Here is a 57,671-nt window from a genome sequence, read left to right as displayed (position 1 = left end):
TGCGGAGAGAAAATAGAGAATCTCAAGGAATTGCTAGAGAGTCTTTAAGCAACAAAGAAGCAAGAGAATGGTATGTTAATACCCAACTACCAAAAGTAAAGGAGCTTGGTAGTAGAATCCTAACGCTTGAAGAAAGAGCAAAGTTTCATTTTAATTTTCGTAATCAAGCTAGAAAAGATGCAAGAGATGCGATGAAAGATAGAAAGAAAGCAGAAGAGTTAGATAAGACAGATCCTATTCAAACTTGGGAGGAATGGATAGAGTATGTGAGAAAAGAAAAAGGATTAACAAATATGGAGGATATTTATAATTACACCATTGAAGCTTCAAGTAGGTCAAGACCTAGTGTGAATAAAAGCTTAGGTGTCGTTCCAAAATGATACGACAAATCGTGTAATGTTTCATCAAATTGTTCAAATATAAAAAAGGAGTTTCATGCAAGTAGAGAATAAGAAAATTGCTTATTGGGGAGGTTATCGGGAATCAGAGAATCGCTTTGAATTTTATTTAGATAACTTTGATTGCAAAGAAGATGCTTGTCCGCATTACATTCAATCACTTGCACAATACAAACATTATAATGTGGTGTTAAATAAAGATTATCTTTTAGGACCTGATGTCAGTATTTGGGAATTTACAATCAATGATTTATCTTGTTTTTGGATATGGGAAGCTGATACTTGGAGAAGTAGAGTAAAAATTAAGGATAATCCAAATCATCTAAAAACATTGGAAAAAATAATGAAAGATCTTTGCGATGTACTCAATATGCTCGTAGAAAAAGGAGAATTAGAATCTACTGATGATACCTCTAATGATTGACAACCCAAGCATTATTAAACAAATCTTTAAGGAGTTGTTATGGAGAAAGAAAATAAGATTCGTCGTCAAGAATTTTAGTATGCGAGGAGACAAGGGTGAATAAAAAAGCCTTTATAGAAAGCTTTAGAGATTTTTTATCAAATTTAGAATCCAAGATTTGCCAACCTAATCATCAATGGAAAATCAAAGGTTTTATTGATAGCGATACACACATATTTTCGCTTTCTAACGACACTAAAGTAATTTCTAAAATTTTAGAAATCCATATTTTCCCTTATATCCTAGAATTTGCTAAAACACATCATTTTAATGTTGTTTTACCTTATCATCAAAATTATTATCCTGATTTATCGTTTGTATCCCAAAAAGATTCTACTATTAAATATGCGATTGATTTAAAAACAACTTATCGCAATGAAAATAACCCAAAACTCTGTAATGGCTTTACTTTAGGCTCTCACGGCGAATATTTTAAAAATAGAGAATCAAACAAAAACATACAATTCCCCTACAAAGACTATTTAGGACATTTTTGTTTGGGGGTGATTTATGATAGGGTGAAAATTGATGAATTAAAACGATACAAGCTTGATGATTTGGGCAAGATTCAATCTGTGATTCAAAATTTGACCTTGTTTTTTGTAGAAAAATATAAAATCGCGAGTGATTGTAGCGGAAGTGGCAACACTGCCAATATAGGAAGCATTAAGAATATAGATGATATTTTGAATGAAAAAGGAGTGTTTGCGGATTTAGGAGAGTCTCTATTTGATGATTATTGGATAAACTATGGGAAAATCACTATTACCGATTCTCAAGGCAAAACCAAAAACATCACAAAACTTAGCGAATACCTAACTTATAGAGGTAAAAGTCAATGAATGCGATAGTCTCACTCAAAACCCTTATCCCACCGCTTAAGATTCAAGGGATAAAATCTAAAATTATTCCTCACATAAGAGATATTTTTCAAACTTGGAATAAAAAGGGCATATATTTTGAACCTTTTATGGGCAGTGGTGTTGTTGGGTTTAACCTTGCTCCTAAAAGAGCGATTTTCAGCGACAATAACCCCCATATTATTGCTTTTTATCAAGCGATTCAGCAAGGTGTCATTACAAAAGATTCCGCACGAAAGTATTTGCAATACGAAGGAGATATTTTACAAAAAGTGGGGCAAGAACATTACTTGAAAGTGAGGGAGAGATTTAACCAAACCCATAGTCCTTTTGACTTTTTGTTTCTTAATCGGAGTTGTTTTAATGGTTTAATGCGGTTTAATTCCAAAGGCAGATTCAATGTGCCTTATTGCAAAAAAGACGCTCGATTTTCCGCCGCCTATATCACCAAAATCACTAATCAAATCGATGCGGTAGCTAGACTGATACAGCACAGCGACTATGAATTTAGAATCTGCGATTTTTCTTTGGTTTTGCAAGAAGCAAAGAAAAATGACTTTATCTATTGCGACCCGCCTTATATCGATAGGCATAGCGATTATTTCAATGCGTGGAGCGAAAGCAATGAAAGAGAACTTTACAAAATCCTTAAAAATACGAAAGCTCAATTTCTTCTCTCAACTTGGCATAGCAATGTTTATCGACAAAATCAATATATGAACGAATATTGGAATAATTTTAAATTAAAATTAATTGAACATTTTTATCATTTAGGTGCAAGTGAAGTAAATCGCCATACCATTAAAGAAGCCTTGATACAAAATAAGGTAATGAGTTGAGTTGGATTCAGATTAATTTCAATCCTCCCCTCCCTTTAAATGCTCATCAAACAAGTTTAAGTGCAAGAACTCTTAATAATAGCAGTGCATTGCAAGCAGAGAATACAAACTCTCATCACAATCTCATAGAATCTGGATTCAATGAAATCACGCTCTCCAATCTCAAAGAACAAGAACACATCTATCTTCAAGCACAAAGAGATTATGAAGAACTCATTAAGCATAACTTTCTCCAAACCATACATAACAATAAAGAATCTCAAGTAGAGGGAACTTATAATGAAAGGATTAAAAAGATTCATACTCAAACCATAGATTTAGCAAAGATTGTAAGTATTGGAGGAGAATATAATACCAATGTAGCTTTATCTAAAGATACCATTGTAGGATTAAGTCATACTTTAAATGTAGGAGTAGATAACAAAGTAAGGATTGCAAAGAAGAGTAGTGAATATGTAGGAGAGGATAAGGAGGTGGAGATAGGGGGGAATCTCAATACAAGTATAGAACAAGATGAGAGTAGGAATGTAGGGGGGAATAAGAGGGAAATCATACAAGGGACATTAGACATACAGAGTATAAAAGAATATAATCTTTCTACTCAATCCCAAATGAATTTTAATGCTAAAGATAATATCTTATTCTTTGGCAAAGAATCTACTTCATTTGAAACACAAAAAGAACTTTCTTTTATAGCAGATAATACTGATATGGAATCTAAGAGTAATTTTACTGCTACAGCTGGCAACCAAATCCTTCACCAAGTAGGAGATACTTCAATTACTGCTAAGGGAGATTGTGTTATTATTAAAGCAGGTGGAGTAGAAGTAGTGATAGATTCTAAAGGATTAGTTGTTAAAGGTGGGGAGGTAAAGGCGGAGTGAGAGATTCTAATCCTACTAATGCTTATAATCCAAACAATGCAACTCGATTCTTGTTGGCTATTTTGAAGATTATCTTTGCTCTCTTTTGTGTTTTTATACTTATTGCAACTCTTGTTTATCATTGGGAATTTTCACCCTATTTATTAAAGTTTTTAGGGATATTGATTGTTTTGGCTAGTCTTTTTAATTTTATTCGCATTTTCTATAATACATCACAGACAAATGAAGTGAGCCTCTATGAATGCGATATACAGCACAATACATTGCTTTTACTTGTCCTTATAGCCTCTTTAATTTTTGGAGTATGTTTTTATTTTGTAGATATTTTTCTTGGGATTGGTGTTTTTCTCTATTTATTAGAGCTTTGTTTGCAAGATTGGTATTATAAAGCACAAATAAGTGAAACTTATCTCACTTTGTATCATCGTATATATGGCAAACTCTCTTATAAATGGAATGAGATTCTGATTGCAAGTTCATTAGATGAGATACAAAGTTCTATGCTCTATGTCAATCTAAGTGATACTTACTATCTGCATATTTGGCATAAAAATATGTTGATAAATATTACCATTAAAAAAGATGAGAAAACACTCGAGCTCTATGAACACATCAAAAGGCATAAGAAACAATGAAAACGATTTATGAAAGCGATGAGATAGTCGTAACCCAACAAGATAATTTAACTTATTATATGCAAATCAACAATCAGGATAAGGTATCCAATGACTCAAGTGCTTTAACGAGTGCAATCAGTGCTATAAGAAATGCTGTTTGGGCATTAGATGTATATTCAAATACAAAAGTTCAACTCATTGTTGTTGTTTTAGGTTCAACTCCAAATGCTCTTATAATGCAAAATAATCCAAACAATTCTCAACTTAAAAATTTTATTGTTTTAAATCTTGATGTAATAGTTGGTTTTTCTGCCACAAAAATAGCACCAAAGATATTAAATAAAGCACTCATTGGGGCTGGAATCGGAACATTAGCTGGTTCGATTATACCTGGATTAGGTAATGCTGCAGGCGCGACAAGTGGATTTATTGCAGGTGCAGGAAGAGTATTGTTTTTGGCTGGAGTAGGTTATTTTTCGACAGCAATACTTAGTAATATTTATGACGCATTGGAAATTGATGAATTATATGATTATTTAAAGAAAAATATATTCAGTTCTCAAAACAAATATGAACAAGAAACATTAAGGAATCCGACTGAGCAGGAATTAAAGATAGTTTTAAGCAATATAGATTCTAACTCCACTTCAAATGATATAGATAAGTTACTCCATTCTTTCCCCAACTACCTCAAACAAGACTCTCAACAAGAATCCCATATTCCCCAACTCTACCTACTCTCTCCTCTCCTCTTTTCTTCTGATACCATTAACTCTCATAGAGTTGGAGAGATACACTTTCAAATCCAAGCCTTAGATGAATACACAAGAATACCCATAGAGAATGCAAAACTCCAATTACAAAATGTCAATCTAGGACAAGAATCTATCACTAATACTCAAGGTTTAGCTACTTTTATGATTAAAGAGAGTGAATATTTAAAACCTTTTATGGCAAAGCTTATTCACAATAACTATCAAGAATGTCCTATCTTTGATAGAAGTATCATTCCTAATGCTTATAGAAGTGCTAAGAAACCTTTAGAATTAAGATTCTTAGGAAAAATCCATTGTTATTTCAATGGAAAAGAGCTCTATATAAACAATGGCAATAAAGCAATAGACTACTTTAATGCTTATAGTGGAAACGCTTTAAGTTTAGGGGAGAAAGAGGAATTAATAAAACAATATGGGTATGAGAGTTTTGTGAGTTATAAAGATAATCAAAATAAGATTTCTTATTTTTGTTTAGATAAAGAGTGGCAAAAACAAAAAGATAAAGGAGCAATTCCAGATGGAATATACTATATAGACATCAATAAAAGTAAAAATGATAAGAGTAGTGGTATAAGAATGGTTAGTAAAAGAGACAGACAGATTCAATGGGGCAAATATAATATCCCTATCTATACCAATAAAGAATGCACGAATACTATAGAATCTACCACACAAAGAAATAATTTCTACATTCACGGAGGAGAAAGCTATGGGGATAATGGAGGGATAGATGAAACACTTTGACCCCTTACTACTGCAAGGATTGCCCTATAAAAATGGAGAAGTGGATTATGGAAGGCTAAGATTCTACAATATGATTTTTGCTATGATGAGAATCTCTGGTGCCATAAGCATTTTGCTAGGATTTGTTTTGATGGCTAGCCACACCCATCAAAACAATGCTTTTTTAAGAAATTTTAACCCTTATGCACATTATGTAGGACTTGTCCTTTTTGTTGTGTTTTGCGTAATGTTTGGTTTATTGATGTTACACTTTCTCTCTTTGAAAATCAAAGATACAAAGCAAAGCCTAAAACTACTAACACCTTATCATCAAAGCATAAAAATCAAATTATCAAGATTCTTTCAAGTCCTTTCTATTTTGTTTTTTTGTGTGTTATTCGCTGCTTTGGGCTTTATGTATGCTGGATTTTTTATCTTTCATATCGCTTTGTTAGCTATTCCAAAGATAAAAGCCATTTATGCTGATGATGATTTGCTTTATGCGGAATTTTGTATATCTTTAGGGCTTGTGTCTATCGGCTTATATCCCATAAAAAACGATGAAAATTTATATTATTGTGAATTTACATTTTCACAATCAACAATCCCTATGAAAGTCCAACAAATAGTGCGTTGCCTATGCCAAGATAATTATCTTGTAAAATACCGAACATTTGGATTTGCAAGAAACATTGATTCTAAAGAACTGATAGAATCTCTCAATCACAGAGCGATTTTACAAGATAAAATACCCAACGCACAAAATACTAAAATAGATAGGAGAGAGTTATAATGAGCGAAGAAATAAAGACAATAAAGCTTCCAACATCTTGCATTACTAGCAACAATACACCCTGTCCCACAAACATTGAAGTAGCACCCCTAGAATCTAGCGAGAAAAACACCATAACATCAAGCTTATTTTATATGCTAGGTTCAATGGATACAATCGTTACAGAAGCTGCTAAATATATTGAAAAAGGGTTACCTTTTTATGTGAAAATAGGACTTGAAGTAAAGAATGCTTCTAAAACAATGACACTCAATATAAGCAATGAGGCTTTAGATACTGAAGATATATTAATTCTAGGTGGCTTACAAATTGGGATTAGCGTGGGGATTGAGGCAGTAATGAGTGCCCTTGTTACAGCAGGAATAATTAGTGGAGGTTGGGCATTAGTGCTTGGTATCGGTGCTGCAGTGCTTGTTGCCTATTTTCTCTCCGACCTCTATCTCTACCTTAAAGACAAATCTCTATCTCTTTGGCAAGATTTCAAAAAGACTTCCAACCAAGCCATACAAAATATAATGTCTCTTATAGAAACTGATGAAAGAAGCCTACAAGAAAGAAAAAAAGAAATTACAGAAAGAGCAGCCAATAGAATCTTAGATTCCACTAATCAAAGTAAAATGACTCAAAAAGAATATGAAGAATGTATTACTTATTTATGTGGGCATTGTTGTGAAAATAAAACTAACGATACTTTTCCCCTCTTCTCCCCCAACACTCTCTCCTCCCAAGAATCCTTTCTCCCTCCTGATACCATTAACTCTCATAGAGTTGGAGAGATACACTTTCAAATCCAAGCCTTAGATGAATACACAAGAATACCCATAGAGAATGCAAAACTCCAATTACAAAATGTCAATCTAGGACAAGAATCTATCACTAATACTCAAGGTTTAGCTACTTTTATGATTAAAGAGAGTGAATATTTAAAACCTTTTATGGCAAAGCTTATTCACAATAACTATCAAGAATGTCCTATCTTTGATAGAAGTATCATTCCTAATGCTTATAGAAGTGCTAAGAAACCTTTAGAATTAAGATTCTTAGGAAAAATCCATTGTTATTTCAATGGAAAAGAACTTATATTGAGGAATGTTACAAAAACCGATATATTTTAAATTATATAAAAGTATTTTAGTTAAAAAATGCTTTAATTTTTGCTGAAGTGAAGTATCATATTACACGATACTTTAAGGTGAATATAGATGAAACAACATCGATTAACTGAGCTTTTGAACAATGAGGAATTAGAAATCTTACAAGAATGTGATGAACTCACGCTTGATTTTACCTCTTTAAGCAAAGATGCTTTAAGCGTGGTTACTCCACATTGTGTAGTAATTGGCTATGGAGAGCTATGCGATACTTTTTTGGCACTTTGTGTCAATGAAAAGCATACTGCACTTGAGGTGCTTCATCTTTTACCACAGGATTTTGTGCGCCTTAGCGGACATCTTGGAGCTTTTAAGTTGTATTTTAAAAATGCTCAAGGTGCAGTTGAAGAAATTGCTACTTCGCAGGTAGTTTCATTTGCCCCACTTGAGAATCTCCCTCATTTTAAAGGTGTGCATACACCAAATATGTATGAGAGTGCAGATTCAATGTTGCGCTCTTTACTTGCTTTATGCGGGGAGCAAAATTATAGTCGTAGCATTGTATTTGATTCATCACATTGTCAATATCAAGGACGTCGCCCATTCTCTGACGGAAGCAATGTGTGTCATAGTTGTGTTGATATATGCCCGACTATGGGTGTAAGCAGTGATGATTCTTTAAAAATATTGCATCTCTCACCTATTGATTGCATTTCTTGCGGTAAATGTGTGAGTGTATGTCCCACGGGAAGTATGCAACGCGAAGGTGATGGATTAGAATCTTTTACTTACAAAGCACGACTTTATAAAGGGCGCATACCGCTTATAGTAGCAAGAGCAGACCTTGAATCGCAACAATTTGCCAAAGACTTTCGTGCCCTCAAAGAATACAATTGCTTACTTTTGCCTTTTGTCCTAGAAGTGCCTGATATGCTTAATAGCACTTATTTCCTTACGCTTTTGCAAGAATCAAGTGCGCCAATTGTGCTTTATAGTCCATTGGGTGAGCATATTTCTAGCGATATAGAATCTTTAAATACTATTTATGAGCGCATTTTTGCAAAAAAAGCAATCTATAATTTTACAGATTCGCAAGCTTTAGGTATGTTGCAACCACTTACACAAAGTCATTATATTTATACACCTGCGAGCAAGGAGACAAGCAAGGACATTTTTTCTGAACGTATGCGTTTTTGGATTAAGCAAGAAGAATATAGCAAAGTGTCAATTAAGGGTTTTGGTATCTTGGGTATTGATGCGCGAAAATGCACAATGTGCCTTAGTTGTGTGGAAGCGTGTAATACCAATGCTTTAATTAATAATAATTCGTCATTTGAGCTACTTTATAAGTCCTCACTTTGCACAGGTTGTGGGTATTGTGTAGCAAGTTGTGCCGAGCAAGTCTTAAGCATAGAATCTCACACGCTCAATCTTATCCCTGAAAGTTTTGAATATATCCCAATAGCGGTTGATGAGCCATTTAGATGTATAGAATGTGATAAAATTTTTGCTACACGTAAAAGTATTGAAAAAATTAAGCAGATTCTTACTCCTGCTTTTGGTAGCGATATTCTTAAGCTTAAAACTTTAGAATGTTGTGCAGATTGCAAGGTAAAAGTTATGTTTGAGGGAGCGCATTAATGGCACGAGATATTTTAGAATCTGTAGCAAGTGCGAGAGCATTATATTATGATTTTTTTGCAGGATTATTTTTATATGAATTGCTGAGTGAGCGCTCAAGCGTTTTGCTAAAACAAGTAAAAATTTTAAAGGAAAATATCCTTAATGAGCGAGATAATGCGCATTTTGAGCTTTTAGAAAGTGAATTAGAGCGTAAGGGCACACAACAGATTTTACGCGAATACACTCATACTTTTATTTTGCCCTTTGCTGTGCCTCACGAATCAGATTGCAAAAATGAAAAAGTAAAAAGTGAAAATACTCAAATAATGCTTTATCTTTCGCATTATCTTGAAGGTTATTTGAATGGCAAGGCTTTACTTAAAGCACGTAGCCTTACTAAACAAAGCACTTTTAGGCTTAATACTCAAGAATGCAAGGAAAGCGAGGAACATTTAGGCTTTTTGTTGCTTTTAATGCGTCATCTTTTGCTTTCTCCTAATGAGGGAGATAGGGTATTGAGTGCTCAAGTTGTAGATGAACTTGTGATTCCTTTAGGAGATTTTGTTGTAGCTGCACTTATTCAAAGAGAGGATTTGAGTTATTATGCAAGTGTGGGTTATTTATTACAGAGTTTTTTAAATGTTGAGCGGAGTTTAAAATGACATTTTCAATATAAAAGGTAAGCTGATTTGAGCCCTTAAAATGGAGAGCTCAAATGGGTTTATCCCAAAGTCAAAAAAAGGAGGCTATATGTCTAAAATGCAAGAAAGCAATCAAACTCGGCGTAAGTTTTTAAAAACTGCTGGGGTAGGTGGCGCTGTGGTTGCGATAGGCTCTCTTAGTTTGACTGGTTGTTCTGGAGAACACACACAAAAAGAAGTCATTAAGGGTAAGAGCAAAAAGCAAGAGGTGTTGTATCGTGATGATACAACATATTGGCAAACTTATTTTTCAGTTGCCAAATAGATAATCATAAGGAGTGAAAATGAGCGAGGTAAATGATAGACGCAATGCTCGGCGCTCATTCCTCAAACTCTCTGCATTGGCTTCTGTGGCTGGTGTGAGCAGTGCTTTGGGAAATGAGGGGGAAAAAGTGCTTAGAAAAGCAAGTGAGGCAGAGTTGAAGGAAAAATATCCACAATCTCAAAAAATCAAAACTATTTGCACACATTGTTCGGTGGGTTGTGGTGTGATTGCTGAAGTGCAAGATGGTGTATGGGTGCGCCAAGAAGTGGCTCAAGACCACCCGATTTCTCAAGGCGGACATTGCTGCAAAGGTGCAGATTTGATTGATAGAGCAAGAAGCGAAACAAGATTACGCTATCCTTTGCAAAAGCAAAATGGGCAATGGACAAGGCTTAAATATGATGAGGCAATGGATAAAATTGCTACACAGCTTAAACAAATTAGAGAAGAAAGCGGTCCTGATGCAGTGATGTTTTTAGGAAGCGCGAAATGTTCTAATGAGCAAAGCTATTATATTCGTAAGTTTGCAGCATTTTTTGGGACAAATAATATAGACCATTGTGCTAGAGTTTGACACAGCCCAACAGTCGCCGGTGTGGCGAATACATTCGGGTATGGTGGTATGACAAATCATCTTGGCGATATGATGTTCTCAAAATATATTTTAGTCATTGGAGCAAATCCAGCGGTAAATCACCCTGTGTCAATGGTGCATATTTTGCGAGCTAAAGAGCAAGGAGCAAAACTTGTATGTATTGATCCACGATTTACAAAAACTGCAGCAAAATGTGATGAATTCCATAGAATCCGCAGTGGGACAGATATAGCCTTTGCTTATGGTTTGCTCAATCACATCATTGCTAAAAAGCTTTATGATGAGCAATATCTCAAAGAGAGAGTTTATGGCTATGAGGATATTATTAAAGAAGCACAAAAATTCTCTCCAGAAGTGGCAGCAGATATTTGTGGAATCCCAGCTGATGAAATTAGGCATATTGCCGAAGAAATGGCAGCTGCAAAACCTGCAAGCTTAATTTGGAATCAAGGGCTTACACAACATACGATTGGCACAAGCAATACAAGAATTATGCCTATTTTGCAAATGTTTTTAGGCAACATTGGGAAAAATGGCGGAGGCGTGAATATCTTAAGGGGACACGATAATGTGCAAGGAGCTTCGGATATGAACAATCTCGCAGATTCTCTACCGGGTTATTATGGGCTTGGAGAGCCAGCTTGGCGACATTTTTGTAAGCATTGGGGCGTTGAGTATGAGTGGATGTTAGGACGTTTCAAAGATGCAGAAATGATGGGTAAAACCGGTTTTGCACATTCTACTTGGAAATTTGGTGTATTAGATGAAGAAAATGCTGCAAATAATGGTGGCACAAAGCTACGTGCTTTAGTTGTAATTGGTTCAGGTATGACCACAGTTTCTTTGCTTGATTTGCAAAAAAAAGCAATGGATATGCTAGATTTGGTGGTGTTTGTAGATCCTTATGTTAATGACTTGGCAATTTATAGTGATAGAAGCGATAATCTCTTTATGCTTCCAGCGGCTTCTCAAATGGAAACAAGTGGTTCTGTGGCAGCGACAAATCGTAGCTATCAATGGCGTTCTAAAGTAATGGAACCGCTTTTTGAATGCCGTCCTGATGAGGAGTTTCTCTTTGGTTTGGCTGAACGATTAGGATTCTTGAAAGAATTGCAATGGCGACTTTATGATATAGCAAAATCAAAAGGACGGGAGCAATTTGTTTGGCCTGAAGATGCAACTACTGAACTTACGCAAAGTATTCGTAGCATTGGTTTGCAAGGTATGAGTCCAGAGAGACTAAAAGCCCACCAAGAAAATTGGCATTTATTTGATAAAGTAACACTGGAAGGCACAGGAGAGTTTAAGGGAGATTATTACGGGCTGCCTTGGCCTTGTTGGAGTGATAAGCACCCGGGCACACCTGTAATGTATAATGATACTATTCCTGTTATGCGTGGAGGTATGGGATTCCGCGTAAATTGGGGTGTTACAAGCCCAGATGGGCAAAGTATGCTTACAAATAGAAGCTTGCCAAATGCTAAACATATCGGTGGATACGCTCCTGTAACTGCAGAAAATGCTGAATCTTTGGGGATTAGTCTAAGTAGCGAGGAGAAAAATGCCATTGAGGGAAGCACTTTTGCTCTAGGTATAGGGAATAATATTTTGGTAGAAAAAGCATTAGAGGCAGGATTATGCCCTTATGGAAATGGTAAAGCAAGGGCGAATGTATGGAATTGGTATGATAAGATTCCACTCCATCGTGAGCCCCTCCATTCTGTGCGTGGAGATTTGGTAGATAAATATCCAAGCTTCCCAGATAAACCAAATCTTTTCCGTGCTAATGTTAAGTATATTTCGCGTCAAAAGGAAAAAGATTGGGTAAAAGAGTTCCCTATCAATATGTTAAGCGGACGTTTAGTAGCTCATATGGGAACAGGTGCAGAAACTCGTAGTGCGAAATATTTAGCTGAAGTAGAGGGAGAAATGTTTGTGGAGATTCACCCAAATAAAGCTGCAGAGCTTAAAGTAAAAAATGGTGATTTGGTATGGATATATGGAACAAATGGTTGCAAAATTCTTGTGCCTGCAAAACTCTCTGTTCGTGTAGATGAAAATAGCATTTGGTTGCCTCAAAACTTTTCAGGTATGGATCAAGGAGAATCGCGACTTGATAAATATCCAGAGGGCACAAAACCTTATGCTATTGGTGAATCAGCAAATATGATTAGCAGTTATGGGTATGATTATAACTCTGCTTGTCCGGAAACAAAATGCGGTCTATGCCGAATTGAAAAAGCGTAATAAAAGGATAAAAAATGAGTAACACTATTCCAAAAAACCTTGAGCATTTCTCAAGGATAAAATTTTATTGCGATACAAACCGATGTATTGAATGCCACGGCTGCGATGTAGCTTGTAAAGAGGCTCATCATTTGCCTGTTGGTGTCAATCGCAGACGAGTTGTTGTTCTCAATGAGGGTGTAGTAGGTAAAGAAAGCGCAGTTTCTATTGCTTGTATGCATTGTGCTGATGCACCTTGTGCTAAGGTATGTCCAGTAGATTGCTTTTATATCCGAGCCGATGGCATTGTTTTGCACGATAAGAAAACTTGTATCGGTTGCGGATATTGCCTTTATGCTTGTCCTTTTGGAGCTCCACAATTTCCTAAATCTGATGTATTTGGCTCAAGAGGAGCAATGGATAAATGTACCTTTTGTGCTGGTGGTCCTGAAGAAACTCATAGCGCAGAGGAATACAAACTCTATGGGCAAAATAGAATCGCAGAAGGTAAAGTGCCAATGTGCGCTTCTATGTGTTCTACAAAGGCATTGCTTGCTGGAAGTGGTGAGCAGCTCTCTCATATTATTACGCATCGTGCTAGCACAAAAGGCGAAAATATCCCTAATGCTGTGCCTAATGTGTGGAAAACGGCTTACGAGGATTAAGGAGGATTCTATGAAATGGTGTTTTAGAATCTACTTGATTGTAGTGAGTCTTTGTGCTTTTGTGATTGCTGCTGATCCAAGTGTCCCACAAGCAGGTGGAAAGCAATATGCAGAAGTTATAAATGGAAATAATGCACTTATTATGCCCGCAGATAGAGCCAACCCTCATCTTTATGGCGGACCAGAAGTCGCTGCGATTAAGGCTTGGGGTGTGGATTCACCCAATTCTTTTGGTTGGGGTGAGCTTTTTACAATCTTGCAAGGGCAGTATTTTGCTCTGATTTTTTTATTGATTGTCATTTTTGTGCCTATGGCGTTTTATGGGCATTATAAGCTTGTGGGTAAGCGACATTATTCGCACGATAGCTTTTTAATCGTCTTTACTAAATATAATATTGTTGTGCATTGGTGTGCAGCTGTGCCTTTTGTGATGTTGTGCCTTTCGGGACTTATGATGGTTTTTGGCGATAAGCTTGGTGGTGGCACACTTATTCGCTTTGCTCGTGATGTGCATGGCTTTGCAACAATTTTCTTTGCTGTATTTGGCACATTAATGTTGCTTATGTGGGCAAAAGATTGTTTTTTCAAAGCTCACGATATTAAATGGATGATGATGCTTGGTGGTTATCTTGATAAAGTCAATCGCGAGATTCCAGCTCACAAGTTTAATGCAGGGCAAAAAATGTGGTTTTGGGTGGCTACACTTGGTGGTGGCGTAATGGTATTGAGCGGTGCAGTAATGTTTTTTCAATGCACGGATATTAATACTTTGCGCATTCTAGCAATTTTGCACAATGTGATGGGCTTTGCTATTATTGCGCTTTTGATTACTCATATTTATATGGCAGTTTTTGCTATTGAAGGCGCAGTAGAATCTATCCTTAATGGCAAAATGGGTGAGGAAGAGCTTTCTATGCTCCATAGTCTTTATTACAAGGATTTAAAGGCTCAAGGCAAATTAGATTCTATGCGCATAAAACACTAGGAGAGTAAGTGAGCGACTTTGTGCATCAAATGCGTATGGTGAGGCTTTTCCGTGATGAATCATTGCAGGTATGTGAAGATAACATCATTGAGGAGCAACGCATAGCTTTTTATCTCAATGGCACAAAACTCCTTTCTGTGATGAGTTTGCCTTTCTCTCAAGATGCTCATTTGGTAGGATTTTTGATGAATGAGGGCGTATTAGAAAGTGTTGATGATATTATTTCACTTGAAATTGCTCCTGATGGCTTGAGTGTGCATATGAATGCCCATATTAAAGAAGATAGGCTTAATCATCTCCATAAAGAAAAAACTCTGACGACAGGGTGTTGTGTTGGAGTAAGTGCAAATTTTGATGGAGAGATTATTCAAAAATTTATCGCTTCAAATATGCGTGTGGATACGCGCACAATCTTTAAACTCCTTGATGAATTTAATCAGCCAAGTGCGCTTTTTGAGCGCACAGGTTGTGTGCATAAGGCAATGCTTGTATGCGAAGAGACGCTTGTGAGTGAAGATATTGGGCGTCATAATGCTATTGATAAAGTTATTGGCAGAGCGAGACTTGCTTCGCTTGATATGAGTGAGGCAATACTTATTGTAAGCGGACGCTTATCAATGGAAATGGTGATTAAAGCTGCGATGAGTGATATTCCCATAGTAATTTCGCGTTCTGCTACGACATATTTAGGGATTAAATCTGCACAGGTTTTAGGCGTTACCCTTGTAGGTTTTGCACGTGGTGATACGCTCAATATTTACACTCACCCTTCACGTATTACAAGTTAATATAAAATATAGTTGCATATGCAACCCTATTTACAAACTTGAGTTAGAATGCCAACTTCAAAAATGGAAATTGATAATAAACAAGGAGTATAACTTATGAAAAGAATTGTCCTTATATTGGGATTTTTCTCTATCTTAAATGCTCAACAAATACCACAAGATTCTATGCATTATCTTGTCCAAGCGCAAGATAATGCACAAAATATAGAATCCACACAATCTAGCGGTAGAGTTTTTACGCTCATAGAGCTTATTGAGGGGGCAAAGAAAAATTACAATCTTGAAGCTAAAGATTTGGCGATTTTACAAGCTCAAGCCACAAGTAGGGCGGCTTGGGGTGAATTTTTGCCCACTCTTGATGGAGCATATCAATACCAAGATACAAACAATCCAAGTATGCGTATGAAAACACATACAGGAAGTATAAAGGGAAATTGGGAAGTTTTTAGTGGGTTTAAAACCTATAACAAAGTGCGTGAAAAAGGCTCACTCTATCGTGCAAGCATTGAGGATAGGGAAAATACTAAAGACCAGCTTTTTTTAAGTGTGATTGAGCAATATTATGGTTATTTTACCAATCGTGCGCAACTTTTGAGTTTAGACCAAAAACGCATTCAGCTACAATCTAACATTAAACGTGTGGAGAGACTTTTTAATTCAGGGCTTACAACCATTGATGATGTAGAATCTTTGCGCGCAGAATTGCTTGCTACCGAGCACGATATTGAAAATATCAAAATGGAGATTGAAAAAAATAAGCTTATGCTCTCACTTCTTGCAAATACAGAGGTGCAAGAGCTTGAGCGTAAAAATATTAAAGCACCGCTTTTTGCACTTGATGAAAATCGCCACGACTTAAATATGCTTAACTTCCAAGCATTGAGCGCAAAATATCAAGCGCGACAATTTAATTATCTTCCAATTTTAAGTATCAGTGATACTTATGTGGTAAATAGCGATATTACTAAACCGGGAGCAATTAGGTTTAAAGGTGGTTTAGGTGGAATGAATCCCAATGATATCCTGCCTATGTTACAACGTCAATTTCCGCTTAATCAAAATCAGATTATGATTAATGCGACTATTCACCTTGATGCACTTACGACTTATCGGCAATATGAAGCTGCTCAACTTGGTTATTTAAAATCTCTTAAAGAGCTTGCTTATAAAAAAGAAGAGCAAAAAAAAGATGAAAAGATGTATCGCAAAAGCCTTGAAATTGCCGTAGCAAAGATTAAAGCATCAGAGGCAGCATTGCGTTCAGCAAGCATTGCATTTGAGAATGTAGCAAAAAAATATGACGCACAGATTCTTAATTTTGTGGATTATCTTCAATCTTTGACAAAGAAATTTGAAGCAGAATCAACTTACAATCAAGCACTCAATAATTATGAGATGCAAAAGGCATATTATATTTATTATAGCGGACAAGATTTGCAACAACATATTGAGTAGTAATAAAAAGGAGGAGAGATGAAAAAGGTTTTAGGTATAGTAGCGGGGATTTTTCTCGCTTCGTCAATGTGGGCAGAAGATGTTTATGCAATTTTTAATGCTGAAGCAATAAAAGATGCTAATTTAAATCTCGCTACAAGTGGCATTGTATCTGATATTTTTGTTGATGTCGGTAGTGAGGTGAAAAAAGGAGATTTGCTTCTTAATCTTTTTAATCAAGATATTTTTTCTCAAATGAATTCAGTTGAACAACAATATATTTTTGCAAAAAAGCAGTGGGAACGTTATAAACGTTCTGGTGGAGCAGTAGATAAAAATACGCTTGATAGATACCTTTCAGAATATAAAAAACTTGAGGCAGATTATAACTATCAAAAGGCGGTGTTAAGTAAAACACAGCTAAGAGCACCATTTGATGGTGTGATAGCTTCTAAAGAGGTTGAGCTTGGTGATGGGGTAAGTGCTCATAGCACAAAGCTTTTTAGAATCATTAGTCAAGATGTAAAGCTTGTTTTGGAATTTGATTTTAAGTATATAAACAAAATTAAAGTAGGTGATAGATTTGATTTCCGTATTGATGGGCGTAAAGAGGATTTACATACAACAATAAGTAAGATCTATCCTACCGCAAGCACAAGCACACGCAAAGTAAAAGCCGAGGCAATGGCAAAAGACATCATTCCGGGCACATTTGGTGATGGTTATATAAGGACAAAATAATGTATAAATTTGCCATTACTCGTCCAATTTCAACTTTAATGTTCGCCTTTGCAATCTTATTTTTTGGATTCTTAGGCGTATTTAAAATGCCAACTTCACTTTTTCCTGATATTGATTTTCCTGTGGCAGTAGTTATCACAGCTTATCCGGGTGCAAGTGCGGAGATTGTAGAGACAAAAGTAACAGATAAGATTGAAGAAGCTATTATGGGTATTGATGGGCTCAAAAAAGTAACTTCAAGTTCAGCACGTAATTCAAGTGTTGTAATTGTGCAATTTGAGCTTGAAAAGCCTCTAAGTGATGCAGTCAATGATGTGCGAGATAAAGTGGGCACGGTGCAGCTTGATTCTGGCGTGAAAAGACCAGCAGTTTATAAATTTGATAGCTCTTCCGCTCCTATTATCTCTTTATTTCTCACAAGTGATAAAGTCCCTTCATCTGAAATGATGAGACACGCTAAAGATAATATAAAACCATTGTTGCAAAAAATCTCTGGTGTTGGTGGCGTTGAGATGAGAGGGCATAGAGAGCGACAGATTAGAATCTTTGTAAGCCCTAGTATGCTTAATAAATATGGTATAACTTATACAGATATTTCTAATAAAGTAGGGTTAGAGAATCTAGAAGTTGATGGCGGGAAACTCATTGGGACATTGAGTGAATGGGCTATAACAACCGATGCTCAAAGTGCTGATGTAAGTGATATAGGAAATATTCGTATTGCGGAGGGAATTAGATTAGCTGATATTGCTACGATTGAAGATGGCATTGAAGAAGATAAGACTTTTGCGTCCTTTAACAAAACGCCCGGTGTGATTTTTGAAGTGCAAAAAATCGCAGGCGCTAATGATATTTCCATTGCCGATGCGGTGATGAAGGTGCTGCCACAAATAGAATCTATAAGCCCAGAGTATGATATTAAAGTCTTTAAAGATACAACACAAAATGTGCGTGCAGCCATTTCTTCAGTGGAATTTGATGTGCTTCTTGGCGTATTTTTGGCTGTATCTGTGGTTTTTATCTTCTTACGAAGTGCGACTATTACGCTCGTATCAGCCATTAGTATTCCTATTTCTATTTTTGGGACTTTTGCATTAATGAATTTTTTTGGATTCTCTTTAAATATGCTTACTCTTCTTGCAGTAGCTCTTGCGATTGGGATTATCATTGATGATGCGATTGTGGTAATTGAGAATATCCATAAGAAACTTGAACACGGAATGCGTAAGCGTGAGGCGGCTTATGAGGGTGTGCGCGAAATCGGTTTTGCACTCATTGCTATTTCAGCAATGCTTTTATCAGTATTTATCCCTGTGGGAAGTATGAGCGGAATCGTGGGGAGATTCTTCCAAAGCTTTGGTATAACCGTGGCTGCTGCGATTGGTATCTCGTATATCGTTGTGATTACAATCATTCCAATGGTTTCGTCTATCGTTGTGAATCCTAAACACTCTAAATTCTATTATCGCACAGAGCCTTTTTTTAAGAGACTTGATGCGTATTATGTCAAAACTCTAGCCTTTGTATTGCGCAATAGAGTCAAGGTGATTGTGGGTATTGTGGGTATATTTTTTCTCTCCCTTACACTTTTAGCTAAGCTTGGTATGGAATTTATTATCTCCGATGATAAGAGTGAGTTTCAAGTATTTATGGAAACTACACCCGGCACGAGTATGAATGCTATGAAAGAAAAAACAAATGAACTGCAAAACATAGTAATGGCACATAGTGATATTGACTTTACGACTTTGCAAATAGGCTATGACGCGCAAAAAACGATTTTTAAGGCACAGATTTATGCGAGGTTGAAGCCAAAAAAAGAGCGCGCAAATAAAGAATCACAATTTAAGATTATGGCTGATATAGGAGAACAGCTTAAAGCAAGTGAAGTGGGGAAAGAATTTGTGATTTCTACATCTGAAGTATCAGATTTTGGTGGAGGAGATAATTCTCCTTATCAAGTGGCAATTCTTGCACCCGATGGTGAGACACTGAAAAAAACAAAGGATAATCTCATCAATCTTTTAAAAACTGATCCAACATTGGCAGGCAAGGTTACTAATATCCACCTTAATACATCAGATGATTTGCCCGAGTATCGTTTGAGGGTGCTTCGTGCGAATGCCGATAGATATGGCGTGAATGCGCAAGATATTGGTAATGTCGTGCGTGGAGCATTTTCTGGTGAGGCGATTGTCAGGTATTATAAAGATAGGGGTAAGGAATACGACATTACTATCCGAGCACCTGATAATGATAGAATCTCACTTAATGATATAAAAAAATTACAAGTGAAAAATAGCAAGGGTGAGTTGATGTTTGTAGAGGGGCTTGTAGAAATAGAGCATACCTCTGCCCCTTCGGTCATTTCTCGTTTTGATAGACAACGGAGCGTTACGGTATATGCGTATCCTGTAAAAAATTCTGGTATTTCTTTGGGTGATATGATGAATATCACTGCGCAAAAATCAAATGAATGGCTTGAGCCGGGCGCTACTTTTAAGCTTCAAGGTGAAGCTGAAAATGCACAAGAAATGATGATAGCCTTTCTTGTAGCGGTTTTAACGGCGATTGTGTTGATTTATCTTATCTTGGCTGCTCTTTATGAATCCTTTTTGCAACCTGTTGTCATTATGATGACTTTGCCTTTTAGTTTTGCTGGAGCATTTATCGCACTTTTTGTTGTGCAGCAGCCTTTTAGTATGTTTTCGCTTATGGGACTTATGATTCTAATGGGATTAGTAGGTAAGAATGCTACCTTGCTTATTGATGTAGCAAATGAAAAGCGCAAAGAAGGATATAGCACTGATGAGGCTCTTATTTTAGCTGGAGAATCGCGTTTGCGTCCTATTCTTATGACAACGATTGCTATGGTTTTTGGTATGATACCTCTAGCTATTTCTACAGGCTCTGGAGCGGGTATGAAATCGCCTATGGGAATTTGTATTATTGGCGGATTGCTGTTTTCAATGTTTTTGAGTTTGCTTATTGTGCCTGCTATCTATAGATTCCTCGCTCCTGTAGATGATTGGCTACAAAAATTCTATAAACCTAAAGCGGAAGATAAATTTTAAGAACAAATTTTGTAAGAAATATATCAAAACACGTTATAATCTTAGCATTTCAAGTTACCAAATGGGCAGATAGAAATGAAGAAAGTGATAGCGTGTTTGTGTATGGTCTATGTATCGCTAGGTGCAGAGCAAGTTGTTGATATTCTCGCGCAAGAGTGTGTAAAGCGATATTATCCACAGGTAGTAAGAATAGCCGATAATCAAGTAGTTCTTAATGATGGGAGCAGTTTCGTATGGGACGATGGTTTAGAAAAAAGCTATGATGAGCAGATTTTAAATCCTGATATGAATGACGCTTTCACTTATCCCTATCCCCTTAAAGGTTATGTGCTCAATCGTAATGAAGATACTTCTCGCATACGTCATTTAGGATTTTATAAAGCAATTTATGGGCATTCAGAAGAAGATGTAAGCGCACATCTTGTAAAGTTGCCTTGGTTTAAACAACGTTTTGATAAAAGTTTCATTGTAGTAACTACTGCAAATGGTGTAGATAAAGCTTTTGAACGTGTAATGCACAAACTTGAGAATCTTCCACAAGCATACTATCAATTTTTGAGCGACCAAGATGCGTTTTATTGGCGTAATATCGCAGATTCTCCCAATCTTAGTCCCCACAGCTTTGGCATTGCTCTTGATATTAATACGCAATTTTCTAAATATTGGTTATGGGATAAAAAAGAACGCAATGAGTATCAATATGAGAATCAAATTCCTTTAGAGATTGTCCAAGCTTTTGAGGAAGAAGGGTTTATATGGGGAGGGCGGTGGTGGCATTATGATACAATGCATTTTGAATATCGCCCAGAGATTATTTGCTATGCAAAAAATATACAAAAATATTAAACGCAATTAGAATATGAAGCGATTAAGAAGATAGCTTCCCCATACAAAGGCAACAAAAAGACAAGCAATAAGTTGTATAGCACTTCCCATATCTTTGGCTTTTTTAGCAAGTGGGTGAATTTCAAGGCTTGTAAAGTCAATGGCATTTTCAATCGCAGAATTAATAAGTTCAACGATGACAGAAAGCACACAGGGTAAGATGAGTAATATAAGCTCTTGCCAAGTTTGTGCTATAAAAAATGCTACAATACTTAGCACAATGCCTATGCTTAGCACTTGCCTGAAACCTTCTTCTTCTTTCCACGCGGCTTTGATTCCATCAAGTGAGAAAAAAAAGGCATTATAAAGACGTTTTATGCCTGTTTTACCTTTTTTATCATTGCGTTGATATGATTGCGCATCTTTATCTTGCTGCATTATAAACCTCACTATTTAGAGAGAATCGTAAGAGTGTAATCATCAGAGAAATGCGAAAAATTAGAGCTTTGTGCAAAATCTTCAAGTGTTTTAAACTTTAACTCTTTATTTTCTTGATGACTTAGATGAATTCCTAGCTCGTGAGTTTGTCCTGTAAGATACGATTCTAAAGCATTACCAAAAGTAATCATTTCATCGTGATAAACATCACCTAACACGAAGCTTGCAGTGATGAGGGCAAGTGTATTAATATTTTTTGCATATTGTGCAAAGCCTTCTTGACCATAAGGCATTTCTTGTATTTTGCTTTGAACTTCATAGAGTTTATACATATCTTTACTAAATTCTCCCTTATTTTGGGCTTTGAGCATAAAAGTATCAAATGCATATTTGACATCATTATACGTATCATCTGCATCATTATCTGTGGCTAATATTGCTTTAAGATAAAAATTTTCTAAAATTTTTGCCATATTTTGGGTGTTAAAAGTGCTATGTTGATAAGTTTCCTTACTATTTAGCTCATAAGAGGCATTAGACGCTTTCATATTGCATTGTATATTTTCAGATAGTTTATCATCATTTCGTTTTAAGGCGACATCACATTCAAGCTTTTGTGGTATAGATGATGAAATAAGATTTACTAATTCTAACTCTGCTTCTTTTGTTGTTTCTATTGGATTCCATTTAATATCTTTAATCTTAAAAGAAGCTTGAAGAGAGTTATTATCTATTGAATGAATATCAAATCCTGCGTTATAGAGCGTAAAGATTTCCTCTTCGCCTAAAATAATTTTTTTGCTATAGCAGCTGACGGTAATGAGTCCTTCGCACACAAAGGGCTCCCAGCTTTTAAGCAAATTATCATTTGTTACAATTTTTTCAAAGCTTTCATTAAGTGTTTGCTCTAAATGCGCTTTAATCTCTTTGCTTTTGAGCGAGAGGGCAACTCCCAAGCCTATGGCAATGAGCGCACCAATACCCAATATGATAGCAATTAGCTTTTTCATAGTAATTCCTTTGAGGCAAGATGAAATGATTATAACATAAATGTTTCAATATAAGAGGAAGAATCCTAGCCTCCGCTTTTAAAATGGAGGCTAGAGAGGAAAACTATTTTGCGCTTTTGGCACTTGCAGAGATTTTATCAACTTCACTAAAGTTATAAGGCTTTGTATTTTTATCAAGCTCTAAAAGTTCTTGAGGTGCTTCACCATTGATTTCGTGATGTTTGTAATAGCGCTCTCCGGCAGTGTGTCCATTAAGGTCAATTTTATATACAATCTCTCCAGGATTAAATTTTTGAATCTCATCAAATCCAAGATTAGAAGTTTTAAAACCTTTAATGCCATTTGCATTTGCAATTTCAACACATTTTGTTTGCCCCATTCTCGCCATTTCTACTGCTTGAAGGAGCATACGGCTTGCTTCGCGTGGATTATGGAATCCTGTAGAGTTTTCCGCTCCTACAAAATCTCCTCTCATTTGTCCGCGGCGGTGTAGCTCAAGTGGCTCTGCGAGAGCTTTTGATATTTTAGTATCATCAGGTTTGCCTTCAGACTGATACGCTGGAAGTTTGCCAAGTTCTTCTCGTAATTTTTTAATATCAAAAATAAGGCTCACGGTTGCATATTCTGCACTTCTCAAATCAAATGCTACTGATTTTTGAATATCGGCAATTTGTTTTTTAAGATACTCTTCGGATTGTGTGTGGCAAGTTTTGCAAGCAGAATTAATATCAAAGAGTGGAGAGGTAACATTGTGTTGCGTTACTTTTTTGCCTCCCGCGCCTTTAATGTAAGGCATATGGCAATCCGCGCAGCTTACACCATTTGCTGCGTGCACACCACCGCTAAACATTTCATATTCTGGGTGTTGAATCTTGAGCATAGGTGCTTTAGTTTCCTTGTGTGTCCAATCTTCTTTGAAAATGGGGCGCACTGCATCATAATGTTCGTCAAACATTTCAATTCTAAACACCTCACCTTTTTTCCACGCACTCCAAGGGAATGTAAGATTGATACCATCAACTTCAATTTCAGTTGCTTTATTGCCATCTCTCCAATGTTCAAACTCATCATAAGTTTTTTGTGTGCCATTCCACCATTTTTTACTCGAATCAGATGCAATAGATTCTCCCATTACCTTAACTTTTTCACCAGTAGGTTTGAAATAATATTCTACGTGGCATTGAGCGCAAACAAGTGTCCTCATCTCTTTTCTATCTGCTTTAATACCTTGTGCTGCATCTTTTTGGTAACCTCTATCAACGAGTGCATTAATAAGAGCAGGGCGCACTACTCTTAGACTCATATCATCAGGGTTATGGCAATCTGCACAAGTTACACCCATTCTTTTACCGCCGTGTGGTCCTCCGTGCTCTTCAGAACCTTCTTCAATCCCATTACGAGTGGGGACATTTTTAATCATTGTCCAATATTTTGTGCTATTAAACGCAGTAAAATCGCCATTTGCTGCATTTTTGATAAGCCACGGAGTCCAGCCACTATGGCAATTCATACAAGCTGCAGGTTGCCCACCAAATTTAGCAAAGCCGTGTGCATTAAGAAAGTCTTTATTATTACGCGCAGTGTCCATTTGATCTACTTGTATCCAAAAATGCCCTCTTTCTTCATTAGCATCAAGACTGAATGGATACCCTGCCCATAATATTGTTAATTGTGGGTAACGAATCAACTTTGAATATGCAAGATTTCCGCCAAAGTTTGTGTATTTTGGTGTTTCGTGCTCTACTTTGAGATACATAATCAAGGTATTCAGGGAAGTTTTTACCCCAAAAGTCAAAAGTGGGATTTTCATCAGTAAGTTCTACAAGCTGTTTTGAAATAACACCTGTGTTTTCCGCTTGTTTTGATGAGATATCTTGATTGAGCCATAAAAGTCCAACAATAATAATAACAGCTCCAACGATAAGTATAGGTAGCATTCCTTTATTTTTTTGCATCTATTCCTCCTTAAAATTTAAGTTAAAAACCTCGTTTATGTCCTGCACTCTCGTGGCAAGAGACACAATTTAGTGCGTTGTTATGTCCAGGCGTAGTCGTAGGATTGACTGCGTTTTGGACATATTCTATATGACAACGCACACAATTATTTTGCACCATTTGCTTACTTGTTTCATTTGCACTCAAGTTAGTAGGTAGTGTATCAAGCTTGAATGTAAAAGCATAAGCGTGTCCTACGCCACTTTGAGCTTTAGCAATCCATTTGGAGACAAAGTTGTGAGGCAAATGGCAGTCATTACAGGTAGCTCGAGGCTGCCCTGCAATTTTCTGTGAATGAGGAGCGCTAAGATAATCACTATAAACTTCATTCATAATATGACAATTATTGCACGCTTCCGAATCATTGCTAAGATAAGAAGCTCCCTTAGCGTGCCAAAATGTATAACACGCAATAATAACAATAGCTATGAGAAGAATAGCGAAAATACTTGACATAAGAGTGGGTCGTTTCTGTCTGTCCTGTTTCACTAAACCCTCCTTATTTGTGTTGTGTGAGTGAGAATCTTTAAGAAAATACTCGTTAGAATTCTAATATTATCAATAATAAAATGATTTGATTTTTATCAAAATATGGGAGGATTTATGTTTTTATATACAAGTTTGCAAAGCCCTATTTTTAGGGATAAAAGCGTATATTTTGCCTTGAGTAATCGTTTAGGTGGAGTAAGTGAAGGTGTATTTGATACACTTAATTTAGGGTATTATGTGGGCGATGAAAGATTGAATGTAGAGCGTAATCACCATATCTTCCTAAGCGAGTTTTGGAAGATATTTGCTTTAAATGATAAGCAAAAAGTTGTATCAGCTCTTTATTATTGTCATCAAACGCATAGCACACAAAGTATAATTTTAGATGAAAAAAATTTATCTTCTTTTGAGGATTTTTATAAGACAAAGAGCAAAATTATAGCTCCTCATAGCATTTGTCTTGGTGAAGCTGATGCAATTATTACGCATATACCTTATAGAGCTTGCCTTGTATTAGTGGCAGATTGCAATCCAATTTTGCTTTATGATAATGCAAAAAAAGTAATGGCAGTAATACACGCCGGTCGTAGGGGCGTGTTTGATGGGATTGTGCCTGCTGTTTTTAAGCGTATGAGTGAAGTATATGGAAGTAGTGTTTCGGATTGTTTTATGTATGTGGGAGCATCTATTCGTGCGTGTTGTTATGAAGTAGGGAAAGAAGTGCAAGAAGAGTTGCTTGCACTTGGCTTTGATAAAAGCGTATTAAAAGGCAATAAACTTGATTTAATTGCGTGCATAAAGACACAATGTAAGAATCTAGGTATTAATGTAGAGCATATTGAGATTAGCCCGTATTGTTCTTGTTGTAATAAGCAATTGTATTCTTATCGCAGAGACAAAACTACAGGACGTTTTGGGCTATTAGCTATGCTTACTTAGCCTTTTTCTTGCTCATCATTTCAGCAATTCTTTGATTGATGAGTTTATCTTTTTCTGCGCGTTGTTCCTTTGTTAATTTATGATAATTTTCGTCAAAACTCTTTCGATTTGCACAATCTACCCCAAATGCCAACAATACCTCCTCTACAATATACCTCAAATCCCTATCAGCACTCTTAGCCCCTGCGTCTTTTAGAAGCTTTTTGTTTCTAGCTCCTTGTGCTTTGTCTAAGGGAGTGAAAGCTCCATCATAATAATTCACATTTGCCCCAAGCTCTATTAACATCTGGGTGGCTTTGTAGGCTGAAGATTCTTTTACCGAATGGAACAAAGGTGTTTTTCCAAATTTGTCTAACACATCTACATTTGCTCCTGCTTTTGTAACCGCAATTTCAATTGATTTATAATCATTATTCATAGCCCACCAATGCATAGGAGTCCAGCCGCTATGATCTTTTCTTTCATCTCTTTTCTCACAAGTTAAGCCCTTATCTACAAGATATTTGATGACATTCTCATCTTCGCCACCATTTTGTTCAATATAGTCTGTCAAGGTATTCTCTCCACGTTTAGTGTGGTAATCAATCTTTAGTCCCCATTCCTGTAAAAACTCTATCATTGCAGGGTCCTTATATTTCTCATACGCCACTGCTGCTTTCGCAAGGACACGTTCTACACCAAATAAAGGATACGTGCCTGTCTGACCTTTAATATTCTCCTCATAAAAACTCTCTTTTAAGGGATACTCTTGTAAAAATGCTTTTACCTTTTCTATCTCATTTGTTAAAACGAGTGCAAATAACTCTTCTTGAAGAGCATTTCTTTGCTCCATATTCATTGCCTTAATTTCTTCTAGTGTTTTCATTGTGTCTCCTTTTTTGTAAGTTTAATTTTTGTATATCTTTGTATCATTTAAAATCTTTCAAAGAATCGATAAAATCCCTTAAATACCCTGTTTGATCTGCTACCCAATCATCTAAAGTCATTTCCGCTAACCCATCTTCATCATCATCAGGATCTCCATCAAAATAGTCTCCGCCCTCAAAGTCTGCAGGATCATCATAAAGCTCCATTTCTTCGTGCTCTAGCCATTCTTCTAGTGCTTCAATGAAATCAGAAAGTATTGCACCATTAAAATGAGCTTTTTGAAACTCCATAACCACTTTAAAATTTGGCGGAAAAATGACATTGAATTTTTCATCACTTTTAAGTGTCCCATTGTCCCAGTTGTCATTCTCGTAGTTTAAAATATGCTTGATAAACTCTTTTTGCTCCTCTTTGCTCAAATTCATCAGTCCAGCTTTTAACTCATCACTATCATTGTTTTTATACTTCTCAAAAAGCTCTTGCAACGCATCTTTAGAATCTGCGTTTTCATTTTTCATTGTGTCTCCTTTTAAAGTCAATTTCACCAAACCTTGAATTAATACAATACTTGGTTATTTTTTTTTTTTTTGTAATACTATACTATTTTAATTTATATCAAAATTAAAATAGTATTTAATATATTAAATAGAGTATTAAATTGTGTAAGCGAATCTATTTAAATCAATGTGTCTCATATTTTAAATTTTGGTTGTGTAAAAGTTAAGATTAAGGATATTGTTTAAGAGGTATTTTGGTGGTACGCCCAAGAGGATTCGAACCTCTGACCTACGGCTTAGAAGGCCGTTGCTCTATCCAGCTGAGCTATGAGCGCATTTTGCTAGTTTTTGGGTTTTAAGTAAAATAAAGTGCGCATTTTAACATAATATTAATGCAATTTTCAAGCAGGGATAAATTTATGAAAGTTTGGTTGCGGGAGAGGGATTTGAACCCCCGACCTTTGGGTTATGAGCCCAACGAGCTACCGGACTGCTCTATCCCGCGTTCTAAAATTCTTAAAATTGAAAGATAAGCTACATCATTTTAAAAGAATTTACAAAAAGAGCTTCATAAATTTATGAAGAAATGGCTGGGGTAAAAGGATTCGAACCTCTGAATGCCTGGACCAAAACCAGGTGCCTTACCGCTTGGCGATACCCCAATAATAAATGTGAGGCGTAATTATAATGAGTTTGTATGTCTTTGTCAAGAGAGAATGCGCTAATGATAAACATAAAAGCACACAATATGAGGAAGTTAAACGTGTTACTTATAAAGATATTTACTTAGAAGTTACTTCAATATCTTAGAATATTAATATTCCCTCACTTACCCACATATTAGGAGAGTGAGGGAAAATTTTGAGACTAAGGACATAAAGATGAGCAAAGTTGTAGATAATTTAAAACAAATTCAAGCTGATGCAGCAGTGTTTTATGTGAAGGTGCATAACTTTCATTGGAATGTTAAAGGTATGGACTTTTATCCCACACATAAAGCTACTGAAGAAATCTATGAAAAATATGCTGATGTATTTGATGATGTTGCAGAACGTGTATTGCAAATCGGTGGAAAACCTTATGTAACCCTTGCAGATATGCTAAAGGCTGCAAAAATCAAAGAAGAAAGCAAAACAAGCTTTAATTCAAAAGAGGTTTTAAAAGCGATTCTCTCTGATTACGAATATTTCCTCAAAGCATTTGAAGGACTTTCAGAGGAGGCTGAAAAAGCTGGAGATAATGTGACTCAAGGATACGCTGATGATAAAGTAGGCGAATTGCAAAAAGCCATTTGGATGCTTAAAGCCACACTTGCCTAAATACTCTTGTTTCCACATAAATGATGAGAATCTACTTTTTGGATTCTTATCATCTCTCCCTTTCCTTATCCCTAAAACTTTTTAAGATTGATTCTGCAAAGAAATTTATTTTGTTTTTATATAATTAATCTTTAATAAAAGCACATTTAAAGGTTAATAATGTATCACAAACGTATCAAAGAAGCCATAGAAGCAATTAAACAAGGCGAGATGATTATTATTATGGACGATGAGGATAGGGAGAATGAGGGTGATTTAGTGATGGCGGGAATCTTCTCTAGTCCTCAAAAAATCAACTTTATGGCGCAAGAAGCACGAGGGCTTATTTGCGTATCTATCACGCAAGAGCTTGCTCAAAAGCTTGATTTGCCTCCAATGGTGCAAAAAAACGATAGCAATCACGAAACAGCCTTTACCATTTCTATTGATGCAAAAGAAGCAAAAACAGGTATTTCAGCCTTTGAACGCGATATGACTATTAGACTTATGTGTGAGAGTAATACCAAGCCAAGCGATTTTGTGCGTCCCGGACATATTTTTCCGCTTATTGCTAAAGAGGGAGGAGTGCTTGTGCGCACAGGACATACAGAGGCAAGTGTAGATATTTGCCGCCTTGCAGGAGTTGCGCCTATTAGTGTAATTTGTGAGATTATGAAAAAAGACGGCACAATGGCTGGGCGTGGGGATAAATTCTTGCTTGATTTTGCTTCTCAACACCATTTAAAGATTCTATATGTATCAGATATTATCCAATACCGACTTAATTTTGAGAATCTCCTGCGCGAGATTACGCGTGAAAGTGCTGTATTTATGGGTGTAGAATGTGAAAAAATTACTTTTATAGATCATTTAGAACGTGAGCATATAGTTTTTGGATTTCCTCATAAAGGCTCATCATCTAATGAACCAAAGCCGCTTATACGATTTCATAATGTGCGAAGTGATTTGGAGCTATTGCAAAATGCTCAAGAATGGAATGCTCTTCTTAAGAGTATTGAGTGTTTGAAAGAAAAAGGGGGATATTTGGTATTTTTAAATACGCATTCTGAATATGCAAACTCATCTAAAACTTGTGGTGATATAAAAGATTTTGGCATCGGTGCACAGATTCTTAAAAGATTGGGCATTGAGGATTTTGTGCTTCTTAGCTCTTGTGGTGGGAGTAAAGGCGAGTATAATGCCTTAAGTGGTTTTAATTTGCACTTAGTAGAAAAGATTGAAGTATAGAAAAATTAAGATAAAAAAGCTATACTATGCTTTTTAATTTTTAAACAGGATAAGTTATGCGTTCTCCATTATTGAAGATTCTCGTATGTTATCATAGAATAAGCCCAATTATTGCAAATGAAATATTGCAGCCAATTTTAGTAGGCGCGAAAAATGCACCCAAGACATTGCACAAAGATTTACAATCTATGTGTCGCACACAAGATATAGAACTTCTTAGAGACGATTGTGTTATCGGGGGGGGGGGGCACTCATAGCTTAAATAAAGAAATCTCCTCACTCAACCCTTACTTTTGCGAACTCACCGCAATGTATTGGGCGTGGAAAAACCTAGATTCTGATTATTATGGACTTTTTCATTATCGTAGAGTGTTTGATTTCGCACCAAATACATTTTTTTCTCGCCTTAAATCAGCTTTTATTCCTCAAAGTCGTGTTATCGCTAAATATCATCTTGAATCTACCTTTATTACTTCGTATTTGCAAACACATCATATTGATATAGTTATTCCCAAGCCATTGCCTTTACACCAAGATATAAATGCGTATGAAAATTTTGCGAAAGGAGGGCATAACATAGAAGATTTAGATAAAGCGATTGCCTATATTAAAGAAACTTATCCATTTATGGGAGATTCTATTACGCAGGCACTTTTTACAAATGGTGCGAAAATATGCTATTGGAATATGGCAATATGGCGTAAAGAGATATTTTTTGAATATTGTGAGTGGCTCTTTGATGTGCTTTTTGCTTTGCAAGAGCAAATTGATTATAAATCTTATGATGCACACGAAGCGAGAGTCTTTGGATTTTTAAGTGAGTGGCTTTTTAACGTGTGGCTTGCCTATCAGTTGAAAACGCGTAAATTGAATGTGCTTGAAGTAAAAAGTAAGCTTCTTTATAACAAGCAAAGTAAGTTTTTTGGCAAAGTCAGTGCGCCAGATTGTGAGCGATATTATTTTTTATTTATACGCATATATAAAAAACCTATTTTGCCCCCTCACTCCCACGCACACTTTACAACTAAAAAGCTTGATGAGGAGTAGGTATGAATATCAAAATTTTAGTCTGCTATCATAAGATAAGCCCTATTATTAGTAATGAGGTGCTTCAACCGATTTTGCTAGGTGCGGCAAATGCAAAACCACAGATAAAAGACGAGTTAGAGCGACTTTGTCGGAGTGCAAATGTGCCACTTTTGTATGATAATAGTGGAGAGCATATCAGTGAGCTTAACCCTTACTTTTGCGAACTCACTGCAATGTATTGGGCGTGGAAGAATCTTGAAGCAGATTATTATGGGTTATTTCATTATCGTAGAGTGTTTGATTTTAGAGATTCTACTCATTTTGATATGCCTAGAACACAAAAATGTTATTATGATTCCATAAGAGGTTTTTTTAGTGATTTTTATCAACAATATGGGCTTAATCCTCAAAATATTATTGAATCTCTAAAGGGTTATGATATAGTGCTTCCAACTTTGGTTATTGACCACGATGATAAGCAAAGAGCACAACATTTATCATTATATGAATTATATGATGAGGTGCATTATATAAAAGATATGGATTTAGCGCTAGAGTATATCGCTTCAAAATATCCACAGATGTATCAAATTGCATTAGATATACTCCACAAAAAACCTATACTTTGGCATATAGCAAATATGTATATTATGAAAAAGGCATTATATCTTGAATATTGTGAGTGGATTTTTGATATTTTGTTTGCCATTGAGCCTTTGAGTGCTTATAAAAATTATGATAGTTATCAAGCAAGAGTTTTTGGGTTTTTGAGCGAGCGATTATTTAATGTATGGATTGCTTATAAAAAAACACAAGAGAATCTTAAAATAAAAGAACTACCCTTAGTCTTTTTTAAATTTAGAGCAAAAAGAAAATGGCTCGGTTGGGTGAGTGATGGCAATGTCAATCGATTCTATGTGTGCAAACTACGAGTGCTAAAACGATATTTATGAATCCTAAATTTAAACTATTTTGCGGTTTTACATCCCTTTTATGTGCATTAAGGGGGCGAAAATGAACAATCATAATCCCCTCGTATCAGTGATAATACCAATCTATAATGTAGAAAAATATTTGAGAGAATGCCTAGATTCTGTCATTAATCAAACTTTGCGTGAAATAGAGATTATTTGCGTAAATGACGGCAGCACAGATAAAAGCGGGAGTATTTTAGAATCTTTCGCCCAAAGTGATAAGCGTATAGTAGCTATTCACAAGGCTAATGCAGGTGTGGCAAAAGCTAGAAATGAGGCTTTAAATCTTGCAAGAGGCAAATTTGTATATTTTATTGACTCTGATGATTTTTGTCCCTCGCACGATACACTTTTTACGCTCTATACCAATGCGGTGGCAAATCAAGCTCTTATTTGTGGTGGGTGTTTTAGTGATTATAAAAATGGTGTAATTAATACAGATTTTCCAAGTATTCTTTATGGCTATACTTTTACACACAATGGTTTTGTGGAATACAAAGATTATCAATTTGATTTTGGCTGGACGCGCTTTATTTATGATAGAAAATTTTTAATAGATTCACATATTTTTCACCCACATTATACGCGCTATGAAGACCCTGTATTTTTTGTCAAAGTGATGATAGCAGCACAAAGATTCTATGCGCTTTCAGAGGTTACTTATTGCTATCGCATAGGACATCAAAAGTCTTTTCTTGCTTGGAGTGAAACGCACTGGAGCGACCAAAATAAAGGTTTGCTTGATGTGCTTTATTTTGCTAGAGCGCATAAACTTGATAAGCTTTATAATCTCACATTATCACGTGCGCGTATTATTGCTACAAACCTTACAGAGAGCATATGTGAGGGAAAAGGCAGTATAGAATCTCTGTGTATGCTCAATATGATTTTATCAGCTAATGAGATTGCTTTGCAAAATAGAGATATGTCTCACGCTCTTAATTTGGAATTTGAGCGCATACACCAAAGGTTGAGCTATTTAAATCATCTTTTAATCTCGCCTTTACAACTTTTTATATTAATTCTCAAATTTTATAAACAAAAATTCAAATCCTACTTTCGTGTGCGACTTTTTAAAGAATATAGTGTGATAAAACTCTTTGGTATTACATTATATGAGAGATTTGCACAACGTGCAGATTCTTCGGGGGGGGGGGGGTATATAATGTAGCCTTTTATGCACCTTTTTTATTAAGTCTTATTTTAAAGAGAGAGCAACAATTTGCATTTATAGTTGTGAGGGCGGCATAAATGCGAGATTTTAAGCCCCAAGATAAGCCTTTAGTTTCAGTGATTATTCCAATTTATAATGTGGAGAAGTATGTGGCACAATGTTTAGATTCTATTATCAGTCAAAGTTATACAAACTTAGAGATTATTTGCGTAAATGACGGCAGCACGGATAGTAGTGGAGAAATCGTGCAAGAATATGCACAAAGGGATTGTAGAATCTGTTACTTTGAGCAAGAAAATCAAGGCTTGGGTGGTGCAAGAAACAAAGGACTTGATGAGGCACAAGGGGAGTATATTTATTTTATTGATTCAGATGATTATATTGATTCGGGATATATTGAGGGACTTGTTAATAAATGCAATGTTGGAATAACTCCTATTCAGACAAAAATGTTTTTTGTGCGTGGAGATAAATTAGAGATTTATAATCTCCATTTGGGTAAAAAAGGAAATTTTATGCTTAATCCATCACTGATGCCTTTTTTGTCTTTTCATATTGTCAATGTTTTGTTGCAAGCAGCAATAATAAAAACTTACCACATTCGCTTCCTTTTATCTCAAGGTGCTGAAGATAGCGAATTTTTCTATCGTTATATTATTTTTGCACCAAATATTTGTTTTATAGATACTGGTGCATATTATTATAGACAAAGGCAGGATTCAATCTTGGATTTGTTTAGAAATAGTGGCAATTTTCCATTAGAACCATTAGAATCTTTTAAAACGATTTATAGTTGGTATAAGCAATATGAAGTTTTAGAAAAGTATGGGCTACCCTTTAAACTTTTATATTCTTTTGATTTACATTCCAAAAATGCAGAGAATTACTATGAAAGCGCTAAAAATCTTGTTTTGAAGCTTAAAATTCCGCAATCCATAATAAAACGTGATAGCCAAATGAAACTTATGTGCGACAATGATTTTTTAATGTTTGTGTGTAAAAGCAAATATGTTTTCAAAACTTTGGAGCGAAGTTTTAGAATCCGACTTTTTAAAGAATATAGTGTGATAAGGCTTTTTGGTAGGACATTTTACGAACATTTTAGAATTTTAAAGGAGTAAGTAATGAAAGTAAAAAATTGTATTGTGGGAGCGGGATTGGCTGGGCTTACTTTAGCAGAGCGTTTAGCAAATGTGAGAGGAGAATCCGTGCTACTTATAGAGCGGAGAAATCATATCGGTGGAAATGCCTATGATTATAATGATGAGGGTATTTTGGTGCATAAATACGGCACACATATTTTTCATACTAATGATAAAAAAGTATGGCATTATTTAAATAAATTTAGCAGATTCTATCCTTATATGCACGAAGTCAAAGCCTTTGTAGATGGGCAGTTTGTGCCTGTGCCTTTTAATCTTAATTCTTTGTATATGGCATTTCCTGCAAAAATAGCACAAGATATAGAATCTACGCTTTTAGATAAATTTACCTATGGGAGCAAAGTATCTATTTTGGAACTACAAAAAGTGCCAGAATTGAAGTTTTTAAGTGATTTTATTTATGAAAAAATCTTTTTGCACTATACGCTGAAGCAATGGCAATGTGCGCCACAAGAGCTAGATTCTAGCGTATTTGAGCGCGTGCCTATAAGCATTAGTCGCGATAATAGATATTTTCAAGATACATTTCAAGGAATCCCTATGGAGGGTTATACCAAAATGTGTGAAAAAATGATTGAAAATCCTCTTATACATTTAAAGTTAGATTGTGATTATAAAGATATAGCAGATTCTATTGAGTGTGATAGAATTTTTTATAGTGGGGCGATTGATGAGTTTTTTAACTATGAATTGGGCGAGTTGCCTTATAGAAGTTTGCATTTTGATTTTGTGCGTTTTGAGAAGCCATATTTTCAGAGCAATTCTGTGATGAATTATCCTAATAATTATGATTATACGCGTATTGGCGAGTATAAATATTTTTTAGATGCTAAAACATCTCATAGTATTGTAAGCTTTGAATACCCAAAAGCGTGGCATAGAGGAGAGGAGCGATATTATCCTGTGCCAAATGAACAGAGTGCAGCGATATATGAAGCTTATGCTCAAAAAGCAAAAGCACTACATAATGTGCATTTTATCGGCAGGTTAGGGGAATATCGCTATTATGATATGGACAAAGTCATAGCTTGTGCGTTAAATGCGTTTGAGAATCTAGGCTAATTAAACCTATTCTTCTTTGCAAATATCTCCACGCAGTATCGCGCCAATAGTTTTAAGCCCCACAAATGCGATAATAATGCTTGCAAGCACAAGTGAGAAAAGGCTAAGTAGCTTAAAGGGGGTATATTGTGTTTTTTCGTATGCAGTAAGAAATGCGAGAGTGAGTGCAGCAAAGGGAAAAGTAAAAGCCCACCACGAGATGAAAAATGTGATTTTATAAAAATTTTTAGCGAGCACAAAGAGCAGTAGTGCAAAAGTGAGCGCAATATTTAGGAGAAATTGGGCGAATAAATCAAACTCACCGCCATTGATATTAAGATAGCCCAACATTGCCACAGCAGGAGGTGCGATAAAAATCGCAAGTGTGGGTAAAAACTTTTGGGCAAGCATTCCGTGAAAGATAATGCGATTAAATAAAATTGCTGTAAGGATAATCCAAAAAAACATTCCTAAAGAAAAGAAAAACATCAGCACATATTCATTGACAAATCCTACCCCTGAAACAGACACAAGGAGGTTGCCCTGCAACGGGGATAAACCACGCAGGATTAGAGTGCACTATTTGAATGTCTTTATTGAGCCAATAGGCAATAACATAGAATGCGACAAAGGTTTGAAATCCTACGCCAAAGCTAAAAAGAGCTAAAGAGAAAATGGGTATTTCGCGGAAAATATTTGAAAGCAACAATAAAGACATTGAAATAGTCGCAAAAAAATTAATTTTAATCGGGTGGTTGAACTCCTGTAAAACCATTTTGGGGTATTTGATGATTTTGCAAAGATATAGACAAAAGATTATGAGTGCGAGTGTGGAAATGATAAAAGTGAGGGCTTGGTAAAAAAACAGCGGAACAAAGAGAATCTCTGCTGCTTTTTTATACGCAAGTGTAAGTCCTCCAAAGCCCATTGTGATAGCAAATAGCATTATGGGGAAATGTTGCAATTTTGAGTTTTTAGATTCTCTCTTTTCCACTTTTTGTCCTCTCATTATGTGTTTTGTTGTGCAAATATAATTTTACCATATTATGGCGCGAAGATAGCTTTATCTAAGTGATTTTAGAATCTATGTTTGCTTTTGTAGATTATTGATGAGGTGATAAGCAAGCTATCCCCCCCCCTAAAAGCAATCAAAGTTAATCTTTTCTTGTTTTTATCCTTGATGAATCCTTTTAGATTCCTCTTGGATTTCTAAAGAATTTATCTTTTTATTTAATATCTTTTTAGTATAAATAAATATAGTTTTCTAAACTTATATTTTAACATTTTTGATTCTAATTTAAATCTTTTATCCTAATGATTGATTGACATTCTATCTATTAATCTTTCCAATCCACCTTATAATATTGCCTTTTGAATCTATTTCAACACTTAAGTCTTTGTATTTGTTATAGAATCTAGGAGCTAGGATTTCATTAAAGTATTTTGTGCCTTTCTCTGTTTGGGCTACCCAAAATCTATACATATCCCAATATTGTGGTGTGTCATAAGTGGAATACACATATTCATCATCACTCATATTTGGATACTTTTCTCTCACCTCTACCATATCTCTATTATAGGCATTTTTATAAAAGAAATTATCTCTAAAATAAATCCAAGCTTGATATTTATCTTCTTTTTGATTAGAGAGTAGATTTTCTTCTTTATCTTGTAAACCACACATTCCAAATTCAATATATCCTGCTAAGAATAATTGTCCTACAATGTGAATGTATTCGCTGATGTAATTAGGTTGTGGGTCGTTGGCTAAGAGAGTTTCGTTTAGTTTGTAGGGGGAATCTGCAAAAAAAGCACTATACACTTCTTCTGTGCCAAAGGCTGCGACATAGCATTCAAAATACTCTAAAATATCTACTTTTGTTAAATGGGGAATATTAAGAAAAAATTTCATTTCCCAATCTGTTTCAAAAAGCTCATAATTAATCTCAAACATATCAAAATCAGGGAATAAAGTCCCACTTTCGTGTATCACTCTACCAATCGCCATTTTCTCCTGCCTTATTGTGGATTTTTATGCCTCATCTATTGATTGCTCCTATCCAACGCACTATATTTCCTTTCTCATCAATTTCTACGCTTAAGTCCTTGTATTTATTATAGAATCTAGGAGCTAGGATTTCATTAAAGTATTTTGTGCCTTTCTCTGTCCTTGCTACCCATATATTGTATTGAGACCAATATTGTGGAGTATCCCAAGAGGTATCACTATACATTGTGCTATAACCACAATATTTCCTACGTTTTGTTTCTGTGTTAAAATAGGTAGGACAATTTTTTGGTGTATATTCTTTGTCCTCATAGATTAAAATATCCTCATCATCACTTTTATCAAAAGCATTTGCATAAAAGAAATTATCTCTAAAATAAATCCAAGCTTGATACTTATCTTCTTTATAATAAGATAAATTTTCAGGATAGTCTATCTTATCTCTATCTTCATCATCGCAATATGTGCCAAAGTCAATGTATCCTGCTAAGAATAATTGTCCGATAATGTTAATGTATTCGCTGATGTAGGTTGGCTTAGGCGGATTAGGAGAGAGGTTTTCATCAAGATTGTCTATGCGGTGAGTCCATATCACTATCTCATCACCCTCAATCCTTGAAGCCCAAAAACAACACAATATAGAAAATTCAAATAATTCTAAAATATCTGCTTTTGTAATATGAGGCATTTGCGAAAATATAAGCAATTCAATATCATCATAACTATATTCATCATACCCTAAATTTACAACAAATTTTTTTTTCCACTCTTTATCATTGTAGAAAAAGCTAAGCCATTTTTTGTCTTTATCGTAAGTTAAAAATTTGCATTTCATCTTATATCCCCTTATCAATATGTATTTTAATATTAAGCTTTGGATTTCTACTATTAATGTCTATGGTTTCTCCTCCACTTGTGATTTATACTACTTGAATCCACTTTGGGAGATAGTTGGCAAATCTATCCTGTATAAGAGTATTTTCCATTAGATTTCCTTTAAATGCCACTTGTTCTAAGTCATAATATTTGCATAGTTCTACGAGGCTAAGGGATAGAATCTCACATATAGAGCTTACCACACCATAGGCTACACCTTCAATCTCTAATCCTCCAAGTAGATAGCACAAAGGTAAGCGCAGAGATTTATCTATATCAATATTGCAGACTTCTTTACCATTGAGTTTCATATCAAGCTTACTTATATGAGTAAAGAGATAGTTTTGTGCATTTTCAAGGGTATCAAGTGCATTAGGGTTGCTCTTACCAAACATTTCAGCAATGAGCTTTAAAATATCACTTACATTGTGAGAAGGCTCACCTTGAAAGTCTTGATTTATGTTTATATCAGGGAGTTGCTGCTGTACTCGCCATTGTTTATAATTTTCTACAAGCCGTGCTCCTAGTTTATTTCTTTTTGCAATTTGAGCGAGCAGAGTAGGGAGATGAGATTGAAAGCAAAGTGTGAGGAGGTTACTTTGCGATGATTGCGTGTATATGCGAGTGGGAGAGAGTGTATCAAGATCAAGGCACAATATTCTCTCACCCAAAGATTCTTTAAGATTATGAATGTGCGGTAGATTCTGTAATGTTTTTGACTGCCTAAGATAAGCATTCGAGTTATTCAGTGGCTCTTCTATGCGTCCAAAGCTATCCCAAAAATCAGGCTCGCTACACGCAATACAGCCGTGTCCTGCTTGAATAGGATAACTTGTTTTAGCATTAAATTTAACCTTTGGGCAGTTATTAAAAACATATGGTCCTTTACACCCGACTTTATAAAGACAATAGCCATCTTCCAAATGCGGGTCATCAAAGCTCTGCACAAAATCACCAGATTCAAACTTTGCTTTGCGCTCACACATATCGTGTAGATTCTTTCCATAGCTCCATATTGGACGATGAAGAGAATCTGTTGGGGGAAGCTCTTGCAAAAGGATATAATAGAGAATACTACCGATAATATTTGCCTCACTTGGCGGACAGCCGGGTATGTTGATAATGCGTTGAGAAAGAAATGAATCTATCCCTATAGATTGCGTAGGATTAGGATATGCTGCTTGTACCCCGCCAAAGCTTGAGCAAGTGCCTACTGCGAATATTGCTTGAGCCTTTTGTGCTACTTCTTTACATTCTTCTTCGCCCGTGATACTATCTGCACCAGAGGTAAGAAAATGTGCGTGATTTCCTAGTGATACACCACCTTCAATAACGAGGATAAACTCTTTATCCAAAGTATTATGTAATGATTTTTTCGCGCTAAAGCCTACTGCCCCCATAATTGTTTCGTGGTATTCAAGAGTAATGTATTCAAGAAGCACAGATTCTATATCGGGCTTATCAAGGCGCAAAAAACTACTGCTACAACCCGTGCATTCTGCTAAATGAAGCCACACAAGGCGTGTAGGTGGTTTGAGAGAAAGGATTTGAGCACATAGCTCTACACCTTCTTTGGGAATGCCTATAAGAGAGCAGATGTAGGATACCCATTGCACATTTACTTTATGGCGAGATTCTTTATATGTGATTTTGAGAGTGTTAAGATGTATATTTAATCGCTCGAGTATCTGTGTTTTATCCATAGCTAACTCCATAGTGTAAAAAAGCTATTGTAGCTTACTCTATTTAAAGCTAGGTAAAATTAGCCTAACTTTTTGTTGCCATAGTATTATTTGCAGGTTTTGGTAATTATTTCTATAATATTTTGAGCTTGTTGAGTGCTAAGACTTTGATGACAGGGGATAGATATTTCAGAGAGATAGAATCTATCTGCATTTGGTAGGGATATGTCGCCAAAAAGCCTTTTGTAAAGGCTAAACTGATAAATAGGTTTGTAATGCACTTGCACGCCTAAATCTTGTGCTTGTAATTGTTGAAAAATATGCTCCTTTTGACACCATAAATGTGGATAAAGCAAAATAGGATAGAGATGATGAGAGCTACGAATATGTGAAGGTATAGCAATAATGCCAAAATTAGCATTATTTTTAAATGCTTCATCATAGAGTGTTGCGATATTATGGCGATGAGTGATAAAGGTATCAAGTTTTTTAAGTTGGCTAAGACCAAGTGCTGCACCTACTTCACTAAGGCGAAAATTCATACCTCCAAGAAGACAATCATAATTCCACAAAGATTTTTTTTCTACTCCGTGAGAGAGTAAAAGACGCGCATAGTGTGCCAATTCTTCATCATTAGTGAGTAATGCTCCGCCTTCCGCAGTAGTAATGGATTTGAGTGCGTGAAAGCTAAAAATAGTTGCATCAGCAAGTGAGCCTATAGCTTGTCCATTATAGCTTCCACCAAATGAATGAGAACTATCTGAAAAAAGTAAAAGATTGTGTTTTTGTGCAAGTGAGCGTAGAGATGATATTTCTACGCTTTTCCCGCCATAATCTACGCTCACAATCGCCTTAATATGTGCTCTCTTAGGGTGAGTAGAGAGAATGTGCTCAAGTGCCTTTTCATCAATATTTCCATCATCTTTAACATCGCAAAATAGAGGCGTAATTCCCCATTGAAGCATCATATTTGTTGTGGCGACAAAGCTAATAGGCGTAGTGATAAAATAAATTTCCTCTTTATCTTGCTTTGATATTTTAGAATCTAAAGTATTATAAAAATGCGCAAGATGTGGAAAGTATTTATACATAAACGCACCATAAAGTGCGAATAAGGCAGAAGTGGCAGAATTAAAGCTTATAGCATATTGAACACCTATTTTTGAAGCAAGAGTGGCTTCAAATTCTTGTGTAAGAGCACCTTGAGTAAGGTGAGAAGATTCTAAGGCGAAATTTACAGCCTCAATGTCATCTTGCTCAATATATTGTGTGCTATAAGGTATCATTATATTTGAGAATCTTTTAAGTTAAAAGCTCTTGAACGCGTTGATTACTTAGCTTATCAGTATCGTGAGAGACACGGAAAAGTGAGCCAAATTTTTTCAAGAATGAGCCATTAGTATTTTGAGTATCTGTGCTATTGATTTTACCATTAGCAAGTTTATCGCTACTTTCTTGTGCTTGTTCTTGGAGTATTTGGATAGCATCTTTAATCTGCACTTGCTGTTCTTTAAGCACATCATAGAATTTTTGTGCATCAGAATCAAGAAGTTTTATATTAAGTTTTGGTGCATCAAAAATGATGCGCTCTTTATTGTCTTTGATGTTTTTAGAAAAGACATTGATTTCTTCAAAAGTTGCTTTTTTAATAGCAGATTCTACATTTTTTTTCAATGCAGACATTTCTTCTTTGAGATCTTCTTGTTCCCCTTTATCAAGCGTTTCTTTGCTTTCTTGAGCAAGTTTAGCGATTTTTTTTGCATCAGATTCTATACTATTAAGCGTTTTTTGCGCAATTTGCAATCTACCGATATTGCTATTAGTATTTTTGATATTTTGGCTCAATGGATTGTTTTTTATTTCGCTTGTATCTATATTTTTATTTTTTTCAAGTTTTTTATTTGTAGTTTGAGCGGCTCGTGTTTCTTGTATATCTTTTTTTTTCATTTCCTCTTTGGCGAGTTTTTGTGTTGTATTTGCGTTGATTTTCATACTCACTCCTTTATAAAATTATCCCGCCCAATCATTCTGTATCAAGCATATTTTGTTCCAGATACTTAGTATGAATCTTGGAAGCAAGGAAATCTTGATTTTTCATCATTTTTATATGGAAAGGCAAAGTTGTCTTAATTCCTTCAATGCAAAATTCCTTTAAAGCGCGGTGCATACGATTGATAGCTTGATTTCTATCCTCGCCCCACACGATAAGTTTGCCAATCATAGAATCATAATGCATTGGCACACTATATCCTCCATAAGCGTGAGTATCAAGTCGCACATTTGCTCCACCGGGCGCTACCCATTTGGTAATTTTTCCCGGGCAAGGATAAAACTTCTCTGGGTCTTCGGCTGTAATGCGACATTCAATAGAATGCCCTTTAAAACTAATGCTTTCTTGGCTTGGAAGCTTTTCACCCTCTGCAATGCGTATCATCCACTCTACTAAGTCAAGTCCGCTTACCATTTCGCTCACAGTGTGTTCTACTTGCAAACGCGTATTCATCTCCATAAAATAAAAATCCTCATAATTTGCATCAAGCAAAAACTCAAAAGTTCCAGCACCTACATATTTAATATATTGAGCTGCTTTGACAGCAGTTTGAAGTAGTCTTTGACGCACTTCAGGTTTGAGCACTACCGCAGGGGATTCTTCAATAAGTTTTTGTTGTCGTCTCTGTGCAGAACAATCACGCTCACCAATGTGTAAAACATTTCCGTGCTTATCTGCGAGAATCTGCACTTCAATATGTTTGGGATTGCGGATAAATTTTTCCATATAAATTGTGCCATCGCCAAATGCGCTCACTGCTTCAGATTCTGCTGCAAGGTAGAGATTCTTTAGCATTTCAGGTTTTTCAACCACACGCATACCTCTTCCACCACCACCTGCTGCAGCTTTGAGAATCACGGGATACCCAATTTCATCGGCGATTTTTTGTGCTTCTTTATAATCTTTTAAAGCCCCATCGCTTCCTAAGATCACAGGTACACCTGCTTCCTTCATTACATCTTTTGCTTTTGACTTATCACTCATAAGGACCATAACATCAGCTGTTGGACCAATAAATTCTATGCTATGATGAGAGCAAATTTCTACAAAATTTTGATTTTCACTTAAAAATCCATAACCCGGAAAAATTGCATCAGCTTTAAGAAGTTCAGCTGCACTCATTATAGCAGGGATATTGAGGTAGCTTTCACTTGATTTGTCTCCGCCTACACAAATTTTTGCATCAGCTACATCAAGGTAATATGTGTCTTTATCAGCAGTGGAGTAAATAGCAATAGCCTCTTTGCCCATTTCTTGGATTGTTCTAATAGCACGCAGGGCAATCTCACCACGATTTGCAATGAGAATCTTTTGAATCTTTCGTTGTTTTACACTCATTATATCACCTTAGAGTTTTTCAACTTTAATGAGATTTGTGCTAAATTCTACGGGTTGCCCGTCATTTACTTCTATTGAAACAACCTTACAATCAAATTCCGCTTCAATTTCATTCATAATCTTCATTGCTTCAATAATAGCAACCGTCTGCCCCTTTTTAATGGTATCGCCGACATTAACATAAGGAGCTGCCCCCGGACTAGGAGAACGATAAAATGTCCCTACCATTGGCGAAGTAATAAAATGTCCGCTTGTATCTTTTGATGGAGTAGGTGTTTGTGTAGGCACTGCTGTAGGAACAGATTCTCCTGCCACAGGAGATTGAGAAATAACTTGCATAGGTGCTTGAGTAACAGCTGTAACCGAGCCACACGCACCTGCTTTTTGGAGTTTGAGTTCAAAACCCTCTTGTTTAATACTAAATTTAGCTATGCCGCTGTTGTCAAATAATTCCATAATCTTTTTGATTTCTTGCAAATTCATCATTGCACCTTTCATCTGTAAAATTTAATCTGCTATAATATCACAATTTTTCTAAGATAACAAAGTTTTTGCAAGATTAGTGAGGTAATAGTAATGGGATTAAAGTCGGATACTTGGATTAAAAAAATGAGCAAAAAGGGTATGATTGAGCCATTTTGTGAAAAACAAGTGGGAAAGAATATTGTAAGTTATGGACTTTCAAGTTATGGATATGATATTCGTGTAGGCAATGAATTTATGATTTTTACTAATATTGGTGCAAATCTTGTTGATCCCAAAAGTTTTGATGAACGCAATGTCGTGGAAATTACCACAGAAGAGAATGGTTATTGTCTTGTGCCACCAAATTCCTTTGCATTAGCGCGCACGATTGAATATTTTAGAATTCCGCGCAATGTGCTGGCAATTTGTCTTGGTAAAAGCACCTATGCGAGATGTGGGATTATTGTAAATGTTACACCTTTTGAACCGGAGTTTGAGGGACATATCACTATTGAAATTAGCAATACCACACCCTTACCTGCTAAGATTTATGCTAATGAAGGCATTGCTCAAGTGCTTTTTTTAGAGGGAGATGAGACTTGTGAGGTAAGTTATAAAGATAAAAAAGGTAAATATCAAGGACAAAAAGGTATTACGCTCCCCAAAGTGATAAAATGATTCTGAAAAAAATACTTTCATTTATAGTTTAAAGAAATATTAAATTTTTTAAGCCTATAATTCTATCCTCTCTTAGAGATTTATCTAAGAGAGTAAATTTTGCATTTCTTTAATATAAGGAGTCGAAATGAATAAAGGTTTTGGTGGTTATCGTGTCCCGTTCGTGGGGGGGGGGTATATCCTCACTCAATGCTAAGTCTAAAGACTTAAAAGTTTTTGATTCTTCGTATGCAATAGCGAATCTCAATAGGGTCAATAATATTGCAACCTTAAAGTAGAGTCAAAAAAATGAAAAATTTGCAAATAAAGTGTTTGAAAACTTGATAATTAAGCTTTGCTTACACTCATAGGAGTAAGCAGCACAGATACATTATAAAGTAGCTAAGTGCGCTAAGGAGGATAAATATCTTGCCCAACCAAGTAAAAGCACTGATATGTAGATATGGGGCAGTATTTTGAATCTGCAAAGGTTATTTTCCTTAAATAAAGCGAAGTTCTAACTCGGATATTCGCTTTATTCTATTTCTTTTTATTCTTTAACTTGCATCAAGTATTTAAAATGTTAATTGCAGACTGCATTGCTAATATTACAACCATAAATTAATAAAATTTTGTTTAAGTATTATTTAAATTTTTTACTATATAATGAAACTATTCTTAAAAATTTATTATTTTTTAAAGTTTTAAGAATAGTTTTCTAAAATTTTAAAAAAAGGAGTTCTTATGAACAAACTTGGTTTGGTTTTGACTTTATCTTTGGGTTTAGTTTTAAGTCCGCTTTGTGCAGTAGAATCTACTTATAAAAAGAATGTGCAAAACACATCTCTTTCACAAGCCGATAAAGAATTTCTTTTTGCTAGTAATGCTAATCATCTTAATGTAGTGGCTTTGAGTGATGAGGAAATGCAAAAGACAGAGGGAGAGGCAATAGACCCTATAACTGGTGCTTTCATTATTGGATTTGCTGGAGGAGCAGGGTATGAGGCAGGTAAACAAGTAGTCAAAAAAATCAAAAAATGGTTTAGATGGTAACCAGGAGGGTAAATAATGAAATATCTACGCAAGATACTTTTAAGTGCCTCTCTCTTTGGTGCAATGTGTGTGTATGCAGAGGATTACAGCGTAGCAAGAATTGGCTTAGGTGGCGTATATAGCCTCCAACAACCAAGTGGGGAGAAAGATATCACTAATGCAGGTGGTTACCTTGCCCTATGGAGTAGAGGCACTCTTGCCAATGAAAGATTCTTAGTGCAGAGTGGTGGCGAGATTGGGTTTGGCAAAGCTAAAAGAGATGGAGTTCAAAACGATATATTCTTTATGGGTGATATTCGTATAAGTGCTGGCGTCAATATTCTCACTCAAAATGCTCCACTTTATCTTAGTATAGGCTATGCTTGGGATAATTTTCATTCCAATCTTTTGGGAAATCAGCTCACTGGTAAAAATAACACAGGCAATAGCTGGGTTGATAATACACTTCATCTTGTAGGGCTTGATTTATCGGGTGTCATCAAAGGACAAGGTGCAAATCTTGAATATGACATAGGCTATTACTACGCATTCCACGGGTATTATTACCTTGATAAGACTCGCTCTGGCATTGATGATTATACCTATGCAATTAAAGCTAGGGTAGGATTCTCATCTGATTATTCCAAGAAGATAGGTTTCTTTGCAAATGTTCGTGCAAAGTATTATGATATACCAACTTCTAAAATGAATACAACCTTTGCTCGTCCTGCTACTAAACATTTTCTAGGTGGGGTAGAAGCAGGTATTCAGTTCTAAGGAGGCTTAGAGATTCTTTACAGAATCTCTAAGCTTAATTTGTTTCTAGGTTTTTATACTATTTGAGGGTAGTCTAAAGACTTAGGTTTAAAATACATATTTATAAAAGTAGATGCAAGAAAATGAAGTTTAGAATCTTTGTATTATCTTTGTGTTTGCCCTTTGTGCTATGTGCAAAGCCTGTGAGTATTGATGAGATTTTCACACCAAAGAAACAATTTAAGATTCTAGGCTCATTTTCTTATGTTAATGTTATGCGCAAAAATTCAGCTCCTGCACTTATTTCTATCCCCTCTTCCATTCACGGGGTTAATAATATTGGTGATATTAAGATTCCCTTTTGGAATCACGAAAATGTTAATCAAGATTATTTGAGCTTCTCTCTTCAGGCACGATATGGTATCTCTAAACGCGTAGAGATTTTTAGCACTCTTAATGCCTTTTGGCAAAAAAGCATTACTGATGATAATGTTGGCAATTTTAACTCATCAAGCAATGGGGATTTTAGCTCATTTAGTCTTGGATTCTTGGCTGAAGCCAAAAGAGAGGGTAAAATGCCCTCATTACTTGTTGGTGGCAGTGCGGAAGTGATTGATAATACCTACTTCTCCTCTACCCAAAAGTCCTTGCAGTATGGTAAGAGCTATTCGCTTTTTGCCACGAGCTTTTATACGATTGATCCTATTGTATTTTTGCTTCAAGCTGGGCTTGGACTCAATCTCCCTAAATATTACAAAAATATAAAAATTGACAATGGAGAAACCTTTAGCCTTAGTCCCATAGTATATTTTGCGGTTAATCCCTATGTGTCTTTAAATTTTGGTGTGCGCTATAACTATCAGAGTAGAGATAAACTTAATAATGAGACTATTTCTTACACAGGTTCATCGTTAGGATACACCTTTGGTATAGCGTATGAAATCAAATCAAAACTCATTCTCTTTGCCGATGTAGAGCGAATGGATACTCATAATTTCTCAAGTAATGCGATTAATGTATCGCTTTCATATAGAATCTAATGCGTGTTCTTTGCATTTTGCTTATCTTGTGGGGCATTTGCCTTGCTGATGTGCATATCCATAATAATTCTTTGTATGCACAAAAGCCTATTGCCTCTTGGAGTGAGATTAAAGATAGAAACTTAACTAAACAGCAGTATGATTATAGCTGTGGGAGCGCTTCTCTCTCTACGATTTTGACTTATTATTACAACCAAAATATAAGCGAAAAAGATATTTTAGATTTTTTGCTCCTTAATAAAGGTATAGATATTAATAAAAAAGAGGAGATAGAGACGAATGAACAATTAAGAGAGAGTGTGAGTTTTTCATTTTCGGATTTGGCTTTGTTTGCTCAAAATAAGGGATTTAAGGCAGTGGGTTTGGCTTTGGATTTAGACGCACTCTCTACACTTAAAGCTCCTGTGATTATCTATGTGAATGTGCGTGATATGGAGCATTTTAGCGTTTATAAGGGCAAAGATGAGCAATTTGTATATCTCGCAGACCCAAGTCTTGGTAATATAAAAGTAAGTATTGCGAAATTTGTAGAGATGTTTTATCAAAGGGAAGACTTAACGCACCCGGGTAAGATTCTAGCCATTCTCCCCACACAAGAAAACCAGAGTGTCAATGGGGTATTTATGCAGCACACACAAGATTCTAAACTGACTTATGAAGGCATTAAGCAAAGAATGATGAGATAATTAAAATATTTTTCTATACTATAACTATAAGCCATCATTGCAAAGGGCAAAATCTGCATTATATCACCATAAATTTTAAATCCACTTTTTTGCGCACTTTGGCTTTGTTGAGATAAAATACATAATGTTAATATTACCCCCCATTGTTTTATTTGCTTTTTCACTCATTTTTCCTTAATTTTTATATTTTATTTATTAAAACATAACTCATTTTGGAATATATTTTGCTTATCATTTCACATAATTAATTGCTTAAGGAGTGTAATATGTTAGATGCAATGCAAAATGCCATTTTAAATAAGCCAGATTCTATTTTAGAGAAACGTCCAAATTCTCCATCAGCAGAAATAACTAAATTAGAAAATAAATTTGAAAATATCCTTGCAAAGCAAGTAAAAGAATCTCAAGCTAAAGAGGCACAAAATAAAGAAGCTCAAACTTCTATTAAAGAATCTAAAGCAGATTCTAAGGGTAAAAATAATGCAAATGTCAAATCAAGCAAATTACCTACTCAAAGTGCTACTACCAAAAATGCTGCTGTGAATAAAAGTGCAAATACACCTTTTGATTTTAAAGATAAAGAAAATGTCAGTGAGGAATCAAAAATTGGTTTGCAAGAAAAAATTGCTAAGTCATCTAAAGAAGTTAAACCGCAAGATAACCCACTCCTAGAGGCTTTAAGTGCACCTCTTAGTGCAGGCGCAACTTCATCTCCTAAAGTTTTTAGTGATAAAAAAGAAGCAAAAGCAGAAAATAAAAACCAAAATACACTTGCTCAAAAGCTTCCACGCTCAACGACTTTGCCTCAACCCCAAAAAGCACAAAGAGACACAACACAAGATCCTAAGACGCTAGGTGATGTAGAATCTCTTGCTAAATCTAAGGGGCTTAATCCAGGCAAAATAACACTACAAAATGCAGAGAATCCCTCTACGCAGACACAAGAGATTGCCCAAGAAGTAAAAGAATCTAAGCCCAAAAGTATTCCAGCTTCGGCAAAAGAAAGCATTTCGTATGAATATGAAAATAATGTTGATAGAATCGCGATTGTGCAGCGCGGCGTAAAAAAACCTAAAAATATCACGAGCAAAATATCAAATGAATATCCGACTAAGAAGTCAGATGATGAGGGCACGGGTGCATTTTTCTTAAAGGATAGACCCCAGATTGGCTAAGGGGGAAATAGAGGAGGAAAACCTCCTTCGCAAAGCAATAGAAACAGCACCAAAAGCACAGATACAATCTGGTGATTCTGTTATTTTGTCTCAACAAAGCACTAAAGAAAAGTTACTTAAGGTGCAAGGCGAAAATATGCAATCTGTGCAGTTACAAACCCAAGAGACACGCGAGATTCTCATAAGTGAAGATAAGCCAAATAAACCTAAAAAAACAAAAAAAACTAAGGCTACAAAAAATAAAAATAATGTAAATGAGAATGCACTTATCAGTGAGGATACACAGAAGGGTTCATTAAAAAAGAATGAAAAGAATAATAAAATAAAAAAAGAAGTGGATATTGCCCAAGATACGACTAAAGCAGAATCTTTTGTAATGGCTAAAGGGGAGGTTATTAAAGAGCCTAAAAACATTATAGAATCCAAAATAATTGATGAGGCAAAAAATCTTAAAGCTGAAGAGAATCTTGCACCACAGCTACAAGGGAGTGTGCAAAAACACTCTGCTAAAATATCATCAAATAATACGCAGAGTGCAAAAAATAACCCTAATGTCCTATTGGAGAACTTGAGCACTTTAGCTAGCTTCCAAGAGAGAAAGCAGGAAAAAAATAATGAAAACAAAAAAGAGGTGCATAAGGAGAATAAAAAAGAGAAAAAGAGTGTAGTAGTAAATGAAAATAATGCCCCAAAAAGTGCTATGCAAATAGAAGAAACGCGCTCTAAAGTTGAGAATATATCACAACTTGGAGCAGATGAGGCTCAAATATCCAATGAACAAGAGTCACATACTTTTGAGGAGATTTTAGCTACTACAAAGAGTAAGAAAAAACAAACAAAAGCTAAAGAAAGCGAAGAAAATCCAGAATCTAAAACAAAATCTACATTAAGCAAACAGAGTGTGGAGATGAATAATGTGAGGGAAAATCAACGCACACAGATTCTATATCGTTCCGCTTTGGCGCGAGAGAGTATGAGAAATTTTGCACAAACTTTGCGCGAAGAGGTGCTTAATTATAAACCGCCTCTTACAAAATTTTCTATGGAGCTGCACCCACAAAATCTTGGCACTTTAGAGCTTACAATTACCAAAAAAGGTAAAGATTTGCATATCCAAGTGGTTTCAAATGCTACAGCGGTGGGATTATTTTTGCAAAATCAAGCAGATTTTAAAAACAATCTTGCACAAGTGGGATTTGATAATGTGGATTTGAGCTTTAGTGCAAATAGCGGTGGTGGTGGCGGAAAACAATCTGAACAGAACGCTTCCCAATCAAATGAACACAATCAAGAAGGGAACAAAAATAGCTTAGAGGATTCCCAAATGGGCGAGATAAATGTGATGAATATCACTCTTCCCAAATATGCGTAGATTTTATAAACGGAGCGAATAATGGCGATTGATTTAGCAGAAGTTACAGGCAGCGCGGCAAAAATAGCCAAAGAAAAAGAAAAAGTGCGCAATATCAATGAGCTTGACAATGATGCTTTTATGAGATTATTTTTAGAACAGCTTAAAAACCAAGATCCTACTGCGCCTATGGAGACAGATAAAATTATCACACAAACTGCCCAGCTTACACAAGTGGAAATGCAAGAGCAAAATAAAAAGACGATGGTAGAAGTTGCAGAAGCGATGAAAAGCACACAAGAGACGAATAAAGAGCTTAAAGAGTTTCAAGAACAAATGAAACAATCTCTTGAAGCACTCAATCTTGGTATGCAAGAGAGTGCGAAATCAAATGTTGCTACTGCCCAACTCAATGCACTTAATTCTGTTTCTATGATAGGTAAAATAGCAGAAACTGATGTATTTGGTGTTAATGTTCAAAAAGGTAAGGGAGTGAAATTTTCTATTTATTTTGACCAAAAGATAGATGCACAAAAGGGCGACCCGATGGTATATATTTTTAATAGTAATAATGAAATGATAAAAAGCATTTCTCTTAAAGATAGAGCAAACCAAAATGGTTATTTAGAATTTACTTGGGATAGTCTTGATAATCAGGGGCGGCAAGTTGATGATGGCGTATATAATATTCGGGCAGAATATAATCTTGATGAGCATACAAAACAATATCACACTGCTCGTGTAGGTAGGGGCGAAGTGCAAAGTATTATATTTGATAAAGGCTCGCCAATGTTAAGAATGGGTGATATGATATTGCCTCTTGAGAGTGCTATTGAGTTCTACAACAAGGAACATACACTATGAATGGGACGCTTGTTAATTCTTATAGCGGCATAAAAACGCATCAATTCGGATTAGATTCTATCTCAAATAATATTGCCAATGTCAATACAATTGGTTATAGAGAGAATATACCGCAATTTGAAACGCTTTTTGCTAATAATATGGATTTTTTAAATGCAGATTCTCCTATTAATAATGATATGAATTATGGTGCAACCAAATCAAGCAATGCTATTTCTACACGTAGTGGAAGCTATAAGGCAACTGATGGTGAGTTTAATGTCGCTTATGAGGGCAAAGGCTGGTTCATTGTAGGTGAGCAAAAAAGTGGCTCATTTGAAATTAAAGATGATGGCTATGAGAAAAAGCAAAAAAATTATTTTACGCGTGATGGTTCATTTCTACGTGATGGCGAGGGCTATATTGTTAATACAAGTGGATATTATATGTATGGAGTGGATTTAGGCAAGATAGAAGATGGTATTTATACTTCAAATAAAGATGAAGAAAAAGACTTTGAAGCCCTTTCTTCTGGCAAACTCACTCCTATGCATATTCCTCAAAACCTCTATTATCGTCCTGTGCTTACCACAAAGCTTGATGTAAGCACTAATCTGAATAAAAATGAGAATGCAATTTCAGCAGTGGCATTTTTTAAAGATAAAGAAGGCGAGTTTGATGTTGAACGTTTTATGAATACAGATGTAAATGCCTTTGCCGCAGATGATATGCCACTTAATGCTTCAACTTATAAAGAAGTGCGCATTACTATCAATAAAGAAGGTAAGAAAGAAAACTTAATCTTTAAATATGGGGAAGGTGGGGCAGAAGAAGGAGAATTTCATACATTAAATGATTTAAAGAATCTACTTCGCGATAAAGCAGGCTTAGATTTGGAAGTCAGCAGAACTCCAGATGGCAAAGTAGGTGAAAAAGTGAGTTTAGAAATACGCAATAATTCTTATAAGAATCTTGATATTGAAATCGGGGGAAGTTTATTTGAAAAATTAGGCTTTAAAGGCAAAAATGACCATTTTAATAGCGGTGTAGGTGTAAATTTTAATCCAAATAAGGCGTATGAAAAGAATGCTATTGTGCAGTATAAAGGTGCAGTATTTATGCGCACAGGCGAGTTGGGAAAAAGTGAAGACCCTTTTGTAGATAGTGATAATTGGCGCATTCTTGATACTGGAGCACTCCCTGAATGGAATGATAATACAACTTATCTTGAGGGAGATATAGTGGCAAGTGAGGGCAAAATTTACCGCCGTATTAATCAAGCGGGAAATAATCCTATTAATGAAGGAAATTGGGAAGAGCTAGGGAATGCCGAATCTAATCTTCCCTCAAACTATGCTAAAGATACAACTTATCAAGTCGGCGATATTGTCAATTATGATGGGCGCTTATATCGTAAAATAGTAGATAGTGGCTCAAGTGACCCAAAACTTGATAATGTCGGGTGGCAGCAAATATATGGTGATAGCTTTCATAGCGATTTTATCCAAATGCCAAGTTATCAAACTAATGTTGAGATTTATGATGAAAGTGGCAAGAAATTTCTTGTGCAAAGTCGTTATTATATGCTCTCTTCAGGCAATCCTGAATCTTCACCCCCCACAAGAGAGCAATGGGAGGTGCATTCGGCTGTGTTTGATCAACACGGAGAAATTATGGTAAGTCCTGATTATGTGGTGCATACTATTGAATTTGATGCTGATGGGAATCCTGTAGCTGAGCCTGTAGAACTTGCATTTGGAGATAAGAGTGTGCAGTATAATATTGCAGGGACAAAAGATTCTAAAAGCTCTAATTTTGTATATAGAGATTCTGCAATTTTGGGTAAAGACCAAGATGGGCGAACTGAAGGGCATTTGCGTGACGTGCGTATTGATAAAGATGGAATTATTTTCTTAGCTTTTGATAATGGTGCATATGAACCTATGGGACGTATAGGGATTGCAGCTTTTGTCAATGACCAAGGGCTTAGAAAAGTAGGTGGAAATCTCTTTGAAATGACAGAAATGGTCGTTAATGGCAATGCAAATACAATTAGTGGGCGTCCAATTTTGGGTTGGGAGGGCTTAAACCTCAAATATGGCTCTGTGCTCTATAAACATCTTGAAACAAGCAATGTTGATGTAGGAAATGCCTTAACAGAGCTTATTGTAATGCAGCGTGGATATTCAATGAATGCGAGAGCTTTTACTACTGGCGATGATTTGATTAAAGAAGCACTCAATTTGAAACGCTAATACTATAAGGTTACCTCTTCTCGTGGCAAAATGAGTGAGGTTTGGTGTAGAGGGTTTGCTTTAGTAAAGAATACACTTGGTGCAATGACTATTTTGTGTGGATTCTCTATGAGGTATGCTGCCCACCAACTAAATGTGGAATTAGCAATGATAGCATTTTCGCAAGAACGCATAAGTTCCATTTCTTGCGCAGCCTTACCCTCATCATTTTTCTATAAAACTAAACTCAAGTCCTTGTGTAGATATATGTTCATCTGAAGCGGCTTTCTTAGTAAAATGAGATTTACAATAGGGAATGTCGTTGCTAAATATAAACAAATGTGCATTTGGGATATATTGTTTTAAAGTAGCAAATGCCCTCTCATAATAAGATTTGCCAAGTCGCACAAAATGTTCGTTTTGTAAAGTGTTCTAATGCTTTTGCAAAAGCATAGCCAAACATTTGATTGCCAAGTCCGCCCCAAATTGAAACAACCAAATTTAGACCTTACTTAAAAATTCCATATTTTGTGCTGATAGCTACATAATTTGTGGTATCAAATTGCTCACGAGATTCGTTATATGAAGTAATATGATAGAGACGTTGATTAGGCAAGATTCTATAAATATTCATATTATAGGTTTTGAAAAAATACCAAAAGTCTTGAAAGTAAGTGCGTGTGTCAATATTGCACCCACCAAATTCGAAAGTAACCATATCAATTTTATCATCTTCAAACATACCTAAAGCACCATTAAACACATCAAGTTCGTGTCCCTCAACATCAACTTTCAAAAGATGAATGTGTGGAATATGAGCATTGGCACAATAATTATCAAGCGTTATGATACGCACTTGCTCACTTTGAGAAAAATCAATATTATGATGGGTAAGTCGCCTTTTAGTGAGGCTTGCTAGTCCTGAAGCTGGTCCATCAGAATAAAGAGTCATTGTTTGCTCATTTGCACCTAAACCGCAGTTATTGAGATGGACAATGGGATTGTTAGAATGTGTGTTTTGGAGTATGTTGAAAGTATGTTGAGAAGGTTCGAAACAATGAATTTGAGTGTTACTTGCCCCCCCCCCCATTTAAATGCTCCAAACATAAACTTGTGTATTTACCGACATTCGCCCCTACATCAAAAATATATAAAGGTGCATTTTGTGGGGTAAAAGTAGAGGAAGCAATTTTTATTACTTTTTCCTCCCCGCTGTCATTTACAAAAGATCCAGAGCCTATGCCAAGTGAATATTGCAACTTCTTGATAAGTTTTTCTCGCATTCTGATAGGGAATAGTTCAAACATATAAAACTCCTAATGTTAAGATGAAGATGTGTTTTCTTGTGAATATTTTTCTTGATAAGCAAGCAAACGTAGATTCTCTTGATTTAATTCATAATCTTCATCAAATTTTTTGCGCACCACTTGTTTAATAAGTTCAAAGTTATGATTATCTTCTTGATTATCAAACATATCAATAACAAGCGTGTAAAGCTGAATATTTTGCGAGAGGCATTCAAAAGCTTCCTGTCGTTCTTGCATAAAAAGCTCTTCATCTTGCGTGTATTTTTGGAGTTTGATGACAATATGGCTAAAAACGCGCTGAATCAGATGAGGTTTGAGATAATGTTCTAGAATCTGTGGTAGCGTATCCAGACGCGTTTCAAGTTCTTTTTTCTGCATAAAAAGGAGCACAGGTAAAATCATCACAATATTTTCTGTATTTTTATCTGCCGAATGTGCTTCAAGTTTGAGCCATAATCGCTCTAAAAAGCTATATTTATAAGATTGGAGTGTCATTTATCCTGTCCATTGTAAATTTCTGTACCTATACCTTGCGTGGTAAAAAGTTCTAATAAAAGCGAATGCTCTATGCGTCCATCAATAATATGAGCTTTTTCTACACCATTTTGCACACAATCTACACACGCTTCAAGTTTAGGTATCATACCGCCATTAATTACACCTTGTTTTTGAAGTTGTTTTATATCAGAGGGGGTAAGCGAAGAAATAGGTTCTTTGTTGCTATCTAGCACACCTGCAATATCGCTAAGAAAAATAATTTTTTTTGCACTCAAGGCTTTGGCTATATGGCACGCAGCAATATCAGCATTAATATTATAGCCCAAATGTCCCGCACCCTCTCCTGTAGCAATAGGCGCAATAATTGGCACAAAACCATCATTAATAACATTGAGCAAAAAACTAGGATTGACTGCTGTAATCTCACCAGTATAACCAAGAGCACCATTATCTTTTGCTTTTGCTTGAAGTAAATGTGCATCTTTGCCGCTCATACCCACAGCTTTTGCGCCGTGAAAATTCAAAAAAGCAGTTAATTCTTTATTAATCTCCCCACTTAGCACCATTTCTACCACGCGCATACATTCAGCACTTGTTATGCGATAACCATTATAAAATTCACTTTCTATGCCCATAATATCAAGCATTTCATTAATGCGTTTTCCTCCACCGTGTATAATTACAGGCTTTAAGCCAAGCATATACATTATGACAATATCAAGGGCAAATTTTTCTTTGAGCTGTGGATTGATTTGAGCTGCACCGCCATATTTAATAACAATGATTTGCCCGCGAAAGATTCTAATAAATGGGAGTGAATCTAGTAATATTTTCACAACTCTTGCATTTTTTTGCATATTTTGCGCCTTATTCAAAAATGAAATGTTATTATATCTTAAAATCTAAATAAAGGACAAGTGATGAAGATGGTTATACTTGATGCGGATACTTTAGGTGCGTGTGATTTGAGTGAGATAAAATCATTAGGAGAGGTAGTAAGCTATGGTTTTACCTTGCCAAATGAGCGTATAGAGCGTTCTTTGGGAGCGGAGATTCTTATTACAAATAAAGTAGTGCTTGATGAGAGTGTATTGAGCGCATTGCCTGATGTCAAATTGATTTGCATTACTGCCACAGGTATGAATAATGTTGATTTAGACTATGCAGCAAAAAGAGGGATTGAAGTAAAAAATGTAGCAGGATATTCTACCACTTCTGTAGCTCAACATACTTTAAGTATGGCATTAAATCTTTTAGCGAGATTGCATTATTATGATGAATATTGTAAGAGTGGAGCGTGGGCTAGGAGTAAAATTTTTGTTCATATTAATGGTGGATTAAGAGAAATTGAGAATCTGCAATGGGGTATTATTGGTTTTGGGAGTATAGGACAGCGTGTAGCGAGACTTGCTCAAAGCTTTGGAGCAAAGGTGAGTTATTATTCCACAAGCGGTAAAAATACACAAAGTGCTTTTACACGCAAGGAATTAAATGAGATTCTCTCCCAAAGTGATATTATTTCTATTCACGCGCCGCTTAATGATAAGACAAAAAATCTCATTAATCGCACAAATTTGCCTTTGCTTAAAGATGAGGCAGTGCTTATTAATGTGGGGCGAGGCGGGATTGTGAATGAAAAAGATATAGCCCAAATATTAAAAAGTAAATTGATGTATTTTGCTACTGATGTGCTTGAGAGTGAGCCTATGGAGGCAAATCACCCATTTTTAGATAAAACAATTGCTGATAAACTTCTTATTACTCCTCACGTTGCGTGGGCTTATGATAAGTCAAGAGAGCGATTGCTCACACTTGTAGCACAAAATATTCGTGATTTTTTGACACAAAAAGCATAATTTATAGAATCTTCATAGATTCTATAACTCATAAGCTAAAATTATGGTTGAATATTATGAATATGGTTTAGTCGGCTTATTTTTTATATGTTTTATAGCAAGCACACTTTATCCACTTGGATCTGAAGCTTTTGTCATAGGGTTTGTGGCATTTGGATTTGAACCTTTAAAAGTGTGGATTATCGCAAGTGTGGGCAATACACTTGGGAGCTTAAGCACTTATTATTTAGCATATTATGGCGGAGAGCCTTTTATTACAAGATTTTTCCCCAAAGCAAAAGATAAAATA

General features: G+C 35.7%; 61 protein-coding genes, 3 tRNA genes and 2 pseudogenes (2 of these 66 running past the window's edge). 41 read left to right on the top strand and 25 right to left on the bottom strand.

The genetic code is table 11. From position 1 onward, the window contains the following. The 20 genes from HH_RS09675 to HH_RS01090 all read left to right on the top strand — a co-directional run. Positions 1-380, top strand: the 3' portion of a protein-coding gene (locus HH_RS09675) for a hypothetical protein (protein ID WP_011115085.1). 898 nt of this gene lie to the left of the window's left edge; the window shows 380 of its 1,278 coding nt (coding positions 899-1,278); its start codon lies beyond the left edge, outside the window; it ends in the stop codon at positions 378-380. Between the two features lie 55 nt (positions 381-435). Then, complete coding sequence (locus HH_RS01185) at positions 436-822, top strand: hypothetical protein (protein WP_011115084.1); 387 nt, start codon at positions 436-438, stop codon at positions 820-822. A gap of 95 nt (positions 823-917) precedes the next feature. Then, complete coding sequence (locus tag HH_RS01180) at positions 918-1,703, top strand: EcoRV family type II restriction endonuclease (protein WP_011115083.1); 786 nt, start codon at positions 918-920, stop codon at positions 1,701-1,703. Beyond that, positions 1,700-2,560, top strand: coding sequence for a DNA adenine methylase (locus HH_RS01175; protein WP_011115082.1), 861 nt, complete (start codon positions 1,700-1,702; stop codon positions 2,558-2,560). The genes HH_RS01180 and HH_RS01175 overlap by 4 nt, the downstream gene beginning before the upstream one ends. After that, positions 2,557-3,444, top strand: a complete 888-nt coding sequence (locus HH_RS01170; protein ID WP_050720585.1) for a bacteriophage T4 gp5 trimerisation domain-containing protein — start codon at positions 2,557-2,559, stop codon at positions 3,442-3,444. The genes HH_RS01175 and HH_RS01170 overlap by 4 nt, the downstream gene beginning before the upstream one ends. 170 nt (positions 3,445-3,614) lie before the next feature. Next, on the top strand, positions 3,615-4,079 hold the full coding sequence (locus HH_RS01165) for a hypothetical protein (protein ID WP_148141004.1): 465 nt from the start codon (positions 3,615-3,617) through the stop codon (positions 4,077-4,079). Then, on the top strand, positions 4,076-5,581 hold the full coding sequence (locus HH_RS09625; protein ID WP_011115079.1) for a glycine zipper family protein: 1,506 nt from the start codon (positions 4,076-4,078) through the stop codon (positions 5,579-5,581). Before HH_RS01165 ends, HH_RS09625 begins: the two co-directional genes overlap by 4 nt. Continuing rightward, a complete protein-coding gene (locus HH_RS01155; RefSeq protein ID WP_011115078.1) occupies positions 5,568-6,353 on the top strand; it encodes a hypothetical protein in 786 nt (261 codons plus the stop codon). The genes HH_RS09625 and HH_RS01155 overlap by 14 nt, the downstream gene beginning before the upstream one ends. Then, positions 6,353-7,468 carry a hypothetical protein gene (locus HH_RS09620; RefSeq protein ID WP_041308932.1) on the top strand — a complete coding sequence of 372 codons (1,116 nt, stop codon included), beginning with the start codon at positions 6,353-6,355 and terminating at the stop codon, positions 7,466-7,468. Before HH_RS01155 ends, HH_RS09620 begins: the two co-directional genes overlap by 1 nt. Positions 7,469-7,555: 87 nt before the next feature. Then, complete coding sequence (locus HH_RS01145) at positions 7,556-9,085, top strand: 4Fe-4S dicluster domain-containing protein (protein WP_011115076.1); 1,530 nt, start codon at positions 7,556-7,558, stop codon at positions 9,083-9,085. Next, on the top strand, positions 9,085-9,729 hold the full coding sequence (locus HH_RS01140; RefSeq protein ID WP_011115075.1) for a molecular chaperone TorD family protein: 645 nt from the start codon (positions 9,085-9,087) through the stop codon (positions 9,727-9,729). Before HH_RS01145 ends, HH_RS01140 begins: the two co-directional genes overlap by 1 nt. An 88-nt stretch (positions 9,730-9,817) precedes the next feature. Beyond that, on the top strand, positions 9,818-10,033 hold the full coding sequence (locus tag HH_RS01135; protein ID WP_011115074.1) for a twin-arginine translocation signal domain-containing protein: 216 nt from the start codon (positions 9,818-9,820) through the stop codon (positions 10,031-10,033). A 19-nt stretch (positions 10,034-10,052) separates the two neighbouring features. Further along, a complete protein-coding gene (locus tag HH_RS01125) occupies positions 10,053-12,875 on the top strand; it encodes a molybdopterin-dependent oxidoreductase (RefSeq protein ID WP_083750343.1) in 2,823 nt (940 codons plus the stop codon). A 14-nt stretch (positions 12,876-12,889) separates the two neighbouring features. Beyond that, complete coding sequence (gene fdh3B / locus HH_RS01120; protein WP_011115071.1) at positions 12,890-13,519, top strand: formate dehydrogenase FDH3 subunit beta; 630 nt, start codon at positions 12,890-12,892, stop codon at positions 13,517-13,519. A gap of 10 nt (positions 13,520-13,529) precedes the next feature. Then, positions 13,530-14,504: a formate dehydrogenase subunit gamma gene (locus HH_RS01115; protein ID WP_011115070.1), complete on the top strand. Its 975-nt coding sequence runs from the start codon at positions 13,530-13,532 to the stop codon at positions 14,502-14,504. Positions 14,505-14,512: 8 nt separating this feature from the next. After that, complete coding sequence (gene fdhD / locus HH_RS01110; RefSeq protein ID WP_011115069.1) at positions 14,513-15,292, top strand: formate dehydrogenase accessory sulfurtransferase FdhD; 780 nt, start codon at positions 14,513-14,515, stop codon at positions 15,290-15,292. Positions 15,293-15,388: 96 nt separating this feature from the next. After that, positions 15,389-16,747 carry a TolC family protein gene (locus tag HH_RS01105; RefSeq protein ID WP_011115068.1) on the top strand — a complete coding sequence of 453 codons (1,359 nt, stop codon included), beginning with the start codon at positions 15,389-15,391 and terminating at the stop codon, positions 16,745-16,747. Between the two features lie 18 nt (positions 16,748-16,765). Next, positions 16,766-17,467: an efflux RND transporter periplasmic adaptor subunit gene (locus HH_RS01100; RefSeq protein ID WP_011115067.1), complete on the top strand. Its 702-nt coding sequence runs from the start codon at positions 16,766-16,768 to the stop codon at positions 17,465-17,467. After that, a complete protein-coding gene (locus tag HH_RS01095; RefSeq protein WP_011115066.1) occupies positions 17,467-20,541 on the top strand; it encodes an efflux RND transporter permease subunit in 3,075 nt (1,024 codons plus the stop codon). Before HH_RS01100 ends, HH_RS01095 begins: the two co-directional genes overlap by 1 nt. A 75-nt stretch (positions 20,542-20,616) precedes the next feature. Continuing rightward, positions 20,617-21,387 (top strand): M15 family metallopeptidase, encoded by a 771-nt coding sequence (locus HH_RS01090; protein WP_011115065.1) that lies wholly within the window; start codon positions 20,617-20,619, stop codon positions 21,385-21,387. Between the two features lie 6 nt (positions 21,388-21,393). Here HH_RS01090 and HH_RS01085 read toward each other — a convergent pair whose 3' ends face one another. The 4 genes and pseudogenes from HH_RS01085 to nrfH form a co-directional block, all read right to left on the bottom strand. After that, positions 21,394-21,804, bottom strand: a complete 411-nt coding sequence (locus HH_RS01085) for a diacylglycerol kinase (RefSeq protein WP_011115064.1) — start codon at positions 21,802-21,804, stop codon at positions 21,394-21,396. 11 nt (positions 21,805-21,815) lie between these two features. Continuing rightward, entirely contained in the window at positions 21,816-22,814 is a 999-nt protein-coding gene (locus HH_RS01080; RefSeq protein WP_041308930.1) for a hypothetical protein, read from the bottom strand. A gap of 103 nt (positions 22,815-22,917) precedes the next feature. Then, positions 22,918-24,769: pseudogene (locus HH_RS01075) on the bottom strand (ammonia-forming cytochrome c nitrite reductase subunit c552). A 22-nt stretch (positions 24,770-24,791) separates the two neighbouring features. Further along, positions 24,792-25,265, bottom strand: a complete 474-nt coding sequence (nrfH, locus tag HH_RS01065; RefSeq protein WP_226989518.1) for a cytochrome c nitrite reductase small subunit — start codon at positions 25,263-25,265, stop codon at positions 24,792-24,794. Positions 25,266-25,412: 147 nt separating this feature from the next. Here nrfH and HH_RS01060 point away from each other — a divergent pair, with 147 nt between their 5' ends. Next, positions 25,413-26,237, top strand: coding sequence for a polyphenol oxidase family protein (locus HH_RS01060; RefSeq protein ID WP_011115057.1), 825 nt, complete (start codon positions 25,413-25,415; stop codon positions 26,235-26,237). Here the strand turns inward: HH_RS01060 and HH_RS09120 are convergent. From HH_RS09120 to HH_RS01035, 5 genes are all read right to left on the bottom strand, one after another. Continuing rightward, positions 26,230-27,102: an ankyrin repeat domain-containing protein gene (locus HH_RS09120; protein WP_011115056.1), complete on the bottom strand. Its 873-nt coding sequence runs from the start codon at positions 27,100-27,102 to the stop codon at positions 26,230-26,232. The genes HH_RS01060 and HH_RS09120 overlap by 8 nt on opposite strands. A gap of 43 nt (positions 27,103-27,145) precedes the next feature. Next, complete coding sequence (locus tag HH_RS01050; protein WP_011115055.1) at positions 27,146-27,622, bottom strand: hypothetical protein; 477 nt, start codon at positions 27,620-27,622, stop codon at positions 27,146-27,148. Between the two features lie 237 nt (positions 27,623-27,859). Beyond that, positions 27,860-27,936, bottom strand: a tRNA-Arg gene (locus HH_RS01045). A gap of 93 nt (positions 27,937-28,029) precedes the next feature. Continuing rightward, positions 28,030-28,106: transfer RNA gene (locus tag HH_RS01040), tRNA-Met, on the bottom strand. 82 nt (positions 28,107-28,188) lie between these two features. Next, a tRNA-Gln gene (locus tag HH_RS01035) sits at positions 28,189-28,263 on the bottom strand. A gap of 25 nt (positions 28,264-28,288) precedes the next feature. On the opposite strand from HH_RS01035, the gene HH_RS09775 reads away from it, so the two are divergent. The 9 genes from HH_RS09775 (at position 28,289) to glf (ending at position 35,549) form a co-directional block, all read left to right on the top strand. Further along, the gene (locus HH_RS09775; RefSeq protein ID WP_011115054.1) at positions 28,289-28,411 is read left to right on the top strand and encodes a hypothetical protein; all 123 of its coding nucleotides are present in this window, start codon (positions 28,289-28,291) and stop codon (positions 28,409-28,411) included. A 71-nt stretch (positions 28,412-28,482) separates the two neighbouring features. Further along, on the top strand, positions 28,483-28,920 hold the full coding sequence (locus HH_RS01030; RefSeq protein ID WP_041308928.1) for a Dps family protein: 438 nt from the start codon (positions 28,483-28,485) through the stop codon (positions 28,918-28,920). A gap of 159 nt (positions 28,921-29,079) precedes the next feature. Beyond that, positions 29,080-30,147, top strand: a complete 1,068-nt coding sequence (locus HH_RS01025) for a bifunctional 3,4-dihydroxy-2-butanone 4-phosphate synthase/GTP cyclohydrolase II (RefSeq protein ID WP_011115051.1) — start codon at positions 29,080-29,082, stop codon at positions 30,145-30,147. A gap of 56 nt (positions 30,148-30,203) precedes the next feature. Next, the gene (locus HH_RS09390) at positions 30,204-30,404 is read left to right on the top strand and encodes a hypothetical protein (RefSeq protein ID WP_050720583.1); all 201 of its coding nucleotides are present in this window, start codon (positions 30,204-30,206) and stop codon (positions 30,402-30,404) included. Continuing rightward, positions 30,376-31,194 carry a DUF4422 domain-containing protein gene (locus HH_RS01020; protein ID WP_011115050.1) on the top strand — a complete coding sequence of 273 codons (819 nt, stop codon included), beginning with the start codon at positions 30,376-30,378 and terminating at the stop codon, positions 31,192-31,194. The genes HH_RS09390 and HH_RS01020 overlap by 29 nt, the downstream gene beginning before the upstream one ends. Positions 31,195-31,196: 2 nt before the next feature. After that, complete coding sequence (locus HH_RS01015; RefSeq protein ID WP_011115049.1) at positions 31,197-32,129, top strand: DUF4422 domain-containing protein; 933 nt, start codon at positions 31,197-31,199, stop codon at positions 32,127-32,129. A 61-nt stretch (positions 32,130-32,190) separates the two neighbouring features. Beyond that, a complete protein-coding gene (locus tag HH_RS09110) occupies positions 32,191-33,321 on the top strand; it encodes a glycosyltransferase family 2 protein (RefSeq protein WP_011115048.1) in 1,131 nt (376 codons plus the stop codon). Positions 33,322-33,401: 80 nt separating this feature from the next. Beyond that, positions 33,402-34,445, top strand: coding sequence for a glycosyltransferase family 2 protein (locus HH_RS01005; RefSeq protein WP_011115047.1), 1,044 nt, complete (start codon positions 33,402-33,404; stop codon positions 34,443-34,445). A gap of 3 nt (positions 34,446-34,448) precedes the next feature. Beyond that, entirely contained in the window at positions 34,449-35,549 is a 1,101-nt protein-coding gene (glf, locus tag HH_RS01000; protein WP_011115046.1) for a UDP-galactopyranose mutase, read from the top strand. A 6-nt stretch (positions 35,550-35,555) separates the two neighbouring features. On the opposite strand, the gene HH_RS09770 is transcribed toward glf, so the two are convergent. The 9 genes from HH_RS09770 to accB all read right to left on the bottom strand — a co-directional run bounded on the left by HH_RS09770 (position 35,556) and on the right by accB (position 43,965). Next, positions 35,556-36,059: a hypothetical protein gene (locus HH_RS09770; protein WP_264357601.1), complete on the bottom strand. Its 504-nt coding sequence runs from the start codon at positions 36,057-36,059 to the stop codon at positions 35,556-35,558. Continuing rightward, complete coding sequence (locus tag HH_RS09765) at positions 36,028-36,522, bottom strand: hypothetical protein (RefSeq protein WP_050720580.1); 495 nt, start codon at positions 36,520-36,522, stop codon at positions 36,028-36,030. Before HH_RS09765 ends, HH_RS09770 begins: the two co-directional genes overlap by 32 nt. A 336-nt stretch (positions 36,523-36,858) precedes the next feature. Next, positions 36,859-37,536: a hypothetical protein gene (locus tag HH_RS00990; RefSeq protein WP_011115043.1), complete on the bottom strand. Its 678-nt coding sequence runs from the start codon at positions 37,534-37,536 to the stop codon at positions 36,859-36,861. A gap of 31 nt (positions 37,537-37,567) precedes the next feature. After that, a complete protein-coding gene (locus HH_RS00985; protein WP_011115042.1) occupies positions 37,568-38,371 on the bottom strand; it encodes a hypothetical protein in 804 nt (267 codons plus the stop codon). An 85-nt stretch (positions 38,372-38,456) separates the two neighbouring features. Continuing rightward, positions 38,457-40,115 carry a hydrogenase small subunit gene (locus HH_RS00980; protein ID WP_011115041.1) on the bottom strand — a complete coding sequence of 553 codons (1,659 nt, stop codon included), beginning with the start codon at positions 40,113-40,115 and terminating at the stop codon, positions 38,457-38,459. Positions 40,116-40,201: 86 nt separating this feature from the next. Beyond that, positions 40,202-41,380 carry a UDP-4-amino-4,6-dideoxy-N-acetyl-beta-L-altrosamine transaminase gene (pseC, locus tag HH_RS00975; RefSeq protein ID WP_011115040.1) on the bottom strand — a complete coding sequence of 393 codons (1,179 nt, stop codon included), beginning with the start codon at positions 41,378-41,380 and terminating at the stop codon, positions 40,202-40,204. A gap of 16 nt (positions 41,381-41,396) precedes the next feature. Further along, positions 41,397-42,086 (bottom strand): hypothetical protein, encoded by a 690-nt coding sequence (locus tag HH_RS00970; RefSeq protein ID WP_011115039.1) that lies wholly within the window; start codon positions 42,084-42,086, stop codon positions 41,397-41,399. 31 nt (positions 42,087-42,117) lie between these two features. Continuing rightward, entirely contained in the window at positions 42,118-43,482 is a 1,365-nt protein-coding gene (locus tag HH_RS00965; RefSeq protein ID WP_011115038.1) for an acetyl-CoA carboxylase biotin carboxylase subunit, read from the bottom strand. A 9-nt stretch (positions 43,483-43,491) separates the two neighbouring features. Then, positions 43,492-43,965, bottom strand: a complete 474-nt coding sequence (gene accB / locus HH_RS00960; protein ID WP_011115037.1) for an acetyl-CoA carboxylase biotin carboxyl carrier protein — start codon at positions 43,963-43,965, stop codon at positions 43,492-43,494. 93 nt (positions 43,966-44,058) lie between these two features. On the opposite strand from accB, the gene dcd reads away from it, so the two are divergent. From dcd to HH_RS00935, 5 genes are all read left to right on the top strand, one after another. Further along, the gene (gene dcd, locus HH_RS00955; RefSeq protein ID WP_011115036.1) at positions 44,059-44,625 is read left to right on the top strand and encodes a dCTP deaminase; all 567 of its coding nucleotides are present in this window, start codon (positions 44,059-44,061) and stop codon (positions 44,623-44,625) included. Between the two features lie 723 nt (positions 44,626-45,348). Then, positions 45,349-45,657 (top strand): hypothetical protein, encoded by a 309-nt coding sequence (locus HH_RS00950; RefSeq protein WP_011115033.1) that lies wholly within the window; start codon positions 45,349-45,351, stop codon positions 45,655-45,657. A 15-nt stretch (positions 45,658-45,672) separates the two neighbouring features. Beyond that, positions 45,673-46,413: a hypothetical protein gene (locus tag HH_RS00945; protein WP_011115032.1), complete on the top strand. Its 741-nt coding sequence runs from the start codon at positions 45,673-45,675 to the stop codon at positions 46,411-46,413. 122 nt (positions 46,414-46,535) lie between these two features. Beyond that, positions 46,536-47,432, top strand: coding sequence for an outer membrane beta-barrel protein (locus HH_RS00940; RefSeq protein ID WP_011115031.1), 897 nt, complete (start codon positions 46,536-46,538; stop codon positions 47,430-47,432). Further along, positions 47,432-48,118, top strand: a complete 687-nt coding sequence (locus HH_RS00935; RefSeq protein ID WP_011115030.1) for a C39 family peptidase — start codon at positions 47,432-47,434, stop codon at positions 48,116-48,118. The genes HH_RS00940 and HH_RS00935 overlap by 1 nt, the downstream gene beginning before the upstream one ends. On the opposite strand, the gene HH_RS00930 is transcribed toward HH_RS00935, so the two are convergent. Further along, positions 48,085-48,282: a hypothetical protein gene (locus HH_RS00930; protein WP_041308926.1), complete on the bottom strand. Its 198-nt coding sequence runs from the start codon at positions 48,280-48,282 to the stop codon at positions 48,085-48,087. The genes HH_RS00935 and HH_RS00930 overlap by 34 nt on opposite strands. Before the next feature lie 102 nt (positions 48,283-48,384). Here HH_RS00930 and HH_RS00925 point away from each other — a divergent pair, with 102 nt between their 5' ends. Genes HH_RS00925 through HH_RS00910 form a run of 4 tightly spaced genes read left to right on the top strand, consistent with a single transcriptional unit; the run spans position 48,385 to position 53,742 of the window. Further along, positions 48,385-49,293 (top strand): hypothetical protein, encoded by a 909-nt coding sequence (locus HH_RS00925; protein ID WP_011115029.1) that lies wholly within the window; start codon positions 48,385-48,387, stop codon positions 49,291-49,293. After that, positions 49,286-50,665, top strand: a complete 1,380-nt coding sequence (locus HH_RS00920) for a flagellar hook-length control protein FliK (protein WP_050720579.1) — start codon at positions 49,286-49,288, stop codon at positions 50,663-50,665. Before HH_RS00925 ends, HH_RS00920 begins: the two co-directional genes overlap by 8 nt. 21 nt (positions 50,666-50,686) lie before the next feature. Continuing rightward, entirely contained in the window at positions 50,687-51,508 is an 822-nt protein-coding gene (flgD, locus tag HH_RS00915) for a flagellar hook assembly protein FlgD (RefSeq protein WP_011115027.1), read from the top strand. Continuing rightward, complete coding sequence (locus tag HH_RS00910; protein WP_011115026.1) at positions 51,505-53,742, top strand: flagellar hook-basal body complex protein; 2,238 nt, start codon at positions 51,505-51,507, stop codon at positions 53,740-53,742. The genes flgD and HH_RS00910 overlap by 4 nt, the downstream gene beginning before the upstream one ends. Positions 53,743-53,819: 77 nt before the next feature. Here HH_RS00910 and HH_RS09870 read toward each other — a convergent pair. The 6 genes and pseudogenes from HH_RS09870 to argB all read right to left on the bottom strand — a co-directional run. Further along, positions 53,820-53,954, bottom strand: a pseudogene (locus HH_RS09870) (alpha-1,2-fucosyltransferase); the annotation flags it as partial. Further along, positions 53,947-54,129: a hypothetical protein gene (locus HH_RS00900; protein ID WP_041308923.1), complete on the bottom strand. Its 183-nt coding sequence runs from the start codon at positions 54,127-54,129 to the stop codon at positions 53,947-53,949. The pseudogene HH_RS09870 and the gene HH_RS00900, both read right to left, overlap by 8 nt. Positions 54,130-54,229: 100 nt before the next feature. Then, positions 54,230-54,811 carry an FkbM family methyltransferase gene (locus tag HH_RS00895; RefSeq protein ID WP_011115025.1) on the bottom strand — a complete coding sequence of 194 codons (582 nt, stop codon included), beginning with the start codon at positions 54,809-54,811 and terminating at the stop codon, positions 54,230-54,232. Further along, the gene (locus tag HH_RS09615) at positions 54,792-55,028 is read right to left on the bottom strand and encodes a hypothetical protein (protein ID WP_011115024.1); all 237 of its coding nucleotides are present in this window, start codon (positions 55,026-55,028) and stop codon (positions 54,792-54,794) included. The genes HH_RS00895 and HH_RS09615 overlap by 20 nt, the downstream gene beginning before the upstream one ends. A 15-nt stretch (positions 55,029-55,043) precedes the next feature. Next, a complete protein-coding gene (locus HH_RS00890; protein WP_011115023.1) occupies positions 55,044-55,523 on the bottom strand; it encodes a hypothetical protein in 480 nt (159 codons plus the stop codon). After that, positions 55,520-56,383 (bottom strand): acetylglutamate kinase, encoded by an 864-nt coding sequence (argB, locus tag HH_RS00885; protein ID WP_034366463.1) that lies wholly within the window; start codon positions 56,381-56,383, stop codon positions 55,520-55,522. The genes HH_RS00890 and argB overlap by 4 nt, the downstream gene beginning before the upstream one ends. A 63-nt stretch (positions 56,384-56,446) precedes the next feature. On the opposite strand from argB, the gene HH_RS00880 reads away from it, so the two are divergent. Next, the gene (locus HH_RS00880; RefSeq protein ID WP_011115021.1) at positions 56,447-57,382 is read left to right on the top strand and encodes a D-2-hydroxyacid dehydrogenase; all 936 of its coding nucleotides are present in this window, start codon (positions 56,447-56,449) and stop codon (positions 57,380-57,382) included. A gap of 43 nt (positions 57,383-57,425) precedes the next feature. Continuing rightward, positions 57,426-57,671: the 5' portion of a YqaA family protein gene (locus HH_RS00875; protein ID WP_011115020.1), read on the top strand. The gene runs 189 nt beyond the window's last position; 246 of the gene's 435 nt are visible here — the first part of the coding sequence; its start codon is at positions 57,426-57,428; the stop codon falls past the right edge of the window.

The organism is Helicobacter hepaticus ATCC 51449 (assembly GCF_000007905.1).
Lineage (GTDB): Bacteria > Campylobacterota > Campylobacteria > Campylobacterales > Helicobacteraceae > Helicobacter_C > Helicobacter_C hepaticus.
The sequence above is the reverse complement of the archived record's forward strand: the minus strand, read 5'-3'. Positions and strand labels throughout refer to the sequence as shown.

Bases quoted from the DNA above. Each gene is read 5' to 3' on its own strand.
- HH_RS01185 (WP_011115084.1), top strand. From the start codon at position 436: ATGCAAGTAGAGAATAAGAAAATTGCTTATTGGGGAGGTTATCGGGAA.
- HH_RS01175 (WP_011115082.1), top strand. From the start codon at position 1,700: ATGAATGCGATAGTCTCACTCAAAACCCTTATCCCACCGCTTAAGATT.
- HH_RS09625 (WP_011115079.1), top strand. From the start codon at position 4,076: ATGAAAACGATTTATGAAAGCGATGAGATAGTCGTAACCCAACAAGAT.
- HH_RS01155 (WP_011115078.1), top strand. From the start codon at position 5,568: ATGAAACACTTTGACCCCTTACTACTGCAAGGATTGCCCTATAAAAAT.
- HH_RS09620 (WP_041308932.1), top strand. From the start codon at position 6,353: ATGAGCGAAGAAATAAAGACAATAAAGCTTCCAACATCTTGCATTACT.
- HH_RS01145 (WP_011115076.1), top strand. From the start codon at position 7,556: ATGAAACAACATCGATTAACTGAGCTTTTGAACAATGAGGAATTAGAA.
- HH_RS01140 (WP_011115075.1), top strand. From the start codon at position 9,085: ATGGCACGAGATATTTTAGAATCTGTAGCAAGTGCGAGAGCATTATAT.
- HH_RS01135 (WP_011115074.1), top strand. From the start codon at position 9,818: ATGTCTAAAATGCAAGAAAGCAATCAAACTCGGCGTAAGTTTTTAAAA.
- fdh3B (WP_011115071.1), top strand. From the start codon at position 12,890: ATGAGTAACACTATTCCAAAAAACCTTGAGCATTTCTCAAGGATAAAA.
- HH_RS01115 (WP_011115070.1), top strand. From the start codon at position 13,530: ATGAAATGGTGTTTTAGAATCTACTTGATTGTAGTGAGTCTTTGTGCT.
- HH_RS01105 (WP_011115068.1), top strand. From the start codon at position 15,389: ATGAAAAGAATTGTCCTTATATTGGGATTTTTCTCTATCTTAAATGCT.
- HH_RS01100 (WP_011115067.1), top strand. From the start codon at position 16,766: ATGAAAAAGGTTTTAGGTATAGTAGCGGGGATTTTTCTCGCTTCGTCA.
- HH_RS01095 (WP_011115066.1), top strand. From the start codon at position 17,467: ATGTATAAATTTGCCATTACTCGTCCAATTTCAACTTTAATGTTCGCC.
- HH_RS01090 (WP_011115065.1), top strand. From the start codon at position 20,617: ATGAAGAAAGTGATAGCGTGTTTGTGTATGGTCTATGTATCGCTAGGT.
- HH_RS01085 (WP_011115064.1), bottom strand. From the start codon at position 21,804: ATGCAGCAAGATAAAGATGCGCAATCATATCAACGCAATGATAAAAAA.
- HH_RS01080 (WP_041308930.1), bottom strand. From the start codon at position 22,814: ATGAAAAAGCTAATTGCTATCATATTGGGTATTGGTGCGCTCATTGCC.
- nrfH (WP_226989518.1), bottom strand. From the start codon at position 25,265: ATGTCAAGTATTTTCGCTATTCTTCTCATAGCTATTGTTATTATTGCG.
- HH_RS01060 (WP_011115057.1), top strand. From the start codon at position 25,413: ATGTTTTTATATACAAGTTTGCAAAGCCCTATTTTTAGGGATAAAAGC.
- HH_RS09120 (WP_011115056.1), bottom strand. From the start codon at position 27,102: ATGAAAACACTAGAAGAAATTAAGGCAATGAATATGGAGCAAAGAAAT.
- HH_RS01050 (WP_011115055.1), bottom strand. From the start codon at position 27,622: ATGAAAAATGAAAACGCAGATTCTAAAGATGCGTTGCAAGAGCTTTTT.
- HH_RS09775 (WP_011115054.1), top strand. From the start codon at position 28,289: ATGAGTTTGTATGTCTTTGTCAAGAGAGAATGCGCTAATGATAAACAT.
- HH_RS01030 (WP_041308928.1), top strand. From the start codon at position 28,483: ATGAGCAAAGTTGTAGATAATTTAAAACAAATTCAAGCTGATGCAGCA.
- HH_RS01025 (WP_011115051.1), top strand. From the start codon at position 29,080: ATGTATCACAAACGTATCAAAGAAGCCATAGAAGCAATTAAACAAGGC.
- HH_RS09390 (WP_050720583.1), top strand. From the start codon at position 30,204: ATGCGTTCTCCATTATTGAAGATTCTCGTATGTTATCATAGAATAAGC.
- HH_RS01015 (WP_011115049.1), top strand. From the start codon at position 31,197: ATGAATATCAAAATTTTAGTCTGCTATCATAAGATAAGCCCTATTATT.
- HH_RS09110 (WP_011115048.1), top strand. From the start codon at position 32,191: ATGAACAATCATAATCCCCTCGTATCAGTGATAATACCAATCTATAAT.
- HH_RS01005 (WP_011115047.1), top strand. From the start codon at position 33,402: ATGCGAGATTTTAAGCCCCAAGATAAGCCTTTAGTTTCAGTGATTATT.
- glf (WP_011115046.1), top strand. From the start codon at position 34,449: ATGAAAGTAAAAAATTGTATTGTGGGAGCGGGATTGGCTGGGCTTACT.
- HH_RS00990 (WP_011115043.1), bottom strand. From the start codon at position 37,536: ATGGCGATTGGTAGAGTGATACACGAAAGTGGGACTTTATTCCCTGAT.
- HH_RS00985 (WP_011115042.1), bottom strand. From the start codon at position 38,371: ATGAAATGCAAATTTTTAACTTACGATAAAGACAAAAAATGGCTTAGC.
- HH_RS00980 (WP_011115041.1), bottom strand. From the start codon at position 40,115: ATGGATAAAACACAGATACTCGAGCGATTAAATATACATCTTAACACT.
- pseC (WP_011115040.1), bottom strand. From the start codon at position 41,380: ATGATACCTTATAGCACACAATATATTGAGCAAGATGACATTGAGGCT.
- HH_RS00970 (WP_011115039.1), bottom strand. From the start codon at position 42,086: ATGAAAATCAACGCAAATACAACACAAAAACTCGCCAAAGAGGAAATG.
- HH_RS00965 (WP_011115038.1), bottom strand. From the start codon at position 43,482: ATGAGTGTAAAACAACGAAAGATTCAAAAGATTCTCATTGCAAATCGT.
- accB (WP_011115037.1), bottom strand. From the start codon at position 43,965: ATGAATTTGCAAGAAATCAAAAAGATTATGGAATTATTTGACAACAGC.
- dcd (WP_011115036.1), top strand. From the start codon at position 44,059: ATGGGATTAAAGTCGGATACTTGGATTAAAAAAATGAGCAAAAAGGGT.
- HH_RS00950 (WP_011115033.1), top strand. From the start codon at position 45,349: ATGAACAAACTTGGTTTGGTTTTGACTTTATCTTTGGGTTTAGTTTTA.
- HH_RS00945 (WP_011115032.1), top strand. From the start codon at position 45,673: ATGAAATATCTACGCAAGATACTTTTAAGTGCCTCTCTCTTTGGTGCA.
- HH_RS00940 (WP_011115031.1), top strand. From the start codon at position 46,536: ATGAAGTTTAGAATCTTTGTATTATCTTTGTGTTTGCCCTTTGTGCTA.
- HH_RS00935 (WP_011115030.1), top strand. From the start codon at position 47,432: ATGCGTGTTCTTTGCATTTTGCTTATCTTGTGGGGCATTTGCCTTGCT.
- HH_RS00925 (WP_011115029.1), top strand. From the start codon at position 48,385: ATGTTAGATGCAATGCAAAATGCCATTTTAAATAAGCCAGATTCTATT.
- flgD (WP_011115027.1), top strand. From the start codon at position 50,687: ATGGCGATTGATTTAGCAGAAGTTACAGGCAGCGCGGCAAAAATAGCC.
- HH_RS00910 (WP_011115026.1), top strand. From the start codon at position 51,505: ATGAATGGGACGCTTGTTAATTCTTATAGCGGCATAAAAACGCATCAA.
- HH_RS00895 (WP_011115025.1), bottom strand. From the start codon at position 54,811: ATGGGGGGGGGGGCAAGTAACACTCAAATTCATTGTTTCGAACCTTCT.
- HH_RS09615 (WP_011115024.1), bottom strand. From the start codon at position 55,028: ATGTTTGAACTATTCCCTATCAGAATGCGAGAAAAACTTATCAAGAAG.
- HH_RS00890 (WP_011115023.1), bottom strand. From the start codon at position 55,523: ATGACACTCCAATCTTATAAATATAGCTTTTTAGAGCGATTATGGCTC.
- argB (WP_034366463.1), bottom strand. From the start codon at position 56,383: ATGCAAAAAAATGCAAGAGTTGTGAAAATATTACTAGATTCACTCCCA.
- HH_RS00880 (WP_011115021.1), top strand. From the start codon at position 56,447: ATGAAGATGGTTATACTTGATGCGGATACTTTAGGTGCGTGTGATTTG.